Origin of the sequence: Nitrosomonas marina, assembly GCF_900110145.1 — a bacterium.
Taxonomy (GTDB): domain Bacteria; phylum Pseudomonadota; class Gammaproteobacteria; order Burkholderiales; family Nitrosomonadaceae; genus Nitrosomonas; species Nitrosomonas marina.
Genome location: NZ_FOCP01000003.1, coordinates 173,015 through 227,304 on the forward strand (window position 1 = coordinate 173,015; position 54,290 = coordinate 227,304).

The following is a 54,290-nucleotide window of genomic DNA, read 5'->3' on the forward strand; positions in this document are numbered from 1 at the left end:
GCGGTTATCCATTGTCCTCTATCACCGGGTTCCACTGAAACCCGATGAACTGTTTCCTGGCCAGGAAGATGCACATAGCTTTGAAACACAAATTTGTCATTTATCCCGTCATTTCAATGTACTTCCGTTACATGAGGCCATTCAAAGATTGCAGGACAAGACACTCCCGAGCCGGGCGGCCTGTATTACTTTTGATGATGGCTACGCAAATAACGTCGAAGTTGCTTTGCCTATTCTTCAAAAATACAAGGTAGCTGCAACTTTTTTTATTGCAGCCGGTTTTATTGACGGCAGTATGATGTGGAATGACAAACTCATTGAACTCTTACGTCGTGCATCTGGCTCTGTTTTGAATTTAGATAAAATCGGACTGGGTGAGTACGAAATCGGCACACTGGAGCAACGCCGGCAAACTGTATTAACACTGATTGAAACGTTCAAGTACATGCCGTATGCAGAGAGATCTGAACAATTAGATCGATTATGCAATTTAATACCCGAAACACTGCCAGGAAATGTTATGATGAATCCTGATCAGATCAGACAGCTACATGGCGCCGGTATGGAGATCGGCGGACATACCGTTACCCATCCGATTCTGACGCGTCTGGAAACTTCTGCAGCATACGCCGAAATTGAACACGGCAAGACCATATTAGAAAATATCCTACAGGCGCCTGTTCGTTATTTCGCATATCCAAATGGCAAACCTGGTCGGGATTATTTAACCGAACATGTTGACATGCTTAAAAGAATCGGCTTTGATGCAGCTGTATCAACCGCCTGGGGAACCGCAACCACAAGTACAGATATTTATCAGCTACCGAGATTTACACCCTGGAATATCAACCGCAATCGGTTCTTATTACAGATGATGCAAAACATGTTCAGATCAGTGCAGACCGTATCTTAAACTGCTTAGTCAAACACTATGCAACCAACCGTGGTCGTCAATCATCATCGCCAGACGGCAATAATAGTCACCAGAAATGGCAGTAAATATAAAATCATCAAATTAGGCAAAGGCCGTCTCACGGTAACATCAATATCGTTTAAAGAGTTGGAAACGCAGGGGTATAAAGTGAGCCAATATTCACCCAGCCAGGCCGCCCAATCCTACCTTCTACATGGCGCAGGTGTCAGTCAAAGAGCCAGAAGGTATCTTGAGAGTATCGCACACAGCAAATTCTCGGATGTATTAACGCTGACATAATTCATTACCATACCACGCTATCGTTTTAGCGCCTCACCAATCGCACAAGTCCAGATCCATCAACATTGTCTTTCCTATATGACAAATACAATGCAACGAATAACGATACCGACGACATAGCAACCGGCTGACTTTTTACAGAAAAAAAACCGCCTGATTGGAGGCGGTTCTATTTACCTCAACTATGTGAGGACAGATATTGGCTATTAAAGTCTGAATTAATGACCTGGTTTGCTTTTACCACCGTAAGGACGTGGATCTGCACCTTCAGCCAGGCAGTTACCATTGCCGTCGATACCAAATTCACAATCCATATCTATCATATTGGGATCACCCATATCTGCGGAATCAAACAGACCACCGCAGCCGGACAGTACAAGTGCGAGTAACGCTGCTAAAAAAACTGAAAATTTCATTGCTTCTCCTAATAATTATCGAATATTTGAAAGATAGCCATAATATATTTAATCCAAAAAACTATCTGTAATTATTATTTATATTTCTTTTCTGATTAATAAAACAACAGCCAGTTCAGGAGTATATACTGAAACAAACCAAACATACAAGCGGTACCGATGATCGTCCCACCACTGGTTCTCAAGTTACACCGCATTCTATTCACACAATTTTACGCATGTTCTTCAACAAACCGATGCCAAGATATGCCATGATAATGGCAAAGCATGGATTGAGCAGATTCAACAAGGCATACGGCGCATACTCCAGTGTCGTAACACCAAGGGTAGCAGCATAAAAAGTACCAGTAGTTGTCCAGGGAACCAGTGCCGCTGTCAGCGTCGCACCTTCCTCTACTGAACGGGACAATATCGCTTTATCGATGTCTTTTTCTTCATAGAACCCTTTGAATAACTGGCTATTCAAGATAATCGAGATATACGCTTCACCCAAAGCAAGATTACAGACAAACCCTGCCGCAATTGTAGTTGCGATCAGCGTGCCGATGCGTCTGATAAACATAATAATGTTTATCAGCATGACCCGCAAAAACCCGGCGTGATGCAAAATGCCACCCAATGCCAGTGCCATAATCGACAATAGCAGTGTCCATGCCATACTATAAATGCCTCCGCGTCCGAGCAAGTCATCCAGATTTTCAATACCGGTTGACCCTTCAGAATTTAACCAGAGCGCGTTCAGAACATCGATACCGCTTTTCCCCTGATACACAATTGCAATCAACATGGCGATAAAAATACTGATCGACATACTGACCTCTGGTGCGTACCGCTTGATGCTCATAACAAACATGACCAATAACGGCAACAGCGTAATCGCCGGATTTAGCATATACGCATTGTTTAACGCCAACCTGACAGTTTCGTTAGCAGTTTCAATTGTCGTATCGTAGAGTTGTGCGTCTGCATACTTTAATCCAATAAAAACAAACAGACACAACACAATCATGAACGTAGGCACCGTGGTAAACAACATAGAATAGATATGGCGGTAAAGACTTGTTTCAGCACTCATGGCGGCCAGGTTCGTTGTGTCTGAAATCGGCGACAATTTATCGCCAAATGTAGCGCCCGAGATAATCATACCGGCGACAACCGGCAATGGAATACCCATTGCGTCTCCAATACCCATCAGAACCACCCCCAGTGTACCAACGGTACCCCACGATGTACCGGTTGCCACTGACATCAGACAGCATAAAATCAGTCCAACAGGCAAAAAAATTACAGGATTGAGGAAATCAAGTCCGTAAAACAACAAACTGGCAATCGTACCGCTTTGCATATAGCTGGCAATTACCATGCCAATCAGCATAAAAATATACAATGCCGGCAGCGCTTTATAAATGCCATGATTCATCATCTGCCTGATCGCAAGAAAAGAGTGACCAAGCCAGGCCGCTTGCATGGCTGTCCAGACCAAAGCAAGAAATATAATCGCGTGCAAACTAGCCTCGAAAACAAACAGCCCCAGTGAAATCATTAAAAACACGCCTATGAAGCAAATCACAGCATGAATAAATGAAGGTTTTTTTTTACCGGCAAATGCCTCGTTTAACTGCTTATCATTTTCCATCGCTTTTTCAGGCTTTTGAACAATATTGTTTATTCTTCATATCCGGCCAGCCGCTTCCCGAATTAAAATATTTAAACAACAAAGATCAGTTCCGATACCGTTTCAGAATCAATATCCATTTCATTCTGATTCCTGAACTCATTCCAAAAAAAAAACGGTTTAACAGTCACATTCTTCGCACCAGATAAAGCTATGCCATTAACTCTTGCTCAGGTTTGGTGGAATCTTCATAAGATTTTGATACCGCTTTAATCGTATTACTACTTTTTTACCCATTAACTATTGTCAGTTTGTTCCTTTTAATGGCAAGATTGCATTATCTTTTTATCCTGATATCCTGAAAGATCTAGTTAATCTAGTTCTAGTCAAAAGACTTTCAGTCAGGTCAATCCAGGCAATTATATGCACTCACCACCTATGGATACAATCAAATACATCAATCAGCCAATTGTTCGGATCTTAGCACTTCTGTTTGTGATGATCACAGGACCGGTTTTTGCCGGGCCATATTGCGGTGAAGTGGACAATACGACATTTGGACCATTTGACTACACTGACCCAACAAAGAAAGAAGAACTAAAGGTTGTCGAAACACATCACTTTGATCGTAATGTTGAGAATCTGATCGCAGGTACGACAAGCTCAATTGGTGGAGATTTGAACTATACGCTAAGCGCCTTTCCTAACCATCACAAAGCGCTGCACACATTAAGCAGACTTGCTTTAAGAGACAAAATATCCAGACCTGAAGGAACCCGATATACTGTTTTATGCTATTTTGACCGAGCAATCCGTTTCAAGCCAAAAGATCCAGTAGTCCGCGTGATTTTTAGCAACCACCTGCTCAAACAAAACAAACTGGACATGGCTCTGGAGCAATTACAAATCGCCAACGATATAGAACCAGACAACCCCACAACTAACTATAACCTGGGATTACTCTATTTAAAAAAGAGAAACTATGAAAAGGCCCTGCTTCACGCTAAAAAAGCATACGAACAAAATTTTCCATTACCCGGCCTTAAAAACAAACTGGTTGCCGCTGGCAAATGGAAATAATCATTGATACTCAATAGAAACTTAGCACTCCATATTTTTCCATATACATCGATTGTCATTTTCTTTGGCAATTTCTTCCAGCAAACGGTTATGCAGCTCTAGTTCCTGAGCGTTCGCAACTACTATTCGCAGATTCAGATTGCTGACATCATATTCAAGTTGGCTGCCGGTCTGCATATCACTGTCCAGATCCATCATCAGACTTTCCTGGCCGCGAGTCATCGCAAGATAAACTTCGGCGAGCAATTCTGCATCTAGCAATGCTCCATGCAGCGTTCTTTTCGAATTATCTATTTTATAACGTTCACATAATGCATCAAGATTATTGCGTTTGCCCGGATGCAGATCCTTCGCCAGTTTGAGCGTATCGGTGATGCGCGCGCAATACGCATCTATAGCAGACAATCTCTCAAGACCCAACTCATGATTTAAAAAACCCACATCAAAGGGTGCATTATGTATTACCAGTTCTGCATCATAAATAAAATCCAGGAAATCTTTGGCAATTTCCTTAAATTTTGGCTTATCTTCGAGAAATGCACGGGTTAGACCATGGACTTGCAGCGCGCCCTCGTCACTGTCGCGCCCTGGGTTGAGATAATGATGAAAATGATTCCCGGTTAGCTGCCGGTTGCTGATCTCTACTCCAGCAATTTCAACGACCCGATGCCCAAGTTTGTATTCCAGCCCAGTAGTTTCAGTATCGAGTACAATTTGTCGCATGATCAGGAAAACTGTTCGGCTATAACTTTATCGACACCACGATTTGCCAACGCATCGGCACGCTCGTTACCTTCATGTCCAGCATGACCACGAACCCAGAGCCATTCCACATCATGTTTCTGCGATAATTGATCCAATAGTCTCCACAAATCCTCATTTTTGACCGGTCTATTATCAGCTGTTTTCCATTTTCGCGCTTTCCAGGCCTGCATCCATTGACTGATACCATTATGCACATACTGTGAATCTGTGTATAAACGCACCTTGCAGGATCGTTTCAACAATTCCAGCGCTCGAATTGCAGCAAGCAGCTCCATTCGGTTATTGGTTGTGTGTTTTTCCCCTCCAAATATCTCCTGCTCGTGCGCGCCATATCTCAAAACAGCACCCCACCCGCCGATACCCGGATTTCCTTTACAGGCACCATCAGTGAATATTTTAACTACCCTATCTTCTTTCATTATTGTTAGATCTGTACAACAGTAGCCACAAATTCGTCACCTTATGTTTAATTTACAGATCGGCTATGAATTCCTTTGCTTAGTGCGCTGCGTAGCAGCAGCGATCTTCTTTTTTCCGGCCAAACTGCTTTTCCAGCTGGGTTTGATTACACGCATGCCATATTTATGCTTAACCGCGTGCAAAAAATATACGCCACCTGAAATAGGCCACCAGCGATCACCTGCATCTTCCATAAACCTGAATCGCTGACGCCAGTTATCCTGTCTGAAGGGCGGTGTATAACAACACAATTTTCCGCCTTTCATCTCAAAATTGAAAAGTTTTAACCAGTCCTTCAACCTTGGTAACGCAATAAAATCTCCATTCCATGGAAACTCTTCTTGCTCTGACACAAAAAAATTGTGTACACCCCATAAACTAAGTGGGTTAAAGCCGGAAATAACGACATGACCTTCGGGAATCAGCACACGATAAACCTCCCGTAGAATTTGATGCGGATTTTTATTAAACTCAAGAACATGGGGTACGATTACCAGATCAATCGTATCACCGGCTATTGGCAGATGATCACAGGTTGCTTTCATTGCGTTATCGCACTCAGTACCCGCTGTGAAACGTAACGGCATGCGGTTCATTCTCAAAAAATCACAGTATGGCATGCCTAACTGCATAGCGTTATAACCAAAAATATTTGCAACTGCTTGATCAAAGTATAGAAATTCATGTTCGACAACATACTGTCCGAGGGGTGTAGCAAACCATTGCCGAGCGGTTATTGCAGTCATGCCCATAAATTTAAACGGTTTATATAGATTAGTCAGAGCTTATATTTTAATTTAAGCTATAAGGATACTCACTCAAATTCTACATCATTAAAAACTGACATGACGACATTGCGTATTTATCCCGTACCCGCATTCAGAGATAATTATATCTGGATAGTTCACAACACAGCGTCTGCTGCAGTTATTGATCCGGGAGACGCACATCCCGTACTTGACTATCTGCAGTCGAAAAAACTGCAACTTGATGCCATATTGATCACACATCATCACAATGATCATACTGGCGGCATCCAGGCGCTGCTAGACCGGTTAGATGTGCCGGTATACGGCCCAGAGCACGAAGCGATTTCAACCGTGTCCCATCCTTTGCGTGATGAAGAAACAGTTTGTCTGCCGTCGTTATCTCTCTCGCTCTCGGTTATAGAAGTGCCTGGACATACGCGAGGACATATTGCCTATTTTGGGCTTCCGCCCGGGCCAGATCAAAAACACATACTATTCTGTGGAGACACGTTGTTTGCCAGTGGCTGCGGTCGATTGTTCGAAGGAACCGCCCAGCAAATGTACCATTCGCTACAAAAACTGGCAGGCCTACCTGATGACACACTGGTTTATTGTACTCACGAATATACGCTTAGCAATATCAGTTTTGCCCGAACTGCAGAACCCGATAACGTCGATCTTCAGCAACTGGAGCAACATGCCAGTCAGCTACGCTGCAACAACAAACCGACACTACCTTCAACCATAGCAATGGAAAAAGCATGCAACCCGTTTTTACGCTGCACTCGCCCTGAAATAATCAAAACTGCCAGTCTATATGCCGGAAAAAAGCTGCAGGAGCCGCTTGACGTCTTTACCGCATTACGTGAATGGAAAAATAACTTTTAAGCGTATTATTTCTGGAACAGCATATGAAAACGGACTTCTGGCCGATTGACCGGAAGTCCGTGATAAAGTGAAGGTATCAGTCTATAAATGACTGACTTCAAACCAGATTGCTTGGGTTTCTATGGTTTGGCTGCACGTAATACTGGATAGCCTTGAGTGTATACCTGATCTTGCTCCGCATGTTCTTGATGACATGCTGAGCATGCCGAATCTTCCTGAATCGCGCCATGTCTTGCACCCTCAGGAAATCCAAAATAAGCCCAGTTCCCCGGGCGATCGGGATATCGTTTCTCACTTTTGACCATAGCCGCAATGCCATTAAATTCACCTGGGAAATAACCATTTCCACTCGGAGATTCTTTTCCTCGAATGCTGACAAGTTCTTTCACTATTACAGTATTGTTACGAAACTCACCGGTTTTCTTCCAATATTCGAAGCTGCCCGGATCTATATAAACATTATGAAATTCTGGAAATGCAGCGGCGCCATCATTCATATCATTTGGTGTAACACTTGAACCAATGAAGACCCACTCACGATAATTTCTAGGTGTATACAATTCGTTATCTTGTGTGAATCGACCGTACAACCGCTCTCCAGATGCAACAGCTTGTGTTGTAACACTCAACATACCGGCCATTAACAGTGGAGCAATACCGCAAAATATAGTTTTCTTGAACTTTGACATAATAAGCCCTTTAAATGGTTAACGAAAAACCCGAAAACAGCCTGGAAAGCTATTTCCCAGCCTTATGTTAAAGAGACAAGTTACACTCGTCAAGAGGCAAAAAATTCAAAGTGATATCTTGAAATATGGTCATTGTATTTTTTTGTTATTCTCAAACACCTGTATTATTCTGTTACGTCGTTTGGCTTAATTACATTAACATGCTTATATCAAGAACAGGGTTGCAAGGCTTAAAAAAATGAAAAAACCACCACTATCGGTAACCGCAGTAATCATTACGCTGGAACCCAATGCCGGATCGCGACCAAACTTCCTTAATGTTAGCGGAATCAACACACCGAGCAATGCAGCAAGAAGCAGATTCAGCAACATCGCCAACATCATGACAAGACCCAGTTCTACGTTCTGATAAATTGCAAATGTAAACAGACCAACCACAGCGCCCCAGATGAGGCCATTGACGACACTGACACCAATTTCCTTTCCAATCAGTTTCCAGGTACTGCCCGCCTTAATTTGCTCCAACGCAAGCGCACGAACAATCATGGTAATTGTCTGGTTACCGGAATTACCGCCTATACCGGCAATAATCGGCATGAGCGCCGCAAGCGCAACCAGCTTTTCTATAGAATCTTCAAACAAGCCAATCACACGTGATGCGACAAATGCAGTAACCAGATTGATCGCAAGCCATACCCAGCGGTTTCTTACACTTCGCAGCACCGGCGCAAAAAGATCTTCTTCCTCTCGTAACCCAGCAAGATTCAACGCGTCATATTCAGCTTTTTCCTGTATAAAATCAATTACCGTATTTACGGTTACTCGGCCCAGCAACTTTTTATCATGGTCGATGATAGACGCAGAAACTAGATCATAACGCTCAAATGCGTGCGCGGCATCTTGCGCCTTATCGTCCGGATGCAGCGTGATCATTTCTTTGGTCATAACATCAGCAACCAGCATTTCTGGGTCGCTAACCAATATCTTGTTGATCAACAACACCCCTTTCAAATGTTCATTTCTGTCAACAACAAAAAGTTGATCCGTATGGTCAGGCAGTTCTTCAAGACGGCGCAAATAGCGCAATACAACCTCGAGACGCACATTTTCACGGACCGTAATCACATCAAAGTCCATCAACGCACCCACTGCATCTTCCGGATATGACATGGCTGCACGCAACTGTTCTCGTTCAGCAATCGGAAGCGACCGAAATACATCCTCCATCACATCCTGAGGCAAATCAGGCGCAAGGTCCGCGATCTCGTCTGCATCCAATTGCTCAGCAGCTGCAACCAATTCATGCGCTCCCATATCCGTAATCAATGTTTCCCGCACGGCGTCGGAGGCTTCTAGCAATACGTCACCATCATATTCCGGCCTGACCAGTCCCCAGACCAGTAACCTGTCCTCCAGCGGTAAAGATTCCAGAAGGTCTGCTATATCCGCCGGATGAAGTTTGTCCACCAGTCGCTGCAACTCTTCCAGATTTTCTTTCTGGATGGCCGATTCAGCAAGAGCATTACCTGTTTCACTCTGCAAATCGACAAAACCCTGCAACAACTTGTATTTATTTAGCAGTGAAATAACACGCTGTAACTGAGTATGCAGTTTCTCGTTTTCCTCGTTATTATTTTCTTCAGTCATAGCAGGTCAATCCTTGTGTATTCTCGTAATTATCGCAAGCAAACAGAAAAACAGGTTTCAACGAAACAAAGAGCACTTCGTTAGTCGTTATTCTTGCAATAGCATAAACGGTTTGAAGCAAGACTGACAAACGTAATAAACAGGCAAAACAATGCCTGCATGATTGAATTCTATTCAATTGAATCTTCAGGGTATCTTTGCCGAATGCAACCGATCGAGCAGAATATCTCGCTTTCTCAATAAATGTGGAGAGTTTTGATTCTTGTCATAAAAACGTGGATTGGTCACCATAGCCGCCAGATATGTTGCCTGCTGTTTTGTTAAAGATGCTGACGATCGACCAAAATAATGCTGTGCCGCCGCCTCTACGCCAAAAACGCCGTTACCCCACTCAATCATATTCAGATAAATCTCCAGAATACGCTGCTTGGACATTACGGTCTCAAGCATTACTGTAATAATGGCTTCTTGAAGTTTCCGCCATATGGATTTCTGCTCGGAAAGAAAAAGATTTTTAGCCAGCTGCTGGCTGATAGTCGAACCGCCAACCGTTATTTCACCTTGTGATAAATTCTTCTTCAACGCATTCCGAATTGAATCATAGTCAAAACCTTGATGCTGAAGAAACTTACTGTCCTCAGCTACAATAATTGCCCGTTTCATTTCATAAGAAATTTTCCTATAAGGCATCCATGTATGATGCAGCGATGCAACTGGGTTTTCCTCACGCAAAATTTTCAGTTGGGATTCCATAAACGCACTACTCGGCGGATTATTGTGTTTCCAGTAAAGCACATGACTCATCAACCAAAGTTGATACAAAAACAACATGTAAATCAACAGCAGAGACAACCGCCAGAGCCAGCACCTGAGTGTCTTTGTATATCCTGCTGTTCTTCCTTTAACAACTCTTTTCGTTGTTTTCTTTTTCTTCTTCATGGGTGACGTTTCAATTTACAAGCATTGTATTGAATAATGTACTTGAACAATCAGTGCAAGACATAGCCGATGACAATACATAAGATTTAAATTTTAAATGACTGTGGACCAGTTAAGATTTCCGATGAACACATCACACCGATGGGAAACAGCCTTGATTCAATAAGAACACGAAAACTTTTACCCTTTTTGAATCGGTGGTAATCACATAGAGTTATTTTAGGCAGTCTGCAACGCTTTCACACCGGTTATAGTCTGGTTGCCAAACAACAAAGGTGAATTCACTTACTGGATTACGTTGAACATGCCTGACCATCCTGCCGTTGCAACATCATCTGACATGATTGCCTAATCAGTATAGGTAATCTATAACAAACATGATCATTTGTTTACTGGAAAAATAGTCTGCGGTGCTGGAACCGACCTGCTCTTACTACAGACATATTTGCACCAATGACGCATGGAAAAATATTCAGTAGTAACTGAATACATTGATAAAGGGGCAATGCGTCGAATTGGGAGCGGCACAACTGCGAGAGCAATTTTTTAAACAACCATCTGATTATAAGGTTATTTCTGTTATCTTATCGTTCTTCGTCGATGTTGAAAGTAATGGTTAAAATATGAGGAGAAATACCTTAATCTAAACCACCTGCCAAGAATTAGGGCCCATTTCTGCTATGTTGCTCTGCTCAAAGTAAAATTATAAACAAGATAATAACCGCCTCGTTCAACCAGAGTTATGTTGATGTTAATCGGACCGCTCGAATACGCCGCCACACCGGAGTAATTAAGCCGCTTTTCACCAAACAAGGAAAATACACTCGATATGCGTGAAAAATCCAGTTCATCAATGGAATAAAATCTGCCAAAACTGCGATAGTGATCAAGCAATTGATCCAGTTGCTCGTCTGTGATGGTCTGTTTTGCTTCCGGCGCAAGGTGCCTGAGCAAAGGCTCCTTTTCCCAGGTGGAGATTTCCGCCAGGATTTTTGCTACGGCAGGCTCTGCCGATTGGCTGTATTGTCTTTTTTCGCGGTCCGTATAAAAATACAGCATAATCACTACAGTCAGCAGAATGGCAATAATAAAACGCAATGTATGAGCTTGTTGCATAATTGAAAACAATTAAAATGATTAAATCGAGTAATGAACGGCTTTCATTCTTCCCATAACTCTCCCTGTATGCCGCTTCTGGGCAATGGCAGCCCAAAATGACGGTAAGCGATGATTGTCGCCATACGGCCCCGTGGTGTACGTTTAAGAAATCCTTGCTGAATCAAATACGGCTCCAGAACATCTTCAATGGTGTCACGTTCTTCTCCGATAGCAGCGGCAAGATTATCAACACCGACCGGCCCACCTTCAAATTTCTCCAAAACAGACAATAGCAGCTTTCTATCCATGATATCCAGACCAGTCGAATCGACATCCAGCATACTCAGGGCAGCATCAGCAATTTGTTTCGTCACCTGACCATTGGATTTGACTTCTGCGTAGTCACGCACACGGCGCAACAGGCGATTTGCAATACGCGGCGTGCCCCGTGAACGGCGCGCAATTTCCAAAGCACCATCCGGCGTCATCTCTACATTTATCAACCCGGCCGATCGTTCCACAATTTTACTCAATTCATTCGCTGTATAAAATTCCAGCCGCGAAACAATACCGAAGCGATCGCGCAGCGGGTTCGTCAGCATACCGGCACGTGTAGTTGCGCCGACTAGTGTAAACGGCGGCAAATCCAGTTTGACAGATCGTGCTGCCGGGCCTTCACCGATCATAATATCCAGCTGATAATCTTCCAGCGCCGGATACAGAATTTCTTCAACCATTGGCGATAAACGGTGTATTTCATCGATAAACAACACGTCATTCGGCTCCAGGTTTGTCAGCAAAGCAGCCAGGTCACCGGGACGCTCCAGCACGGGGCCTGATGTATGACGTAAATTGACGGTCATTTCTCTGGCGATGATATGCGCCAGCGTGGTCTTGCCGAGTCCCGGCGGGCCAAACAGCAAAACATGATCCAACGCTTCCCGGCGTCGGCGTGCAGCCTCGATGAAAATACTCAATTGACCGCGGATTTTTTCCTGACCGACGTAATCCTCAAGCATTTTCGGACGCAATGCGCGCTCCAGAACTTCTTCTTGAGCTGAAGATGTAGTAGCTTTGATCAGTCGGTCCGTTTCAATCATAACGCCGGAATTTATTTATCTTTTGACAATTGCTGCAAAGCACGGCGAATACCCTCAGTCACAGTCGCATCCGGTGGTATCTGCTTAATGGCCCAGTCAACTTCGCGTTCATTATAACCCAGAGACAGCAGCGCGTTCATAACGTCAAGAGTTTGGTCAGCGGTTCCAACTGCGAGAGTCAGGTCGTCAGCAGCGGCAATCAGTTTCCCTCGCAATTCCAGCAAAAGCCGTTCCGCTGTTTTTTTTCCGATTCCGGGTATTTTTACCAGCCTTGCGCTATCATCCGATTCGACAGCATGGTGCAAATCAGTGACGGTCATACCGGATAGTAATGCCAATGCAGTTCTTGCACCGACTCCTGATATTTTGACAAGCTGACGAAAAGCTTCTCGCTCTTTCTCGGTTGCAAAACCGAATAATAAATGCGCATCATCCCGAACCATAAGATGCGTATACAGTGTCACCTGCTCACCCACCGCCGGAAGATCAAAAAAAGTGTTCATCGGTACATCAACTTCATAACCGACACCCGCGACATCCAGTACGATTCGTGGCGGCTGCTTTGTCAGAAGAATACCCTGTAGTCTACCGATCAAACCAGTCTTCCTCTTTTCATACGCAAGCCCGATGAAAGCTTACCCAACCCTGCACCTCCATGCGCGTGGCAAATTGCGCAAGCCAGCGCATCGGCAGCATCTTTTCCGGGAATACCTGTGAGACTAAGCAACTGTATTACCATGGACTGCACCTGGTCTTTGTGCGCATGTCCGTTTCCAACAACTGCCTGTTTAATCTGCAGTGCAGTATATTCAGACACATCAAGGTTATGTAGCACCGCCGCACAGATTGCTGCCCCCCTGGCCTGTCCCAATAATAACGTCGACTTGGGATTGACATTGACAAACACTTGTTCAACAGCAACCTGATCGGGCCGGTATTGTGAAATAATCTCTCGCAGATTATCCATTATTAACTTAAGACGAGCCGGCAAAGTGCCTTCGTGAGTCCTTACGCACCCGCTACCGACATACGTTAATTGATGCGCGCACCAGTCAATGACACCAAATCCTGTGGTACGCAATCCCGGATCTATACCTAGAATTCGAATATGACCACCTGTGTTTGAAATTACTCATCAAGTACCGCTGTGGTATAAACAGCCTGAACGTCATCCAGGTTTTCCAGTGCGTCAAGCAGCTTCTGCATTTTGGCCGCATCGTCACCAGTTAAAACAGTTTCATTGATAGGCTTCATTGTCACTTCTGCCAATTCAGCGATAAAACCGGCATTTTCCATTGTCTCCTTTGCAGAAACAAATTCATAAGGTGCTGTAACAACCTCAACACTTCCATCATCATTGCTGATGATATCTTCGGCCCCAGCCTCCAGCGCCGCTTCCATAAGCTTGTCTTCCGGTGTACCCGGTGCAAATATAAACTGCCCACAATGCTTGAACTGAAAAGCAACCGAACCATCAGTGCCCAGATTGCCACCGAATTTACTGAATGCATGGCGCACATCTGCAACAGTTCGCATCCGGTTATCCGTCATGCAATCGACCATCACCGCAGCACCTGAAATTCCATAACCTTCATACCGGATTTCTTCGTAATTGACGCCCTCAAGATCGCCACTACCACGCTTTATGGCACGTTCCACATTGTCTTTGGGCATATTCTGGCCAAACGCTTTGTCCATGGCGAGACGCAATCGCGGATTACTGTTTGGATCTCCGCCGCCCAATCGGGCAGCTACGGTTATTTCTTTAATTAAGCGTGTAAAAATTTTACCGCGTTTGGCGTCTTGTGCTGCTTTCTTATGCTTGATATTCGCCCATTTACTATGACCTGCCATTTATTTTACATCCTGTATTAAGAAAGTTAATCTTACCATTCGCCACGACCGGGAAAAAAGAAAAATACAGCGTTCAATACAGCATGAATCCAAGCTAAGAATGCAAACAGTTTCATTTATTCTACCGTTACCGCTTTAGCAAGATTTCTAGGTTTATCCACATCGGTGCCCTTGACAAGGGCAACATGGTAAGCCAGCAATTGCAGCGGTATCGTATGTAAAATCGGACTCAAAATTCCCGCATGCTCAGCCAGTCGAATAACGTGAAGGCTATCACTCTCTTCAATCTCAGTATCTGCGTCAGCAAAAACATATAATTCCCCGCCCCGGGCGTTTACTTCCTGCAAATTTGATTTAAGCTTTCCCAACAGCTGATCATTTGGCGCTATGGCGACAACCGGCATATCCCTGTCTACAAGCGCCAGCGGGCCATGCTTTAATTCACCCGATGCATACGCTTCGGCGTGAATATATGAAATTTCCTTTAACTTCAAAGCACCTTCCATCGCAATCGGATAATGCATTCCACGACCGAGAAAGAGTGCATGACGTTTCTCAGAGAACCGCTGCGACCACTCCTGGACTTCTGGTTCTATCTGCAACGATGCTTGCAGCGCAGCTGGTAAATGCCGCAGCATGGCAATCATCTCGCGCTCTTTTTCTACCGATAACTTGCTGCGCATCTTTGCCAGCAACACGGTCAATAACAATAACGAAGCAAGTTGCGTGGTAAATGCTTTTGTCGAAGCAACGCCTATCTCCGGTCCTGCACGCGTCAAAAACCGCAGATCTGTCTGCCTGATCAGCGCACTTTCTGCTACGTTACAGATTGCCAGACTGTGCAAATGGCCCAGTTGCTTCGCATAATTCATCGCGGCCAGCGTGTCTGCAGTCTCACCAGATTGAGATATACCTACAACCAGCGTATGAGGATCTGCAACTGGATTACGATAACGATATTCACTGGCTATCTCAACGGTACATGGCAGTCCAGCGACGGATTCCATCCAGTACCGCGCTACGAGACCAGCATGGTAACTTGTACCGCAAGCAAGAATAAGCAAACTATGCGTTTTCGAAAATATTTTCTCGGCAGCATTACCAAACAGGCCGGGAGAAACGGATTGAGCATTAAATACCATTTCAAGCGTATTAGCCACGGCGCTCGGTTGCTCGAAGATTTCCTTTTGCATAAAGTGATCGTATGGGCCCATGTCGATTGCATCACTCGTCAAATCGCTTTGATGAACAGGTCGCTGAACTTCGCTGCCTATATATCCCTCCGAGCAATCGAAAATATGGTATTGATCTTTATACAGCTCGGCAACGTCACCTTCTTCAAGATAAATCATATTGCGGGTTGTCTGCAGCAGAGCGGATGCATCAGAGGCTGCATAAATACCATCTTCACCCAATCCTAATAATAACGGGGCGCCGTTACGCGCGACTACGATTCGTTCAGGGTTTTCTTCTTCCATCACTGCGATGGCGTACGCACCCTGCAGTTCAGATATCGACAAACAAACCGCTTTCAACAGATCCGTCGTATTTTTTAAATTATATGCAATCAGATGTGCAATAACTTCGGTATCCGTATCCGATACGAATTCATAGCCTTCTGCCTGCAACTGCTTGCGCATTGATTCATGATTTTCGATAATACCGTTATGGACAACAGCAATTCTGGACTCAGTTCCAGACAAATGCGGATGCGCGTTTCGTTCAGAGGGTTCACCATGTGTCGCCCACCGTGTATGCGCAATACCCGCTAATCCGTACGTACTTTGTTCATCAGCCTTTTTTTTCAGTTCGGCAACTCGCCCAGCAGTTCGCAATCTCTGCAGCCCATTATTGGTAATCACCAGACCTGCTGAGTCGTAACCCCTATATTCCAGGCGCAACAACCCTTCGAGCAAGACGGGAACTACATTGTTATTTGCAACAGCACTCACAATTCCGCACATACGATTTATCCCTGTACCAGTAATTTTTTTGCAAAAGAGCTATGATTTTGACGGTCGCTTCCATCCGGATATACTGACCTGCTTTGATCTTGAAAGCGTTAATTCATTTTTGGGAGTATCTTTGGTTATCGTGGAACCAGCACCAATGGTTGAACCATATGCAACTGTTACCGGTGCAACAAGTTGCGTATCGGAACCAACAAACACATTATCCTCGATAATCGTTTGATGTTTATAGGCGCCGTCATAATTACAAGTAATCGTGCCCGCACCGATATTGACATTCTCACCAATCGTGGTGTCTCCAATATAACTAAGGTGATTTACTTTACTGCCAGACGCAATTCTGCTTTTTTTCACCTCAACGAAATTACCAATGTGCACGTTGTCGATAAGTTCCGTTTCCGGTCGAATTCTTGAGTACGGGCCGATTCTGCAATTAGCCCCAATTTTTGCATCTTCTATATGACTGAATGGCAGTATCGTTGTCTTCTCTGAAACAGAGACATCTTTTAACAGACAATTAGCCTTGACCTTTACATGATCACCTAATATGACTGTTCCTTCAAAAACACAATTGACGTCAATCTCAACATCTGCACCGCAGATTAATTCACCCCGAACATCTATCCTTGCAGGATCACGCAAAAGTGCGCCCTTTTCCAATAATTTTTGCGCATAATTGTGCTGATAAATACGCTCGAGTTCTGCCAGCTGCACCTTGCTGTTGACGCCCATTATTTCCCAACTATGCATGGCGGGTGAAGATACGACGGGCACATTCTGAGCTACTGCCATCTTAACAATGTCTGTCAGGTAGTATTCCTGCTGGGCGTTATTTGATTCCAGTTTTGGCAACCATGAATGCAAATATTGATTCGGAATAACCATGATACCTGTATTAATTTCGTGTATGGCCTTTTGTACGGTGTTAGCGTCTTTATCCTCTACGATATTTTTGACTTCGCCGTTGTTTTCGTCACGAATAATCCGCCCATAGCCATCAGGATCGTCAACTATCGCCGTTAATATGCCACATACACGATTTTGCGTCGCGTCGATGAGTTTTTTTAACGATGCAAGGCTGACAAGAGGTACATCTCCATATAGAATTAAAGTCAATCCCTCCCTATCTAAATATGGCTGTGCCTGTAAAACAGCATGTCCCGTACCTAATTGAGGTTCTTGCATAACCCATATCAAACTTGTATCACTGGTAACATTCCTTACGCTTTCTCCACCATGACCGATTACAATACAAATCTGGTTAGGAGTTAACCTATTGGCCACATCCAGAACATGCGCGAGTAAAGCCTTACCAGCCAATGTATGCAATACCTTGGGCATAGATGAATGCATGCGCTTCCCCTTGCCTGCAGCCAAAATGACTATATTCAGTTCAGACGTCATTATAAATACTCCTCTTGCGAAACTATGCAATTTACTAGATCAATTATAGATTGTATTATTATTTCGTATACCATCGATGCGTCTGAAACAGCACAATACCACACGTATTTCAGGAGACAAAACGGTTATCTGAGTTCAATTAATCCTTTTAATTTCAACAACAAAAGCACTTGATATAAAAAAAAAGGCGACATTCAATTGTCGCCCCTAGCTTATACACATGAATAGTGTACTAATGTCTGCGTTTTCTTAATTTCTCAATGGCAGCCAACTGTGCTACAGCTTCCATTAATTCAGCCTGTGCACGCGCATAATCCAGTTCGGAGGTGCGATCCTTCATTGCATCTTCAGCAGCACGTTTCGCTTCTATTGCCTTCGCCTCATCCAGGTCGTCGCTACGTATCGCTGTGTCGGCCAATATTGTAACCACATCCGGCTGAACTTCAAGCATTCCGCCTGAGACATACACCAATTCTTCTTCTTTTAGCTGCGCTTTGATTCTTACCATTCCTGACTTAATCTTCGTCAATAAAGGTGTATGTCGCGGATATATACCCAGTTCACCCATGAGTGCGGGCGCAACGAGAAATTCTACGGGACCCGAATAAATTGATTCTTCGGCACTGACAATATCCAGATGAAAAACTGTACCCATTTTTATATATACTCGTTATTGAATGCTTTTGGCTTTTTCTACAGCTTCTTCAATACTGCCAACCATATAAAATGCCTGTTCTGGTAAATCATCGTATTCTCCAGTAACAATGCCTTTAAATCCTTTAATGGTTTCTTTCAATGGTACATATTTGCCTGGTGCACCGGTAAATACTTCAGCTACATTAAATGGCTGGGAAAGGAAGCGCTGGATTTTACGTGCCCGACCAACAGCAAGTTTGTCTTCGGCTGACAACTCATCCATGCCCAGAATCGCAATAATATCTCTTAATTCCTTGTAGCGCTGAAGGGTTTGTTGAACCTGGCGAGCGGTATTATAGTGCTCTTCCCCAACAACTAAGGGATCGAGCTGTCTCGATGTTGAATCCAACGGATCTACTGCCGGATAAATTCCAAGTGATGCAATATCTCGCGATAACACTACGGTAGCATCCAAATGGCCAAAGGTTGTCGCAGGCGACGGGTCAGTCAAGTCATCGGCAGGTACATATACTGCCTGAATCGAAGTAATTGAACCCGTTTTAGTTGATGTAATGCGTTCTTGCAAGCGCCCCATTTCCTCTGCAAGTGTGGGTTGATAACCTACTGCAGAAGGCATACGTCCCAACAATGCAGACACCTCCGTGCCGGCAAGTGTATACCGGTATATATTGTCAACAAAAAACAGAACATCCCGGCCTTCGTCCCGAAATGCTTCAGCCATGGTTAAGCCTGTCAGCGCAACGCGAAGTCTGTTCCCGGGTGGCTCGTTCATTTGACCATAAACCAATGCTACTTTATCCAGTACGTTCGAGTCCTTCATCTCATGATAAAAGTCATTACCTTCGCGTGTTCTCTCTCCGACACCCGCGAAGACGGAATAACCACTATGTTCGATAGCAATATTCCGGATCAGCTCCATCATGTTGACTGTTTTACCAACACCTGCACCACCAAACAGACCCACTTTACCGCCTTTAGCAAATGGGCAAATCAGATCAATAACCTTAATACCGGTTTCGAGCAATTCAGTCGACGCCGATAATTCATCAAAAGCTGGCGCCTGACGATGTATGGACATTGCCTGCTCCGAGCCGATCTCACCCATTTCATCTATTGGGCGGCCAAGCACATCCATGATCCGTCCAAGTGTTTTAGTACCAACCGGAACCGTAATCTCCGCTTTGGTATTCGTAACTGTCATGCCGCGACGCAATCCATCGGAAGACCCTAATGCGATTGTGCGTACCACACCGTCACCCAACTGCTGCTGAACTTCCAATGTCAGATCAGAACCTTCCATTACTAATGCATCGTAAACTTTTGGAATGGAATCACGTTCAAACTCCACGTCTACCACCGCACCAATACACTGAACAATTTTTCCTTGACTCATTGTTTTATCCTAAATACTTTATATTTAAACAGCTGCTGCGCCGCCCACTATTTCTGACAACTCTTTGGTAATTGCCGCCTGTCGTGACTTGTTATAAACAAGCGTTAATTCATCGATTACGTTACCTGCATTATCTGAAGCAGCTTTCATTGCCACCATTCGCGCTGATTGTTCAGAGGCCATATTTTCCGTCACCGCCTGATAGATAAGCGCTTCTACATAACGAACCATAATATCATCTATAACCGGTTTCGCTTCAGGCTCATAAATATAATCCCAGCCGGTAGACGATGCATTTTTATCGCTGTCTGCTTCAGATTGCATTTTCTCATCACTGAGTGGCAGCAGTTTTTCCATAACAGGCTCTTGCTTCATGGTATTTATGAAGCGATTATAAAAGATATAGACGCGATCAAAGTGGTCTTCAGTGTAACTATCCAGCACGACTTTAACTGCTCCAATCAGTTTTTCCATATCGGGTCTATCGCCTAACCCGACAACCTGTGATATGACATTTGCCTTGAGTCTGTTCATGAATCCCAGGCCTTTGCTACCTATGCAGCAGACTTCTACCTCTTCGCCTTCAGATTGCCATGTTTTGATTTCGCTTAGTGTACGCCGAAGCACGTTAGTATTAAGCCCACCGCACAAACCCTTGTCAGAAGTTATCACGATTATACCAACGCGTTTAACGGTATCGCGTTCAACCAAGAATGGATGCCGATACTCGGTATTTGCCCGACTCATGTGCGCAGCTACATTTCGTATTTTATCACCATAGGGTCTGGCTTTTTTCATACGATCCTGCGCCTTGCGCATCTTTGATGCAGCAACCATTTCCATAGCGCGCGTAATTTTTTGCGTATTTTTTACGCTTTTAATCTTATTGCGTATTTCTCTGCTGCCTGACATCGCTTAGTAGGTTCCGTTTTTCTTGAATTCTTCAATTGCAGCAACAAGTTGTTTCTCTGTTTCCGCATCGAGCTCCTTGGTACTTTCAATTTTTTCCAAAATTGATCCATGCTGACCACGAATATAACTTTTCAGCGCAGCTTCGAATGCAAGTGCGCGATTTACATCCACATCATCAAAATAACCATTGTTGATTGCAAACAATGTCAATGCCATTTCTGAGACACTCAAGGTCGCATATTGAGGCTGCTTCATCAGCTCTGTAGCCATTTTACCGCGATCAAGCTGCTTGCGAGTCGCCTCATCCAGATCGGATGCGAACTGTGCAAATGCCGCCAACTCTCTATATTGCGCCAGCGCCAGACGTATACCGCCACCAAGTTTTTTAATGACTTTCGTTTGTGCCGCGCCACCAACACGCGAAACAGAAACGCCTGCATTGATAGCAGGCCGTATACCGGCATTAAACAAGTCGGTTTCCAGAAATATTTGTCCGTCCGTAATTGAAATTACATTCGTTGGTACAAACGCGGTAACGTCACCAGCTTGTGTTTCAATAATAGGCAAAGCCGTCAGCGATCCTGTTTTCCCTTTTACTGCGCCATTCGTCTCTTTTTCTACATATTCGACGTTAACTCTGGCTGCTCTTTCCAACAGGCGTGAATGCAAGTAAAACACATCACCCGGATATGCTTCGCGACCTGGTGGCCTCCTAAGCAGCAGTGAAATCTGGCGATATGCCCATGCCTGTTTTGTTAAATCATCATAAACGATTAGCGCGTCGCGACCGGTATCACGGAAAAATTCTCCCATCGTACAGCCGGAATAGGGCGCAATAAATTGCATAGCTGCTGATTCCGATGCGGTGGCTGCTACTACGATCGTATACTCCATAGCGCCATGCTCTTCAAGTTTGCGAACCACATTCGCAATTGATGATGCTTTTTGCCCAATAGCCACATAAATACAAAGCATATCCTGGCCTTTCTGGTTAATAATCGCATCGATTGCTACAGCGGTTTTACCCGTTTGGCGATCCCCGATTATCAACTCGCGCTGGCCTCGACCAATAGGCACCATAGAATCCACTGACTTTAAACCAGTTTGAACAGGCTGATCAACTGATTTGCGCCATACTACACCTGGAGCAATTTTTTCAATAGGCTCCGATCTTTCAGAAGTAATAGGACCTTTTCCATCAATCGGTTGTCCAAGGGCATTTACTACACGCCCAAGCAATCCTTCTCCTACAGGAACCTCCAGAATTCTTCCAGTGCACTTAACAGTGTCCCCTTCAGAAATATGCTCATATGCACCCATGATCACAGCACCTACTGAATCCCTCTCCAGATTAAGTGCAAGCCCATAGGTATTACCTGGAAACTCCAGCATCTCACCTTGCATGACATCCGACAAACCATGTATTCGAACAATACCATCTGTTACCGAGACAATGGTTCCTTGCGTACGTACTTCTGCTGTATCAGCAAGTCCTTCTATCCTATTTCTAATCAGCTCACTGATTTCGGATGGATTTAACTGCATTTCTTTTTAACTCCTAGCTTTTAAGGGCACTAGCCATTGCTTGTAGCTTACCGCGAATGGAAGCATCGAATATTTCATCGCCAACTTCTACTATTACGCCACCGATTAACTCTGGATTCACCTGAACTTTTGCGTCTATTTTCCTGTCGAATTTACGCTCCAGCGATGCCACTAATTTCTTTAATTGTCCGCTGTCCATTTCAAACGCCGAAATAATAGTAGCTTCGAGCATCCCTTCATGCTGCGATTTCAGATGCTCATAATGTTGACTGATTTGTGGCAGAACACCGATTCTATTATTTTCTGCCAGCATAAGCAGAAAATTACGGCCTTCCTGGTTAAACTTGGACTTGCCAATTTCAAGCAGCAATTCTCCGAGCTGTTTTGCCGACACGACTGGATTTCCTATGAGCTCCTTAATTTGCTCCTGCTGAGATATATCTGCAGCATCACTGAGCATATTCGACCAATCAGAAAGCTTATTTTTAGCTATTGCCAGCTTGTAGACCGCTTCAGCATATGGCCGGGCAACCGTTACTGCTTCTGCCATTATTTTAAATCTTCCTCAATTGTTGCAAGCAAATCTGCATGTGCTTTTGCATCGACTTCCCTACGAAGAATTTTTGATGCGCCTGCAATTGCCAGTTCTGCAGCATGTTGGCGCAACGCTTCTTTTGCACTGAAGATCTCGTGGTCTATTTCTGCCTTTGCGCCTGAAATAATACGACCACCTTCTTCTTTTGCCGTTTTTTTGGATTCCTCAACAATCTCTGAAGCGCGCTTCTCAGCCTGCTGAATAATCTCTGCCGCCTGCTGTTTCGCCTCTTTCAAGATTTCTGATGATCGTTGACTTGCCAATTCCAGCTCATGCTTCCCGCGCTCTCCTGCCGCCAGACCGTCTGCAATCGTTTTTTGACGCTCTTCAATTGCCTTTAACAATGGCGGCCAGACAAACTTAACTGTAAACCATATGAATGTTGAAAACGCAAGCGCCTGAGAAATTAATGTAAAGTTAATATTCATGACCAACCCATATTGGTTTTAAACAAAATTTAATTATTGTATAACTGCCAACAATGGATTACCAAATGCAAACAACATTGCCAAACCTACTGCAATAATAAATGATGCATCAGTCAAGCCGAGCAGCAGAAACACTTTACCTTGCAAAGTCGGAATCATTTCAGGCTGGCGCGCTGCACCCTCCAGAAAACGGCTACACATCACACCCACACCAATACAAGCACCTGCAGCACCCAATCCAATCATCAGACCAATACCGATCCCGGTGTATGCTTGAATCAATGCCAAATACTCTATATTCTCCATGCCTTTTCCTTTAGTTTATGATTAAAGATTTCCAATAAAAAACTTTTAATTAATTAGTGCGACTCATGCGCCATCGAAATATAAACCACCGCAAGCATCATGAATATAAATGCCTGTAGTGTCACAATCAAAATATGAAAAATAGCCCAACCCGCACCGAGTATTGCACCAAAGAACGCACCCGCTACCCCAGTCGCAGCCCACATGCCTAGCAGCAAGAAAATGATCTCGCCTGCATAAATATTTCCGAACAAACGTAGCGAATGCGACAATGGCTTGGATACATATTCAATAAAATTAAAAAGCAGATTCAAAATCCACAGTAGTGGATTCTTTCCGAAAGGCGTGCAAAACAACTCGTGCATCCATCCGCCCAGCCCTTTAACTTTTACACTGAAAAATATCATTAAAAACCAGATGGACAGCGCCAGCGCAAACGTTGTGTTCACATCCGTCGTGGGTACAATTTTCCAGTAATGCAAGCCGAAAACATTTTCCGTAACCCATGCTGTGATATCGATTGGCATGATGTCCATGGTATTCATCAAGATCACCCAGACAAAAATTGTCAACGCGGTAGGTGCAACAAACACATGCCTGTTTCCATGGAATGTATTTTTAACTTCGTTATCGATAAATTCGATCATCAATTCAACGAATGCTTGCCGCCTGCTCGGCACGCCCGGCGTTGCTTTACGCACAACAAGCCATACAAATCCGATGCCGAGAAAACCGAGGAGTATTGATGTCACCAGGGTATCTATGTGCAATGTCCAGAATGCGCCTTCACTGACTTGCACCGTCATATGCGTCAAATGATGATCGATATATTTCGTTGGGGTTAGTTCTGAATCTGCTGCCATTCGCAACCTGTTATATAGTAAGAATAAGTTTAGTTGATGCGGTCTGTATTTTTTTTGCTATCCGATACAAACAATGCCAAGCTGTGCGCAATCACCGTTAATATAAAAACACCAATGAATGCATATGCTTTGACGCCGTCGTACGTTTTGAACACAATCCACAGCAAGGTAATTGTTAAAAAAATCTTTACGGCTTCTGCTCTTAAAGCTGTCCTAATTGTCCCGCCAGCTGAATAACCTTTGTGACGCGAGACTATTATCGCAAATGCCGCTGAGGAGATAATACTAACCATTCCTCCAAGAAATGCCGATACGGCATACTGCAAATCCATCAGCAGTGCTAACACACATGTCGCGACAATTGTAATTAACAACTGCCAGCGCAGAACAATCACAAGTGGTTTAACTGTTATCCAAGATGCCATCTATCTGTCTATCCTGGAACAGGACCTTATAATCTTCTCTACGCCTAAAAAAAGCGGGATTCTATACTGATCTGCTAGCTCAGTCAATGTAAAAATCTTGTTCGCCCCTACTATTAAGTTTTATTTGCCTGGTTGCGTATTTTAACAATTTCATATTCACATTTGGATATTTTGGCAAACGTTTCTGGCTATTTACAGCGTCATTCAGATTGAAATTGCAAAGTCGCCAATTGTGCATACAAATGGCTGGTTGTCATTAATTCAGCGTGTGTGCCCAGTGCCTCCAATCGCCCATGATTGAGCACCGCAATGCGATCGGCTGACTGCACAGTTGATAATCGATGCGCAATCACCAGTGTAGTGCGATTGATCATTAATCGCTTCAATGCCTGTTGTACCCAGAACTCACTTTGCGCATCCAGCGCGCTGGTTGCTTCATCAAGCAGCAGAACGGGGGCGTCGGCTAGAATTGCACGTGCAATTGCCAGCCTTTGTTTTTGGCCACCGGATAACCCTTGTCCCAAATCACCAATTTTTGTCTGATATCCCTGCGGCAAATCTACGATGAAATCATGCGCATATGCGGCTTTCGCTGCAGCCTCAACACTTTTTTGATTGGCATCAGGTTTTCCATATTGCAGATTTTCAAGAATAGTGCCATAAAACAATGCAGGGTTCTGTGATACCAATGCGTAACATCGGCGCAGGTCGAAAAGATCCAGTTGGCGTATATCAATTCCTTCCAGTCTGATACACCCCGACTGGCAGTCAAAAAACCGCAGCAGCAGATCAAACAGCGTCGATTTACCAGCGCCTGACGGGCCTACCAGTGCTAAAGTTTCACCTGCATGAATTCGCAGTGACAACGCGTCGATCACCGGAACCTGTAGACGCGAGGCATAAGCAAAGGATATTCGATCAATTTCGATTTGACCGGAAACTCTGGGAAGTAATTGTTTTGTTTGTGGCGATGTAATTTCGTTCGGCGCATGGAGCAATTCCATAGTGCGTTCCGCAGCACCCGCCGCACGTTGCAATTCACCAATCACTTCCGATATCGAGGCTACTGCCGATCCGACAATCACGCTATAGAAAACAAATGCAGCCAGCTCTCCACCGCTGATACGGCCTTCAATTACATCGATACCTCCGATCCAGAGCATGACACCAACAGCGCCCAGAACCAGCACTATCACCATTGTCACCAATAACGCACGCTGTATAGTCCGATGCTTCGCGACTCTAAAAGCTTCCTCTACATAATCGAAAAATCTGCGCTGATCGATAGGTTGATGATTATAGGCCTGCACCGTTTTAATCTGTCCGAGAATTTCCCCGACATAAGCGCCGACCGCAGCCACCTTATCCTGGCTTACTCTTGACAAACCGCGGACCCTGCGTCCAAATACCAAAATGGGAACGACCACTAACGGAACACACACCATTACGATCACAGTGAGTTTCGCATTGGTAATAAACAACCAGACGATGCCACCTAGCATCATAATAAAATTTCTCAATGCAAACGAAATCGACGAACCAATCACCGATTGCAGCAGCGTCATATCTGCAGTCAAACGCGATTGAATTTCAAGGCCACGATTATTCTCAAAAAAACCGGGATGCAGATGAATAAGATGATTAAATACTTTGCATCGAATGTCTGCAATCACACGTTCACCGAGCCAGGTAACCCAATAGTAACGGGTAAATGTACCTACGGCCAATGCACATACCAAACCTAAAAAAACCAATACATACTGACCCAATAGGTCTTTTGACTGGGTTGCAAAACCCTGATCTATCAGCAGACGAATTCCCTGGCCAATCGACAGGGTGATGGCTGCAGTAAGCAGTAGAGCTGACAGCCCATATAAAACCTGTCGTTTGTAAGGTGAAACAAAGCCGAACAGCTTTCTAATCGTCGACCACCGGTTATTTTCTGCAGAGAACAAATCCATCGAACTGACGCGCAAAACCAACAGCAGGCTGAATACTAAAAAGGGAGCCTGTCGCTCCCCTGACTATACCGACTGACATCCCAAAGTCGCCTGATTTTTTCAATAAGCTACTCCTCTCGTGCAGTCACTTCTACGAGATGATAGCCAAACTGGGTTTTTACCGGCCCCTGCACCTCGCCTACTGGCGCACTGAAAACCACGGTATCAAACTCCTTGACCATCTGGCCAGGACCAAACTCACCCAGCTCCCCACCCTGTTTACCGGACGGACACAACGAATATTTTTCAGCCAAATCACTGAAATGCGCACCATTTGCAATTTCGCTTTTCAAGTCGTTACACTCGCCTTCAGTTTTAACCAGGATATGCCTTGCACTTGCTCTTGCCATTATTCTCTCCAGATAATAATTAAAATATAATTACACATTTAAGCATACATTTTCCATTCAATAAAATTTTCATCCTTTTTCAACTGTTTTTTTGAGATAAATGGCAACAAGATTTTTCGTATTTTAACAAATCAGGGGACACTGTCCGTTTCACAGTTAAGTGCTGCAACCCGGCGGTTAAAAGTGAGCAACAATACTGGCCCGTAACGCACGGGTTTCGATAGGATGAAAATGTGTGTCATTAATACCTTCCGCCGACTCCCCAGGCAATCTGGATGTATAAAAATAATCTATAGCATGATCATGTGAATTCAATATATTGAACGCCTGCAACACAAGCTGTGCTTTTTTGCCAATTTTATACCCAAGCTGTCCATTTAAAGTGATGGTAGGATCAGTACGCACGCTGTTATCTTCGATAAGTGCTCGTTTTCCGAAGTAACGAAATTGCAATCCGCCAAAAAATGGACCCAGATTATTCAATGCAATTGCAGCTTTACCAACACCTCGTATTGCCTGTGGAATATGGTTGCCTGCGAGATCAAAATCTGTAAACCGCGCCCGTGTGATCGCATAATCAAGATCAATCGTCAACCAATCCAAGGGTTTATAAAAAATTGAAGCCTCAAGCCCGTCCCGCCTGCTAGGCCGGGAAGCCTCCGTAGTGCCCGCATCACCTACAAACAACAACTCTGAATCAATATCAAGACGAAAAAAAGCAAGCGACGCCTGTATCCCTGGCAATATTGCTGTTCTGAATCCTGTTTCGAATCCTGTTGAGCGCACTAGCGGATGCACTCGATTGATGGCTTCACCTGTTTTGGGATCAATTGTCGTAGTTGTACCACGCGCATCATTGCTGTGAAAACTGCTGCCGTAATTGAAATAGTATTCCGTCTGCAGCCAGGGGCCCAGAATTACACTCAACTTGGGATTGGTCATACTGTCATATACCTGGCCCGAATTCACATTCAGATTACTGTTAACGTCAAACCAGTAAAAATCGCTGCGCACACCCGCTACCGTTCGAAATTTTTCCAGCCACTGCACGCTGTTCTGGTAATAAACCGCAATGCTGTTCTGTAAAATGTGATCCTTACGGGTAGTTGAGAGCGTTTTGCGTTCTCTCGTTCTCAGCAATCCGTTATCAATGACATCATTTTGAAATTGAAAGCCTATAGAATTTTCCAATGCCAGACCGGCAAATTCATTGATCCATGCGTGACTCAAATCCAGCGCTGACTGGAAACGCTTGTCAATTTGCACAAACTGATCACCGTTGACCGGATCATCCAGAAAATAAGTAAAATTTGAAAATAACGCAAGATTGGTATGCAAAGTATACAAATTGACCTTTGTGATACCGAAGCGGCTTTGATGCTCAGCCGCTGTTGACAGGCTGAATCGATGCGCCTCGCCGCCATCGGTCGGATCAATCGTATCCAGTCGCGAAATGAGATTATCAGCGACAGCCCGGTGAGGAATCTGGTCAGTTGCATTCCACCGGCCACCGTAACCCATTGCAGTGATATTGAATCGGGTATTGCCCGTATTCTGACTGTAACGCAAAACACTATTGAACTTTTTATATCTTTCCTTATTAGTCCACGGACCGTTTTTTCTGAGCAGCTCCAGTGCAAATAACGCATTGCCCCCACCCATCGCCTGTGATTTTGCAACCATACCCCGATTGAAGCCTTGATCGCCAGCGCTGAAACTGGCAATACCAGCAGGAAGCGTATCTAAGTACCGCATGTGAACAATACCCGCCGATGAAAAATCTCCATGATTTGCGTAATAAGGGCCTTTCTGATACTGAACAGCGCTGATCAATTCCGGTATGACGAAATTTGTATCGGCCCACCCCTGCCCATGTCCATGTGAACGCTGATTGACTAGCATTCCGTCCACTATAACCCGCAAATCGGTACCATGATCAAGATTGAATCCGCGCAAAAAATATTGATTAGCCTTACCTTCGCCGCTATGTTGTGTAACAATCAGACCCGGCACTGTCTCCAGCAGCTCACCCGGACGGTATACCACACGCTGGTCGAGTTGTTCTTTGAGCACCGTACCCTCATTCGCAGAATCGGCTACACCAATTAGTTCTCTGGTGTTCGCGCGTACCTCGATTTCACTCAGTGTTGGAATACCCGCTGCAAAACTCGTATTGAATACAACGACCGCCATCGAGATCAGCAGAAATGCAGAGAATTTTTTCCCAAATGTGCAATTATCAGGAGCAGTATTTTCATACTCGCTTATCTGGCACAGACATCTCTTTGCACTTTGCAAAACATCTACCTCGCTTTTAGACTGAGATTCAGTCGTTCACAATGTGTTTGTGCTGTGTATACAACTAACCGAAGCTTCGCATCGTATTTCTCAAATACTTCAACCAGTATCGCCCCAAGGATATTGAGTGCACTCGATTTCGTCCGAACAGGAAAATCAACGAAAACCATGACAAGTAATCAGTATGATTAATAATTAATACTTCATACTTTATAGGACTGTTACTTGTTTTTCAATGAACAGATTCCATTCATCAATTAAAACAACACTTCGGTATGTATTTCCTACAATCCAAATTTTGTTTCAGACGCGTGGGTTACTGAATCAAATCTGAAAAAATTTTGGCTGAAAATTTTCAGCGCATCATTGCATCATCCACTGCGCCTTTCAGATAATTTCTCGTTATTTGATAGTCCGATTTCAAATGGCCGATAATGGGTTCAATTGCTGCGCGCCTGCGGCACTAATTTTGTTTCTGTTTTTTCTGATATCGGGCGTATCGCTTGAGTGCTGTGCCCGGCAAAATGATAGCCGTTCCATTCACTTCACAATTGCTGCGACAACCGCGATTACACGCAGCTACTTTGACTGCCTTGCCGCGCGAACTCCAATATGCTGGAATATTTATGGTAACGTACGGCTGCCGTGCTAGTGCTGTTCATGGCTGACAACCCCAACAATGCCATTGCTTTGAGCCGTACAGGCAATTGATGCCTTGCTGCCATACTCGTATTGTTTATGGCCTTTCCTTTTAGCACCATAATACACTTGCGGCTCATGCAGGGAATAGAATTTGTCTGTATCCTTGAGTTGCTGTTTTAAAATGCGCTCATACAACTGACAGTCTTGCTGATAGCATTCAAGGTAACTCTGCTGCGGTAGTTTCCGCATCAATATCTCTGCAATGGTTCTCAGTTGCTTTAGCGCGCGTTTGTCCCTGGCTTTTTTTAACATGATGAGGATGTCAGATATCCAGTCGGAGCGATTTGACTTCCTTGACGAAAGTGCGACGCTGAGAAATACTGCGTGCTTTGACAATTCTGTTCAAGCAGTTAATTATCCTGATCGCGAACATACTATCCGTGGGGTACGGGATATTTTTCTCTTGCACCGTTGTGTCAAAATGCACGGCATTTCCCAACGCCGCTTTGCCATGCAAGTCAATGCTCATCTGGAAATTCATCTATTTACAAATAATATCGAATCCCTGTCTGTATTTTCTGGATTGAAAAGTTATATAGTGCATTCAGATACCGGCAGCCAATTAACCAGCAAGCCCTGGTCGTGCAATTGGCCTTCGCCTTCATTCATGTAATAAAGATGATGGTCGGCCGAGGAAACACCCAAGTAAGCATTAGTACCCGGATAATAGCGATAACTGTAAACACCTGAATTTTGCGTTGACACGCCAGCAGGCGCCAAAACCCCGGAATATTTACCTTCCGCCCAATTAAAGAAGCAGTTGATCGCTTCCTCGGATGATTGATTGATATAATTGTTGACAATCGCACGTCCGCCGGACAAAACCAAATCCGGGTATTCCAGGATTTTAAATCTCTCAAATGGATTACCTTTTACTGCAATTATATCTGCCGGAGCATCCGGAGCCAATGTACCCAAGCCGGGAATGCCAAGATCTTCCGCGGCTTTTGACGTTGCAGCTTTAATAACATTGACAACATCTGCAAAATCAATCGTTTCTCCGCTCAATGCGTGTAACATGGTATGTAACTCCTGCCCATTGATTCCCCATGGAACATTATCATGTGCAACTTCGGAACCGTAAATCACCCTGGCACCTTTCATACCAAGTCCGGCAGCATTATCCAACATATGTTCGCAACTTGAATGTGTGTCGAGCGTAGAAACGACCGTAACACCGTCGTCCGCGATTCGTTGTAGCAGTTCATCACTGATCTCATCACACGGTATATGAACCAGCTCATCAATATTGGCATCCAGGGCGCGAATCAAGCCAGTTTCCTCACCTACAAACGCCATTACACGCTTTCCAAGCGCATGTGCTTTCGTCACGATGGCTTGCGTAATCTCCGCAGAAAGCATTGGCCAAGGCGTAGCCGGAATTGGATTGCCATGCGTCTGCCAATGTCTTCCCGGTTCGCCACCGGGTTCTAAAGAAATGACTATGGCGGAAGCTCCACCATTCACTAATTCCTGTACGACTGCTTCTGCTTCGGTTACTGATGAAACGGTAATTCCAATTTTGTCATAGCCGCCATCACCACCGAAAATATTAAGTGGATAACCGTCTACAGTTTGGATAATAGGTCCCGAGCTTAATAATCGCAATGTGCCTTGGCCACCCTCCATAGCTTTCAAAGGACCGCCGACATCCTGTGCCGTCGTGATACCGTTTTTCAACACAACACCTTTATTGACATTCTGAAATGCAATGTGGCCGTGTCGTTCGATAAAACCCGGCAATATGGTTGAATCACCCAGATCCAATTGATTGGCGCACTGGCTACTTAACTCTGCCAAGGTACCGATTTGCTTTATCTTGTTTCCTTCGATAAGAACAGCCTTGTTATCTTGGGGAAAATTGATACCGTCAAATAATCGTGCAGCTGCAAGAATCTGACATTCCGGAAGACCAGGCACAACCGTTGTAGATCCTGAGTGATCCTCATTGCCGTGCCCATAAGCATTAAGGTTGATTCCCATTGAAAGAATTAGCAAGATCAATGCATAATTTGCATTATGTAAAAAATTATTTTTAATCATTTGAACAATGTATTTCCTTTAATTAAGAGTTTTTTTTATTGAGGCAGTTAGGACCTGTTCCATTAAATTGGAAACTATTCAATAAGAAATTCTTATAAGCATATTTTTATCTGCAGTGGGAAAGGATTGTAATGTCAGCTACTTTCCTTGAAAATGTGACAAATTGTCGCATCTGCGCACGTGAATACTTCAATGAGCAAATTATGTCGCGCCAGTTCTTCACACATTGGTGTAAATAATCAACTAACGCTACGTATTTATCTGTTTACGCATCCGTAACTTCTGCATTTCTTACAGATTCTTATGCAAGATGACACATATCTGAGACCAGCCACCTTTTTGAAGCAGTTAATAAAACAAATCGTGCACTGTGCAATCACCCTACCCCAGCCAGAATTAATGAGTTTAAGGAAGCTGTGAATCTAGAAACAATAGCTATTTGACCAACACACCTTCAAGGTCTTTCAGGTCATCGCCAAGCGACAGCCAATGCCCGGTATTATGGGCAACCAATACACGCTCAAGGTTCTCGATTGTGAATAGCCGGACTTTTTTACACCTTCCCTCCCGCTTTAAAATCTAACCCTCGCATCAGCGCCATTTAAAGCACTGCGTGCATTTGGCTGTTCGTCTGAACGTGTTTTCCAGGCTAACAAGAATTATTCATATACGTTTTTAGACAGACACCAGAAAGAGACCCGTAGACATACTCAATTAAATTTTGTTATGTTATAACGTATCATAATTTAATTGATGAACTTTGATGCTTAATTTCTCAAAATATACTCCCTTTTTGGATAAATGCGCTATATGTACTTCAGCAATCTGCGCCTTTCACTGTCTCAGTCTTCCTTTCTTGCTGAGTTTTTTTCCGGCATTGGCTGTTTCTGTATTCGGACAAGAATTTTTTCATGAATTCTTGTTAGGGTTAGTTGTCCCGCTTAGCCTCATATCTCTTTCATCTAGCTGCAAACAACACAAGAGCTGGAGCGTCGCTCTATTAGGTCTGACCGGATTAATTGTTTTAATATTCACTGCAATTATGGGACATGAAGCGTTGGGCAAGGACGTAGAACGTACTGCAACACTTATTGGCGCTGCATTGATCGCCGCTGGGCACCTGCGTAACTATGCGCTCTGTCACCCAACCTGCAAGCATTAAACAGTTTTCAATACTCTCACTGCCTGTTTAGGATTGAATGCAAGTAGCAACCTGGCCGCATGGTTGTTAAGAGGAATTCTTCAGTTCGATCCACGCACCACGAAGAACTCGTATGGCGGATTTGGTAAACAACATGAGCAGTATGGCAGCTACCAGAATATCTGGCCAGGCCGAACCCAAGATCCATACACTGAATGACGCAATTAACACCGCCACACCGTCGAAAGTGTCGTTTCGGGAACACTCCCATACCGAAGACATATTGATATCACTATGGCGAAAAGGAGTCAGAAGCCACAGACAGATGAGATTTGCAAAAAGATTGACTAAGGCTGCGATACCCATAGTTTCGACCTTTGGAACCTCAAGATGTAGGAAATGCCAGTAAATTTGAGTAGCGACGATTAATGCAGCTGCTGCGATGAGTACTCCCTTGAAAAGGGCCACTCTTGCTTTTGCCAAATGACTTGCTCCGACAACTGCGAGACTCAGTCCGTAGGTCAGTGCGTCACCAAGATTATCAAGCATTCCGGAAAGCAAGGATGATGAACCACTAAAAATCGAACCTGCGGCCATCACAACGAAAGAGGCGACATTAATTAAAAGCACAATGATCAATACGCGTCGCTGCCGATATTCAAGCTCGGCAGCATCCAGGTGTCCATCGCAACAACTATCACTCATTCACTGTATCCTGTAATCATCTAACGTTGGAATTGTATGGTGCTTGTAAAATGCGAAGCGCTTTCAGGCATCCAACCTGAATAACTTGTTGACTGTTTGTTCTGTGACAAAAGCAAATATATACGCTCCATCAGAATAGTTTGTGATAACTTCTTAAGTTTTAGCAATGCTGTCTTTACAGGTTGCCCGATCTTTAATTAAGTGCCAGTTGTCGTAATTGTGACGGTATTCAGCACCCTCTTTAGCCAGCACATCACCACCTAAAATAAATATTCTGTTTTTTCACAATGTCCGATAATTGTAAGGGCATCTTCGTATCTCCACGCAATTTCATTTAGACCGATTGAACTCAGGTTGATTTCCTTGCCTTTTAATTGTTCTCGTATGACCGTTTTTATACAGCCTGGGTAATTTCAAACAATTTCAGGCAATAACGTTAATGCGCTTGATCTGAACCGGCAATAAGACAAATATTATTCCATCTCCACAAAGCGCTCATAGCGCTGCTTCAATTCCGGCATAACCTTCTCTGCCGCTGCATATCCTGATTCGAAAAGCTGCTCACCACGCGTAAAGTCGGCAAAGGGAAAGGCTGAAGTATCCGGAGTCAACAGAAAATCGCTTTCTGACATATGCAATTTGGCCAATTCATGTGAACTGACCTCAAGAACGCGGTTGAGTGTTGAGAAATATCCAACATGCTGCATTTCACTTTCAAGAGTATGCGCATTATTTTTGCCGAATGTAGGGTGCAATTTAGTTCCAACATCAACGGCGACTATATAGTCCGCACACTGTTTTCTGAGAACGGAACTTGGTACGTTGATCAATACGCCGCCATCTACAAGAGCAAGCCCGTCTCGCCAGATCGGCTTGCCAAAAACCGGATAATTAATACTCTCCAATATACTATTGACCGCTCCCCCGTTTGAACGGATAACTGCCTGACCGCTGATCAGATCAGCCGAAATCGTATGTACCGGCAGCAACAATTGCTCGAGCATAAGGCCTTTCAAATATTTTCTTAACCTGTGTTCTATCAAGCCAAACCTGAATAACGTCCACAAATAAAACTGACTCATTTTAGGTATGAAGCGCATAATTCCGGGCGGTTGCATTTCATTGTTAAACAGGTTCAGTAGATGCTTTGGATTAAATCCTGCCCCAAGTCCCACGGCAATGATCGCGCCCGCACTGGTACCTGCGACACGATCAAAATATAGCCCGTGCTCTTCAAATGCCGCAATAACACCAATATGCGCCAGACCATGTGCACCGCCGCCGCCCAGCGCCAGCCCCATGTGAACGTCTCTTGCAATATGATAAAGACGTGTTAGATCCGCAGTCCGCATTTCATTGTTATACGCGCTATAGATACATCGTACCGCTTCAAGATCTGTCGGCATTACATACGTGGAATTATCCGCGAGATTATAAGATTTTGATTGTATCCAGACAGCCTGGATGCGCCTTTTAAGTTCCGAATGCTGCTGAAGCATCGCTTCGGCCAGTTCGATGAAGGCTTGTTTGACTGGTCGATTCTGCTCAATCAACCACCAGATTCGTTCACATTGCAATAACAGTTCCGCAGTTATCCGCCCCCCATGCAAATCGATAAACACATGGTCACAACGCTTCGTAGCTGATATTAATTCCAGTAAAAATTTTGTTTTGTCCGTCGAGGAATTTAGTGTATGGATTGGAAACGAATTTTTATGCGCAGTTAGTTCCCAGAATGACATTCGATCAGTAAAAACTTCTATTGTTTTATTTTTCTGGGAAAAAAAATGCACCACGGAAGGCGCAATCAATGATGTCAATTCGGAGGTACGAATCAATCCGATTATATCCTGCTTATGGCGCACAATTTTTCGAGACTGAGCGCCCAGCAACCATTTACCAATAGTACGGCTTAGCTTGATTGAAAACTCAGGCAAAGTTTTAGCCAACTGATAAAAGTCGCGCTTGGAAATCTCCAGTACCGTTGTATCCATGACGGCCGTCGCTGTTGCTGCACGACGACCACCGATCAGCAATGACAGTTCACCAAAATGATCCCCCTGTTGCAGCATATTGACAACCCGTTCACTACCGTCTTCCTGGAGCATGCTTAGACGTACCCGTCCGAATAAAATAATAAACATGCTAGTACCTATGTCACCCTGCTGTATCAGCTTTTCACCGCTGTTAAAGGTACGACGCTTTGCTGCTGCCAATATTCTTTGCGTATCCTCGTTACTGAGCCCACCCAACTCAATTGGCAAATCCTGTTTATTATCGACCTTGTCATTCACGGCATAACTCTCGAACATTGGTTGCGGTATTCTTTCAGTTAATCAGTAAGCGATCAAGTTCAAACACAAGCATAAAAATGGCTGTTTGATACAACATTTGCTTTTAAAAATAAAATTCCACCCAAAGCTGTGTCGCTCTCGTTGCATAGAATGCGTTTTATCAAAATGTATCTTCGAGTTAGCAACTGATTATTAAACTAAATACATATCACGTGTGAGGCATTCAGAGTTATAATTTTCCCGAATCGTCATCGAATCTACAAAACTGTAAAAGAAACAATAATGCCCAGAAATACTTGTTTTGCTCACTTGCTGATAATAGCAAGCTGCGTTCTGCTCAACATCTCAACGGCAAGAGCCTCAACTGTTGACTGCTCTGAACACACCGCCCCTGCTACTTTTGTTATAGATAATGGCTTACTTTGCCTGCAGAAAATCATTATTGAAGAACAGCCTGAAATGGCGTTTTACACTGCTTCTCTGGCATGGACAGATACCAATAATCCCAATCAGTTCAGATTATTGAACACAGGCCCGGATATAAGCGCTGATCTAAACAGTCCGTCTTTTTCAACAATAAACGGTTTGCTTAGTTTACCCAAAGTCGATGTACCCGGCACCTACGGCACAGAACGTTATGTGGTCAATCTGGCCTTGACTGACAAAACGGATTTTTCAATATTCGAGCTTGTATCCGTATCGGTGTACATCAACCCTGATTTTATTCCCAATGTTACCTGGAAGCCCTATGGAATGCTCGACCAGGAAGAAAAACATGCTGTCGATCTGCTGGGCCGTTCGCTGCCTTATGCAAAACTGGCTGACGCGGTCTATGATTTTGACAACACAGTCATCGATCAGTGGATACTGATTGAAACAAAAGATAACAACTCCGGAATGCAGGCAGGCGTTTACTATGACCCGAACACCAATGAAGTAGCGCTTGCTTTCCGTGGAACAGAAACCTGTGATTTTCCATGCTCTCTCAGCGAGCTTGCAGAGCTTGCACTAGATACGGCAGCTGACACCTTGCTCACATTTGGGCTTGTCGACACACAGTTCGAAGATGCCATGGACTATGCCCGGAATGTCATCGAGCGCGCGCAAGGCAGGCAAATCATCGTAACCGGACACTCGCTTGGTGGCGGGCTGGCGCAGGCAGTTGGTTCAGCATTCGGACTGGAAACATTCGCTTTTAATTCCGCACCAGTTCCAGATGATTTTTTCGACGAGTATCCGCCCGCACTACCACAAGAAACACTCAATGACATTATCCATGTACTCGCCGATATACACGACCCGGTTTCCAACACCGATGAAACCGGCAAATTCTATCGGAACGCAGCGCATGTATCCTCGCTGATACAATTTGATTTTGATCTGAAAGAAATCCTGCCCCCGGAATTGCGAAAACTGGATGAACTAAGATTCAACCGTCACAGTATCACAACGCTTGTTGATAACGCATCCTCACTTCTAACGCTTTATCAGGACGGATGGTAGTGTCGAATATAAATGGATAGCATCCAATTGACGGTCGAACAGTTACAGATCACGGGTATACTGCTGATAACTGCCGCATTGTTTTTATGGGGAAGCTGGCGTCACGATATGGTTGCCGTTGGAGCATTGCTGGCCTGTGCGATAACTGGTCTCGTCAGTTACACTGATGCTTTCCTGGGTTTCAGCCATCCCGCTGTAATTACAGTCGCGTGTATATTGATTCTCAGCGCTGGTCTGCAAAGCTCGGGAGCCGTTGACTGGCTGACAAGATGGCTTTTACCAGTTAAATCTGGCCCGACATTGTCAATGGTCGCACTGACCTGTCTGGCTGCAGTACTTTCTGGTTTTATGAACAACGTGGGAGCACTCGCAATCTTGATCCCGGTTGCATTGCAAATGGCGGCCAGACTGAATATGCCGCCCGGACAAATCTTGATGCCGGTAGCTTTCGGTTCAATTCTCGGTGGAATGACCACGATGATCGGCACACCACCCAATCTGATCGTTTCGGGCATTCGCGCAGAAACCACAGAACTGGGATATTTCTCCATGTTTGACTTTGCTCCCGTGGGTATAAGTGTTGCGATAGTGGGCGTACTGTTCATCACGCTCTTTGGCTGGCGACTCGTCCCTGAACGCAAGCAGGCGGGTTCCGAGGGTTTCGATCTCAGCGCCTACCTGACTGAAGCCCGTGTCCCTGAAGACAGCAAAGCCGTCGGCATGCGTTTGCACGAAGCCGAAGCAGCCCTGAGCGCAGCGGATGCGCAGGTTGTCGGTTTGGTGCGAAACGATGTTCGCGTAACACCGGCAAGTCTGAGTCGAAAAATCTACGCAAATGATATTCTGATTATCGAAGCGGAAGCGGAGCCTCTTGCCAATGCCTTATCCAGCCTGGGTTTAGTGCTGGAGGAAGCAAAAACTGATGAACAGACAAGCGACGAGGATAATTCTGAGCCCCAAAAGAACGAAAAAAAAGCAGCGGCGCAAAACGAGCAGTCAGATAATGAAAAAGACAAAAAACCCGGATCCAGCGAACTCATTTTAGCGGAATATGTCATATTGCCTGCTTCGTTTCTGGTAAATAGATCGCCCAGTATGATAGCACTGCGCACGCGATATGGAGTTAATTTGCTCGCATTATCTCGAACCGGCAGTCGAACTATGGCGCGTTTGCGTACTATCCAATTCAGAGCCGGCGACGTACTGCTGTTACAGGGTCCACCTGATGCGCTTGCTGAATTTGCTGAAAATACGGGTTGTGTACCGCTTGCAGAGAGAACGCTGCGCATTCCGGACAAGCGTAAGGCTTTGCTGAGCGGTCTGATTTTGTTGTCGGCAATTGGCATTATTGTATCCGGAGTCTTGCCGCCAGCCATTGCATTTTTGTGCGGTGTATTAGCTGTCACCGGGCTCCAGATCGTACCGCTGCGCAATGCATACCAAGTGATCGACTGGTCCGTCATTGTTTTACTGGCTGCACTTATACCGGTGGCAAGCGCAATGCAAAGTACCGGCGTAGCTGATTTGATTGCGCGCGGATTACTTGAAAGCCTGGCACAGGGGCATGCGATTATTGCACTGGGATTGATACTGATCGTTACCATGACATTATCGGATGTCATGAACAATGCGGCTACGGCAGCAGTCATGTGCCCGATTGCGCTAGGTACCGCCAATCAGCTTGGCGTCAATCCTGATGCCTTTCTGATGGCCGTTGCAGTAGGCGCCTCATGCGCCTTTCTGACACCGATCGGCCATCAAAATAATACATTAATACTCGGTCCGGGAGGTTTCCGTTTTGGCGATTACTGGCGGCTTGGACTGCCTTTGGAAATCCTGGTTGTCAGCGTCAGTATTCCCATGCTTATTTGGGTCTGGCCGCTATAAAAGCATATTGTACCGGGGATTAACGGCCAACTCTGTTCAAAGAAAAGGAATAAGAGCATTGAATTCATGGTTTCAATCAACAGGATAATTATTTTTTGGGTGCTATCGCTGGGCTGGCTGGTATCTGCTTATCATGCCGGCGGAATGATCCCCGACCAACAGCTCTGGTTTGTTTTACTGGTGACCTTTTTGTTCGGCCTGCCATTGTATATGGCTGCAACTTATTCAGTGACTATTCAACGAATTCATCGCGCCAATCAATTTCGCAATCTCGGCGTTTTATACTGGTTTCTGAACAAACGGTTCATGCCATATATCGGTTGGGCGCTCTGGTCTGTCACATTCACTTTTTTGCTGGTGTTTTATCTGGGCGTTACAAAAAAAATCGAGTGGATCGTCTTTCTTCTGACCGTCCCGGTGTTTTCGTGTTTTCACGCTGTTTTCGCACCGCTGGCAGCACGGGAATTCAGACCCTATATCGCTTTGCACAAATCACTGATTTGGACGCGTTGGGCAACAGCACTGGCAATGGCCGCTTTTTATGTACTTTATATCAAACTGGCAAGCAGATATCCATCCTATGCTTCGTTATCCGCAGCAATTGAAGCGAACAGTCCAGGTATCACTGGCACAAGCCAAAGCATCTTGATACTGGAAGTCGCTCGTCTGCTTGGATTTATCGAGGGACTGAAAGCATATATACTGGGCAATCTGCATTCATTCAGCGATATTTTTTTTCTGCTTGCGGTTTTTCTTTGCAGCGCCGTTCTTTTCTACAATATAGCACTTGCCATCTCCAGTTTTATGGTGCCGCTATCCGAATATCGCCGCGTACTAACACCATTGCAGGACGTGGATGTTCCTTCGCGTATTCCGTCACATTCACTGGCCGTTTCCTCTGCACTGCTAACTTTTTTCATGTTGTTTATTTACGTACCGTCTACTGTATATATCGATGCCTGGCTGCGTTCAACACCCAAGGTTGTAGAGCGCCTGCAGGATACCCAACGTACCGTTACAAAAAAAATCGAATCGTTGGAGAAAATTGGGGACGATTATTACAAACCGGGCACCATCGCTCAAACACGACAGGCCTACCTTGAAGTTGTTCAAGAGCTTGAGGCATCAGTGCTTCAACTCAAAAAAACATCAGATCAGAGCTTTATGCTTATGGCACAAAATGTGGACGACTACCTCGACTGGTATTACAGTCTGCCTGGAGAATATGAACGAATCGTAGCACTGGCAACTGGCAAACTGGAGCTCTGGATGACAGAAAAACTCGAGGCATACCTGACGCAAGGCAATGCATTTGGCCCGGTACAGCAGTCCATAGAAGACGCATTGCACAAAAATGAACAATTGCGTGCCGAATATCTTGACAAGATCAGCGCAATACTCGCTGAGAACCAGATTGAACCAGTAACACAGCAACCGGAAATCATTCAGTATTCCCCACTGGATGCTATCAAGGAACCACCCAGCAACAGCGTTATCATCAATTTGGAGAACCGGCTGCTGATTTCAGGCGGTATCGGAGCGGCTGGTGCGATCACCGGTGCGATTGCCGGCAAGGTCACAGGAAAAGTCATTGCCAAAGGCGCAATCAGCCTGGGCGCCAAAGCATTGGTTAAAGTAGCCGCCGGCAAAGCGGCCAGCGTGCTCGGAGGTGCCGCTGCCGGCGCTGCCAGCGGCGCCGCTATTGGCTCCGTTTTTCCCGGTATTGGCACAGCAATCGGTGCAGCACTTGGCGGAATCATAGGCGGCATATCTGTCGGCCTCGGCGTCGAGCATCTGCTGCTTAAACTGGAAGAACACTATTCACGCGATGAATTTAAAAAACAAATCCTTGATGCCATTGATGAGGCGCGGTTGGAATTCGAGGAATCATTGGGCATGCCCAATCATGATTCTAAAACCCACACTCCCTGAACTGAGCATGACAAGTATTCAGAACTTGATAAGTTTCATTGTACAGCAATGGTACAAACTGATTTACGGACAGTGGCCTGTTTCCAGACTGAAAAACAGTATAGGAAAGACGGCAACACTTTTCCGACCATAAATGAATAATCCGGATTGAAGGAGAATATACGTGCAGATTAAAGGCTCAGCCGGCCTCATTTTGCCCGGAGGAGGTGCACTTGCTGCGTACCAAGTCGGCGTGTTAAAAGCTATAGCTGAACTCTTTGGCAGCAGATGTTTGCCATTCGAGTCGATATCAGGCGTCAGTGCTGGCGCACTAAATGCTACGGCTCTTGCCCAGGATGCAGACAATTTTTTAGACGCGGTATTACGATTGGAACGCATCTGGACCGGATTGTATACACACAATGTCTTCACACTGGACTACAACTTGATGCGCGGTTTCATGACAAAAAACAACAAACCCCACTCGTTTCTCAATGTTTCCCCCCTGGCTGAGCTGTTGCAACGTGAGTTAGGAAATGACCAGCTGGTTGAAGCACAGTTGAAAAAAGGTCATCTCAAGGGGCTGGCGGTTACCGCTTCAAACTACTCAACTGGAGAAGCCACAACTTTTTTTGAATCAAGCATTGAATCACTGTACTGGCACGATCATCGACGTGATAGTGTTCGTACCAGAATCGGAGTACCTCATTTGCTTGCGTCTGCCGCTCTGCCACTTTTGTTTCCACCGCAACGTATCGGTAACGAATATTTCGTTGATGGATCATTACGTATGACCGAACCATTGCGGCCAGCCATCAAAATGGGGGCTGACAGAATCCTGATAATTGGCGTGCGCAATGAGACACTTCCCCTTGGAGACGAAGGTAACTACCAGCCCGGAGTTGCCGAAATCGCCGGCTTTACACTCGATTCTTTGTTTGCCGAAAACCTGAACACTGACATAGAGCGCATGCAGCAAATCAATCATATGCTCGGTCATATGAATTGGTGGCAACGCAAGAAAACCGGCCTCAGAAAAACCAAAGTGATGGTTATCCGTCCATCCCAAGACTTGCGTGTTATCGCAGCACGGTATGCTGTTAAACTACCGCGTGGAATTCGCCTGTTTTTGCGCACTGTTGGTGGTTGGGGCCATGAATGGCGATTGCCAAGTTTTTTGTTGTTTGAAGGTGTTTTCGCCCGTGAACTTATTAATCTTGGTTATTATGACGGCCTAAGGCAACGGCCAAAAATCAGTGATTTTTTTAGTTAAAGAACAACCAGACCCTGAATCGGCGCATGAACAACAACTCCACAGCCATTCTCAGCTTTACCAAAAGAGGAATTAGCGACGATAAGTGCACTCAGAAACTGTTGATTCTTGTTGAGCTTAAAGGATGCTATCGAGACTGATTGTAATACCCCGCCCACAAAAAAAGCTGCAAAAACAGAACACGTTTGAACAATCAGTAGTTTCAAAAATAATTACAAGATGTTTACATCACAAGCTTGTATAAATGTCACCATTTTTGAAATCTTGCATCCGGCGTTAATTTGCGGCCGTGATTAGTTTATAATTTAATTATCTATCAAGCCATTCGTTACCTTTTGACAAGATGGCGTCTCTAAACAATACTCAATGAATAATCTGAACAGCCTGCGTAAAACAAAAATCGTTGCAACCATCGGCCCGGCCTGTGACTCTTCCGATATTTTAAAGAAAATGATTGCTGCGGGCATGAATGTCGCCCGCCTGAATCTGTCTCATGGCACCATCGAAGAACATCAGGCCAGACTGGATCGGATTCGAGATACTGCCAATACGATGGGGGTGCATCTGGCCATAATGGTCGACACTCGAGGGATCGAAATTCGAACCGGCAAGCTTGAAAACATCTCGGCAGAACTCGTGCGCGGTGCAAAATTTATTTTGTACACCGATGGACGTATCGGTACCGATAAGGGTGTCTCCGTAACCTATAGAAACCTGCCCAGTGAGGTAAAATCGGGCATTCCGATTCTGATAGACGATGGAGCGATCGAGCTGGAAGTAACATCAATCGTGGATAACGAAATTATCTGCCAGATCATCCATGGCGGCGTTTTGAAGGAAAACAAAAGCGTCAATCTACCAGACACTGAATTGGCCGTCAGCGCTGTAAGCCCCGAATTCAGGGATGATATTGTACGGGAAATCAATTTTGCAGCTGACAATGATGTGGACTATCTGGCGGCATCTTTTGTACAAAGTGCAGAGGATATCCATCGTATTCGGGATATTTTTCTGGAAACTGATCGTCGCACACCGATTATTGCAAAAATCGAGAACAAAGCAGGTATCAAACACCTTGAGGACATCGTCAAAGCAGCAGATGGTGTAATGGTGGCACGTGGCGATCTCGGTGTTGAGTTGCCGCTAGCAGAAGTACCCGGGTTCCAGAAAAAAATCATACGTACCACAGTAATGAATGGAAAGCCGGTGATAACCGCCACCGAGATGCTGGCCTCCATGGAACGCAATCCCAAACCCACCCGCGCCGAAGCCAGCGATGTGGCCAATGCGATTCTTGACGGCACATCAGCAGTCATGCTCTCCGGAGAGACCGCGATAGGCAAGTTTCCGGTGGAAGCGGTGCGCACCATGTCGATTCTCGCCCAGCGAGCAGAAGCATCACTGAATGAATATGGGTATTTGCAAAAAACCCGTATGGATCCGGTAAATATTATTCCAGAGGTAGTCAGCCAGTCGGCGGTAAACATGGCTGAGAAGCTCCAGGCTGTTGCTATTTTCAGCCTTACTGAAACCGGACTGACATCCCGTTTGATTTCCAAAAACCGCCCTGCCTGCCCGATCCTGGCAGTAACCTATTCTCCCCTTGTAGCGCGACGGCTATCCATGAACTGGGGCGTCATCCCTTTACTCTGCGAGGAAGGCAGTGACGACAGCGCCAAACTTGAATTTGCAATAAACAGGGCCAAGAAACTGGGTTACATCAAAGCAGGAGATGTCGTTGTCGTAACAGCAGGCACTCAACATCGAGTTGGCGGTACAGACCTTATTCGCGTATTGAAAGTATAAGATTTTAATCCTGGCCAGATTTGTCTGCATTCCGAGTATTACGGATATAAGAGGTCATGGCTTTAAAAATCTCGGTCAATCAGTTGGCACATTGCCAACTGTGCACAGCATTCTATCCTGATCATCAATAATCACTATAAAACTATTGTTTGAATGAAGGTCTATCCCAAAAATCTCATCTTGCCCTCTATCGATAAGGTTAGTTCAAACCATTAACTTAATCGCTTCCTGCTACAGCCGGGAAGGAGGACAGCCAGATGACTATCAATTCAAACCGGCATCTACAACCAATACAACAAGATTTCACAATACAGAATATTATATATAAGAGCCGATACAGGAATATCATTTCGATTTTAATTGAACATAATATTGTCTACATCCAGACTGCTGAAAAAACTGGTTGTAATATCTCCATCACATCCTGTGAAATAACTGCGCCTTCGCCGATCGGCGCAGAATATGACGACATTGCAGAAACTAGCTGATCAGTTTCTTCATTCGACAGCGATGATGTCCCAGCATAAATCTGATCCAATTTGAATGAATTGTTAGAATACCAGTTACTGATCGTTATCTGATCATTTGTACCAACCACATATATTTCCAGATCATTCGAACTGCGGCTAAACCAAAGATTTTCATATGATATATTGGCAAATTGAAGCACATCGATACTTAACGCATTTGTATCATAATTGCTTATTGAATCATTACCATCACCTATTGCAAATACATAAGTGTCGTTACCCGAACCGCCATCCAGCGTATCATTGCTGCCCGCACCACCGCTAAGAATATCATCACCCGAGCTTCCGTACAGTCGGTCTGCCCCTTCTCCACCTTCAAGCAGATCATTACCATCATAACCGTTCAGATAGTCATCTCCGGAACCACCATACAAAGTATCATTACCGCTTTTACCATAGATCGTATCATTTCCACCCAAACCGTCTATCGTATCCTCATTTGCAAACCCGTTAATGACGTCTACACCATCGGTACCCTGAAGTACTTTTTGCATCACGGTATCTGGATTCCAGCTGGCACCGTCGGCAAATTCGATTGCATCCAGACTGTATGATGGATGTGCCGTATCCAGGTAGAAAAAGTATGAAACCGTGATTTTCTCACCAGTACTCTGCAGCGTTAGCGCAAGATCGTAACTTCCGGTTCGGGTCGCTAAAATATCATCAGGTGAAATACCCGAATCAAAGCGCAATACATCCTGGCTATTTGCATCAGTGTCATAGTTACTGATCATGACATTACCATCACCTGCCGCAAACAAGTACGTATCATTACCTGCACCACCGTCCAGCGTATCACTGCTACCCGTGCCACCACTTAGAATATCATCACCTGAACCGCCAAAAAGCCGATCGTTACCGTTTCCACCATCAAGTCTGTCATTGCCAGCATAACCGTTCAGGTAGTCATCTCCGGTACCTCCATACAAAATATCATTACCGCTTTTACCATAGATCGTATCATTTCCGCCCAAACCGTCTATCGTATCTTCATCTGCCGACCCGTTAATGACGTCTACACCATCGGTACCCTGAAGTACTTTTTGCATCACGGTATCTGGATTCCAGCTGACACCGTCGGCAAATTCGATTGCATCCAGCCTGTATGTTGGATGTGCCGTATCCAGGTAGAAAAAGTATGAAACCGTGATTTTCTCACCAGTACTCTGCAGCGTTAGCGCAAGATCGTAACTTCCGGTTCGGGTCGCTAAAATATCATCAGGTGAAATATCCGAATCAAAGCGCAATATATCCTGGCTGTTTGCATCAGTGTCATAGTTACTGATCATGACATTACCATCACCTGCCGCAAAAAGGTAGGTATCATTGCCAGCGCCGCCATCTAATGTGTCATTGCTGCCAGAGCCGCCGCTGAGTATATCATCACCCAAATTCCCATAGAGCCTGTCCGCACCAGCACCTCCATCAATTACATCGTTGCCGTCTCCACCATACAACGTATCATTACCGTCTAAACCGTTAATAGTATCATCTGAAGCGAAACCAATAATACTGTCATTTCCTTCAGTTCCCATCAGTGCCATTTGCGCTAGGACAATGCTATTCCAACTAGTACCATCGGCGAATTCAACGGCATTGAGCATGTATTGGTTGCCGGCAATGAAATGATTCTTTACAGTTATGATTTCACTAGTACCTTCTAACGAAAGTCTAAGATCATTACCAAATCGGGATACCAGTACAATACCTGGGCCAATTCCGGTATCAAATTGCAACACATCGTGACGACTTGCACCGGTATCGTAATTGTTGATGGTTGTCTTCCCATCACCTGCCGCAAACAGGTAAATATCATTGCCTGTACCGCCATCTAATGTATCATTGTCACCAGAATCGCCGCTGAGTGTATCATCACCGGCGCCACCGTACACTTGGTCTGCGCCATCTCCACCGTTAACGACATCGTTGCCACCATCACCGCGTAATATATCGTTACCATCCAGACCGTTGATTGTGTCATCTGTCGCAAAACCGGTGATATAGTCCGCACCTTCCGTTCCCGTCAGCACCAAATATGCAAGGACTTCACTGTCCCAGCTAGTTCCGTCGGCAAACTCAACTGAATTGAGTTTGTATTGGTCACCATAGAAATGATACTGTATTGAGATGATCTCACCGGTACCTAGCACCGTCAGATACAAATTTTGACCGACTCGTGATACTTGCACGTCATCAGGATTAATATCCGTATCAAAACGCAAAACGTCATTGCTGTTTGTGTCGGTATCATAATTACTGATGGTAGTATTGCCGTCACCAACCGAGAACAGGTAAATATCGTTACCTTCATCGCCACTCAAAATATCATTGCTACCGGCCCCTCCACTGAGAATATCGTCACCCATACCTCCGTGGACTGAGTCACTACCGTCACCGCCTAAGAGTGTATCGTTTCCTTCAACCCCATATAGATAATCGTTTCCCGAGCCACCGTATATGATGTCTTCACCTTCTCTGCCATTTATCGTGTCTTCACCACCCAGACCATTAATAATGTCGTCTGAAGCAAATCCGTACATGGTATCGTTACTATCTGTACCGGTTAACGCCAGTTGTTTAACTGTTGATGAATCCCAACTGGTACCATCACTGAATTCAATCGCATCCAGCATATAGCTACTGCTGGTATCCAGATAAAAATAATTGGTGACTGTGATTCGTTCTCCGGTTGTCAGTATTGACAATAACAAACTATACGTATTGCGCGATACCGTTACATCAGCCGGAGTGATACCTTCCATAAACCGAAGAACATCATGACTGTCTCCCTTATCATGGTTATTAATGGTAGTGTTGCTATCACCTGCCGCATACAGATAGGTGTCATTGCCTGCATCACCTCTCATATGATCATTTGCACCGGTGCCACCGCGCAAAATATCATCGCCAGCACCGCCAAAAAGCATATCGGTGCCGTCACCGCCATCCAAATTGTCACTGCCGCCAGTACCATATAAACCATCATTGCCAGCACCACCAGATAATACGTCGTTGCCCTCACCACCGGTTAATGAATCATTACCATCACCACCACTCAGGTTATCGTTACCGCTGGCTCCGGCAATGATGTCGTCTCCGGCTAAACCTTCAATAATATCGTCCGTCTCGAATCCCGTCAGATTGTCGTCACCAGTTGTACTTTCTATCACCATCGATCTGACCGTTGAAATCCCCCAACTGGTTCCATCACTGAATTCAATGTTTTCCAGCACATATGTACCGGCAAGATCACCATAGAAATAATTAAAAATCGACACTACTTCTCCAGTGGTTTCTACGATTAAATCCAGACTGTTTAGATTACGGGCCGCTGAGACGTTTTCCGGTGTTATACCTTCCAAAAAGCGTAATACATCATGGTTATCGTCCCCATAATTATTATTAATGGATATATCGCCATCGCCCAGTGCAAAGAGATACGTGTCGTTACCACGGTCACCGCGCAAATGATCGTTATTTCCACCGCCACCGCGCAGGATGTCATCACCGTCACCACCCATCAGTAAATCACGGCCGCCTCCACCAAACAGGATATCGTCCCCGCTACTGCCGCTTAAATTGTCGTTACCGGCACCGCCGTTCAGAATATCATTACCGATAAACCCGGATAAGCTGGCATAGCCCGGTTCACTGAAAACAATATCGTCGTTCGCACCGGTCATTTGATCGCGCCAGATAATACTCACACCCAGACCCTGCAGAATCGTACTGGTTTGTTCACCAGCAGCGTCTGCATCAATCCAGTTTCTCAACAAATCCAGACCGTTCCAACCTTTATCCTGCAATATTTCACCGGCATATTTGTTCAGTTCGATCAAATCAGCCAATGCAGCAGCGGGGTCAGCCGCTTTTTGACTGTCTAGCAATGCAACCATGGCCGAGAAATCCACGTAAACTTCGGATGATTCATTCACTTTTAGCGCGATTTCATCCAGATATGGTGAAAGCCGCGTTTGCAGAATCAAACTGCCATAGACTGATTCTTTCAATAATTCATAGCTTTGATGCATGAATTCGATCTGCTGGGTTGACAAGGTAACATAGACTCTTTTTGTTCCCAGCATGCCGGGTACCGGATTGACCGTATTGCTGAATCCATTACCCAATGTTACTTTGTCAGCATCGACAGTCACGAAAGATGTACCGTTAAATCGCTCCAGGATACTGATCGTCTCAACAATCTCTTGCTGTTGTTGCAACATCTGTTGGTATTCAGTGCGCGCTTCAGCGCTGAGCGAATCCAGAAAAGCGGTGTCCGTGGTGTTCCAGTAAGCCAGGTGCGCATCATGATCCGACCATGATTGACCGGGCAACAGGTATAACAATAAAAAATTCTGGTCGGCGGCCTGTTCGACGCTGGTCTTCATCGTAGACGTCTGCGCCCATGAAAATAACAAATCATCAAGCAAAGCCAGTTGGCCAGCAAGACTGCTTTGACCGGCATAATTTGTCAGCACATTTGCCAAAGCCGGCGACAGGCTAGCTGCCTCACGTAAATCGCGCACTAAGCCGGATGCTTTGCTATCGGGCAGACTTTTGGCTTCTTCGGTCAACGAAATGCTGTTGGTAAATTCACGGTAAAACGAATTGTTCGCCAAATCCAGATTGCCCGTCTGCCCCTCGCCATCGACGGTTAAATGCGCTGCTGCTGCCGTTTGCACATTGCCGTTGCCGAAATTAACGTTCTGGTTGGCGGCATTCAGGTCGACACTCACAATGCCGAGTTCCGCCAGGGAAAACAATTCATTAGCGGTTGAAATCCCGTTCTGGTTGAAATCGCGCCATACCTGAACCAATGCAAACGCTTCATCGCTCGTATCAAACACTCCATCAGCATTTGAATCCAGATCGCCCAGCGCATCGAAGCCGTTTGTCGCCAATACGCCACTGTTTGTTACCGTATCAACCCCAAACAATTCCGCACCGGTATCGATCGTACCATTGTCATTACGATCACGTACCAGGAAACCGTCATCACTATTAACCCAGCCTGTGCCGGTCCTGATACCGTCGCCATCATGGTCAAAGACCACCACAGTATTGCCAATGCCAATGGTTTCGATGCCGTCGTTATCAAGATCGAGCACCAATGGATCTGTGCGGGGTGGCATCCAGTTTTTAGATTGGTTGTAGAAGCTGTCGATCGAAGAATTAATACCAAAAAAACTGTCCCCTATCAAATAACCCAGATTATTTAACATTGGTGTAGCAGCACCTAGAATTATGAATATCGAACCCGGTAATGCGGAAACTGGAAATGTTACCAACGTACTACCTATAGCATTTGACAATGCAGCGTAGTCCTCCCAGGTATATTCATTATCTGATCCCGCTTGTGCCATTTGGCCCAATGATAATACTTGTGCAAGTTTACCTAAAGGAAATGAAACTGCAGTCCAGTTTTTAACACTTGGAATTATTACCATATAGGCTACTGCGGCCGACATATTATTTATGGTAACAGTAGGAGCACCATTAACCACTAATGTATCGGTAGCATCCTTTCCTATATCTACAGAAGAAGCCACTGCCCCAGCACCACTTGCTGCCGACTCTATTGCAGAATGAGCTTCATCAGAATATTGATTGATCAAACTATCAGGAATTTTTCTACTCAACTCACGACCCCAAATTGTTGTCTTAATCTTATTGTTTCACCTTCAAAAAACAAGATAAACAAAGTAGTAACACAAAGCGCTATCCCAATACCCTCAAAGAATCTGAAATATTTCTCCAACTTACTATTCTCTTTTCTACGTCCAGTTATTCTAGGTACAGCATTTTTAATTTCTAGAATAAATCCATCTTTCATAAAAAATAATCTTGAAATTAATGCAGAAATTACAATGCTAATAAACAACAACTTGAGCCATGGATGATTAGCTAAAACTGGAAATATCTTAATAGTAAAGGCAAACAATGCCCCCAAAATTAGAAACACACTTGTCCACAAATTCATCAATCAGGCCTCCTTAGTTTTGAAATTATTCTAAAATTAAGAATCAAAAATTAATTAGCTCAACAATTAAGCAATAAACAGAATTATTCGAAATCCATGTTGACCACTTATTAGTGGTAATTTGTCTAAATCTAACTTTTCTTAGATAGAATCAACTAATAGCCTAAACCCTAAACCCTAAACCTCTATTCGCTCTCGACCAGTTTAAAGATTATGGAATCGTCAATAAACTCGTTGCAATCCACACACTCAACGAAAAAACAGTACTCAGCGATTCTATTAAATGAACATAATAAAATGTCTAGAAAACAGGGAGTTCTAAAATCTGTAGGCATGGACGGTAATACCTCAATGAAGCAAGTATCTAACTTATTAGAAACGGATAATTGAATAAAATCTTAAATTTGCCCAAGAAAAATTATTGAATTGAATTTGACCTGATAGTCACTCCCGATAAACCGGTAACTGTCCGATCAAGTTTAAATCAGTATATGTAACGGTGTTAACACCAAGGGACTTTGTCGTACTTTAACTGCCAAGCGATTTTGTCGTATTCAATAATTACCAAGGGAAATTGACGGATCTATTTGATCAGTGATTTTCTAAATATTCCATTGTGTTTATTCGGAGGTCACAAAGGATGATTATTATGGATTCAAAAGCTCAGCTCGTTGTAGATGTGATTGCTAAAGTCTCACAAGGAAAAGTGAGTATTATTAACACTGTCAAGCTGTTGAATAAATCACGTCGGACAATAGAACGCTACCTTCAGTGGTATCAACAAGCTGGTATTCAGTTTGTCGTTCATCGTAATACTGGCAGAGCACCTTCCAATAAAACACCTGAATGCCTGAAAAGGCAGGTTCAGTCTCTTATAAAAGAAAAATACTATGATGTGAATTTGCAACATCTTGCTGAGCTCTTAGACACGAACGAAAATATCCAGGTAAAGCGAGCTGTATATTCCGGCCCAACGTGAACAAATATTCTGGTTGAAGATGAACATTTTTGCTAATTTTCCGGAATCGCTGTTCAACATGGCCAGAATTTTTTCAACGCATTGTTTTTAATTTAGTTTGCTAAGCTGTCCGCCTTTTGGGCGGCAGACATTGGCAGCCAAGAGGATAACAATGCGCAATATCAGAGAAGTTTTACGCTTGCGACTGGGCGCCAGGTTGAAATACCGGCAGATCAGTCAAAGCACGAAAGTGAGTATGGGCAGCATCGAGAAGCCGCTATCTCGCGCGGGGGAACTGGGCCTGTCCTGGCCTTTGCCTGATAACCTGGACGATGCCGGCCTGGCTCGCCTGTTTTATCCATCGTCTGACACCACGGTATCATCGCGGCATATTAAGCCTGACTGGTCAGTCGTTCACCAGGAGCTCAAACGCAAAGGCATGACCAGGCAGTTGCTGTGGGAAGAATATACGGCCGCCCATCCCAACCGTTGTTGCAGTTACTCGCAATACTGCGACCGTTACCGTCACTGGCTGGAAAAGCAAAAGCGCTCCATGCGCCAGACGCATAAGGCTGGTGAGAAATACTTGGTCGATTATTGTGGGCAAAGCGTACCGATCATTAACGCGGCCAGTGGCAAGGTAATCTCCCCATTATTAACCGAAGCCAAAAGTAGAAGCTAATGCGCTAATTGAGCAAGTTTTTGTTTTGGTGTTATTCCCCTGATGGCAGTATTTGGCCGTTCATGATTATAGGGCCACAGCCATTTAGTTGCATAGTCCCGAACTTCAGCGATAGACTCAAAGCAGTGATGGTTCAACCAGTCATAGCGCACTGTTCTATTGTAGCGCTCGATGTAGGCGTTCTGTTGAGGATTGCCTGGTTGAATGAATGATAGCTGTATGTCGTTCTTTTCCGCCCAGGCAATTAGCGCGCCACTGATGTATTCTGGCTCATTGTCACAGCGAAGCCGATTGGGTTTGCCACGCCATTCGATCAAGCGGTTTAGCGTACGAATAACACGCTCTGAAGGTAAGGAAAAATCACTTCAATACCCAGCCCCTCTCGGTTACAGTCATCGAGTATATTTAATAACCGAAAGCTGCGGCCATCTTCCATCCGATCGTGCATAAAATCCATTGATCAGGTTTCATTGATTGTTGATGGCACCGTCAGCTCTTCAGGTCTGTCACGTTTGAGCCGCTTTCTCGGTTTAATCCGCATATTCAATTCCAGCTCCCGATATATACGGTAAACGCGCTTGTGGTTCCAGGGAAAACCTTTTACGTTGGGCAAATACAGAAAGCATAACCCGAACCCCCAGTTCCGCTGGTTGTGTGTCAGCCGTAACAGCCAATCAGCTATGAGGCGATTATCAGCACAGAGCCTGGCCAGGTAACGATAGCAGGTTTCACTGATACCATAGATCTCGCAAACCATACGGATACTCGCTTTTCTTTGCTTAACAGCCTGTATTGCCAGTTCGCGCCGCCGTCGGGGCGCTACCACTTTTTTCGAGCGCCTCCTTGCGTAACTCGGACTTTAACCGCTCTTCGGCATACATCTTTTTCAATCGGCGGCTCTCTTCCTCAAGCTCTTTGAACCGCGCTATCATCGATGTATCCATACCGCCGTATTTGCTGCGCCATTTGTAAAATGTCGCACTACTCATACCCATGTTCACGGCACAATTCAGGCACCGGTACGCCTGCCTCAGCCTGTTTGAGTATCGTCATGATCTGACTGTCACTGAATTTCGATTTCTTCATTGCAGAACCTCCTGTCTATAAATTACAAGAAAATTCGTAAGCGTCCGGCGCGACCATCTATAATTTTTCTTGTTTTAATGCTTCGATAAATTCCGGCGTTAACGGCAACAACTCATCAATACGGCTATTAG

General features: G+C 44.8%; 45 protein-coding genes and 3 pseudogenes (1 of these 48 cut by a window edge). 12 read left to right on the forward strand and 36 right to left on the reverse strand.

Going from position 1 to position 54,290, the window contains the following annotated elements:
* Positions 1-913 carry the 3' portion of a polysaccharide deacetylase family protein gene (locus BMX44_RS03430; RefSeq protein ID WP_245738814.1) on the forward strand. The gene continues 80 nt to the left of window position 1, outside the view, so the window shows 913 of its 993 coding nt (coding positions 81-993); its start codon lies off the left edge, out of view; the stop codon is at positions 911-913.
* An 18-nt stretch (positions 914-931) separates the two neighbouring features.
* Complete coding sequence (locus BMX44_RS03435; protein WP_090628026.1) at positions 932-1,213, forward strand: hypothetical protein; 282 nt, start codon at positions 932-934, stop codon at positions 1,211-1,213.
* Between the two features lie 218 nt (positions 1,214-1,431).
* Here BMX44_RS03435 and BMX44_RS03440 read toward each other — a convergent pair whose 3' ends face one another.
* A complete protein-coding gene (locus BMX44_RS03440) occupies positions 1,432-1,629 on the reverse strand; it encodes a hypothetical protein (RefSeq protein ID WP_090628029.1) in 198 nt (65 codons plus the stop codon).
* Between the two features lie 202 nt (positions 1,630-1,831).
* On the reverse strand, positions 1,832-3,265 hold the full coding sequence (gene nhaC / locus BMX44_RS03445; RefSeq protein WP_090628032.1) for a Na+/H+ antiporter NhaC: 1,434 nt from the start codon (positions 3,263-3,265) through the stop codon (positions 1,832-1,834).
* 402 nt (positions 3,266-3,667) lie between these two features.
* Between nhaC and BMX44_RS03455 the strand changes: the two genes are divergently transcribed.
* Positions 3,668-4,324 (forward strand): tetratricopeptide repeat protein, encoded by a 657-nt coding sequence (locus BMX44_RS03455; protein WP_245738815.1) that lies wholly within the window; start codon positions 3,668-3,670, stop codon positions 4,322-4,324.
* 21 nt (positions 4,325-4,345) lie between these two features.
* On the opposite strand, the gene dnaQ is transcribed toward BMX44_RS03455, so the two are convergent.
* The 3 genes from dnaQ to BMX44_RS03470 all read right to left on the reverse strand — a co-directional run bounded on the left by dnaQ (position 4,346) and on the right by BMX44_RS03470 (position 6,294).
* The gene (dnaQ, locus tag BMX44_RS03460) at positions 4,346-5,047 is read right to left on the reverse strand and encodes a DNA polymerase III subunit epsilon (RefSeq protein WP_090628039.1); all 702 of its coding nucleotides are present in this window, start codon (positions 5,045-5,047) and stop codon (positions 4,346-4,348) included.
* Between the two features lie 2 nt (positions 5,048-5,049).
* On the reverse strand, positions 5,050-5,508 hold the full coding sequence (gene rnhA, locus BMX44_RS03465) for a ribonuclease HI (protein ID WP_090628042.1): 459 nt from the start codon (positions 5,506-5,508) through the stop codon (positions 5,050-5,052).
* 63 nt (positions 5,509-5,571) lie between these two features.
* Positions 5,572-6,294 (reverse strand): class I SAM-dependent methyltransferase, encoded by a 723-nt coding sequence (locus BMX44_RS03470; protein ID WP_090628181.1) that lies wholly within the window; start codon positions 6,292-6,294, stop codon positions 5,572-5,574.
* A 99-nt stretch (positions 6,295-6,393) separates the two neighbouring features.
* Here BMX44_RS03470 and gloB point away from each other — a divergent pair, with 99 nt between their 5' ends.
* Positions 6,394-7,185: a hydroxyacylglutathione hydrolase gene (gene gloB, locus BMX44_RS03475; protein WP_177167653.1), complete on the forward strand. Its 792-nt coding sequence runs from the start codon at positions 6,394-6,396 to the stop codon at positions 7,183-7,185.
* Positions 7,186-7,304: 119 nt separating this feature from the next.
* Here the strand turns inward: gloB and BMX44_RS03480 are convergent, their stop codons facing one another.
* The 25 genes from BMX44_RS03480 to BMX44_RS03600 all read right to left on the reverse strand — a co-directional run bounded on the left by BMX44_RS03480 (position 7,305) and on the right by BMX44_RS03600 (position 32,403).
* Positions 7,305-7,874 (reverse strand): cytochrome P460 family protein, encoded by a 570-nt coding sequence (locus tag BMX44_RS03480; protein WP_090628045.1) that lies wholly within the window; start codon positions 7,872-7,874, stop codon positions 7,305-7,307.
* A gap of 204 nt (positions 7,875-8,078) precedes the next feature.
* Positions 8,079-9,521, reverse strand: a complete 1,443-nt coding sequence (mgtE, locus tag BMX44_RS03485) for a magnesium transporter (RefSeq protein WP_090628047.1) — start codon at positions 9,519-9,521, stop codon at positions 8,079-8,081.
* A gap of 186 nt (positions 9,522-9,707) precedes the next feature.
* Positions 9,708-10,460 carry a monofunctional biosynthetic peptidoglycan transglycosylase gene (gene mtgA, locus BMX44_RS03490; protein ID WP_090628050.1) on the reverse strand — a complete coding sequence of 251 codons (753 nt, stop codon included), beginning with the start codon at positions 10,458-10,460 and terminating at the stop codon, positions 9,708-9,710.
* Between the two features lie 678 nt (positions 10,461-11,138).
* Positions 11,139-11,576 carry a hypothetical protein gene (locus tag BMX44_RS03495; RefSeq protein WP_090628186.1) on the reverse strand — a complete coding sequence of 146 codons (438 nt, stop codon included), beginning with the start codon at positions 11,574-11,576 and terminating at the stop codon, positions 11,139-11,141.
* Positions 11,577-11,620: 44 nt separating this feature from the next.
* The gene (gene ruvB / locus BMX44_RS03500) at positions 11,621-12,658 is read right to left on the reverse strand and encodes a Holliday junction branch migration DNA helicase RuvB (RefSeq protein ID WP_090628052.1); all 1,038 of its coding nucleotides are present in this window, start codon (positions 12,656-12,658) and stop codon (positions 11,621-11,623) included.
* Between the two features lie 11 nt (positions 12,659-12,669).
* Positions 12,670-13,254, reverse strand: coding sequence for a Holliday junction branch migration protein RuvA (gene ruvA / locus BMX44_RS03505; protein ID WP_090628055.1), 585 nt, complete (start codon positions 13,252-13,254; stop codon positions 12,670-12,672).
* Positions 13,251-13,766, reverse strand: a complete 516-nt coding sequence (ruvC, locus tag BMX44_RS03510; RefSeq protein ID WP_090628057.1) for a crossover junction endodeoxyribonuclease RuvC — start codon at positions 13,764-13,766, stop codon at positions 13,251-13,253. Before ruvC ends, ruvA begins: the two co-directional genes overlap by 4 nt.
* 20 nt (positions 13,767-13,786) lie before the next feature.
* Positions 13,787-14,512, reverse strand: a complete 726-nt coding sequence (locus tag BMX44_RS03515; RefSeq protein ID WP_090628060.1) for a YebC/PmpR family DNA-binding transcriptional regulator — start codon at positions 14,510-14,512, stop codon at positions 13,787-13,789.
* A 116-nt stretch (positions 14,513-14,628) separates the two neighbouring features.
* Positions 14,629-16,476 (reverse strand): glutamine--fructose-6-phosphate transaminase (isomerizing), encoded by a 1,848-nt coding sequence (gene glmS / locus BMX44_RS03520; RefSeq protein WP_090628064.1) that lies wholly within the window; start codon positions 16,474-16,476, stop codon positions 14,629-14,631.
* A gap of 39 nt (positions 16,477-16,515) precedes the next feature.
* A complete protein-coding gene (gene glmU / locus BMX44_RS03525) occupies positions 16,516-17,886 on the reverse strand; it encodes a bifunctional UDP-N-acetylglucosamine diphosphorylase/glucosamine-1-phosphate N-acetyltransferase GlmU (RefSeq protein WP_090628066.1) in 1,371 nt (456 codons plus the stop codon).
* A gap of 232 nt (positions 17,887-18,118) precedes the next feature.
* The gene (locus tag BMX44_RS03530; RefSeq protein ID WP_090628069.1) at positions 18,119-18,541 is read right to left on the reverse strand and encodes a F0F1 ATP synthase subunit epsilon; all 423 of its coding nucleotides are present in this window, start codon (positions 18,539-18,541) and stop codon (positions 18,119-18,121) included.
* 15 nt (positions 18,542-18,556) lie between these two features.
* Positions 18,557-19,936 carry a F0F1 ATP synthase subunit beta gene (atpD, locus tag BMX44_RS03535; protein WP_090628073.1) on the reverse strand — a complete coding sequence of 460 codons (1,380 nt, stop codon included), beginning with the start codon at positions 19,934-19,936 and terminating at the stop codon, positions 18,557-18,559.
* Positions 19,937-19,960: 24 nt separating this feature from the next.
* On the reverse strand, positions 19,961-20,848 hold the full coding sequence (gene atpG / locus BMX44_RS03540; RefSeq protein ID WP_090628076.1) for a F0F1 ATP synthase subunit gamma: 888 nt from the start codon (positions 20,846-20,848) through the stop codon (positions 19,961-19,963).
* Between the two features lie 3 nt (positions 20,849-20,851).
* Entirely contained in the window at positions 20,852-22,393 is a 1,542-nt protein-coding gene (gene atpA / locus BMX44_RS03545) for a F0F1 ATP synthase subunit alpha (RefSeq protein ID WP_090628079.1), read from the reverse strand.
* Between the two features lie 13 nt (positions 22,394-22,406).
* Entirely contained in the window at positions 22,407-22,943 is a 537-nt protein-coding gene (locus tag BMX44_RS03550) for a F0F1 ATP synthase subunit delta (RefSeq protein WP_090628081.1), read from the reverse strand.
* Positions 22,943-23,416: a F0F1 ATP synthase subunit B gene (locus tag BMX44_RS03555; RefSeq protein ID WP_090628084.1), complete on the reverse strand. Its 474-nt coding sequence runs from the start codon at positions 23,414-23,416 to the stop codon at positions 22,943-22,945. The genes BMX44_RS03550 and BMX44_RS03555 overlap by 1 nt, the downstream gene beginning before the upstream one ends.
* A gap of 33 nt (positions 23,417-23,449) precedes the next feature.
* On the reverse strand, positions 23,450-23,722 hold the full coding sequence (gene atpE, locus BMX44_RS03560; protein WP_090628087.1) for a F0F1 ATP synthase subunit C: 273 nt from the start codon (positions 23,720-23,722) through the stop codon (positions 23,450-23,452).
* Between the two features lie 53 nt (positions 23,723-23,775).
* The gene (gene atpB, locus BMX44_RS03565; RefSeq protein ID WP_090628090.1) at positions 23,776-24,585 is read right to left on the reverse strand and encodes a F0F1 ATP synthase subunit A; all 810 of its coding nucleotides are present in this window, start codon (positions 24,583-24,585) and stop codon (positions 23,776-23,778) included.
* Positions 24,586-24,614: 29 nt separating this feature from the next.
* Positions 24,615-24,980 (reverse strand): ATP synthase subunit I, encoded by a 366-nt coding sequence (locus tag BMX44_RS03570; RefSeq protein WP_245738816.1) that lies wholly within the window; start codon positions 24,978-24,980, stop codon positions 24,615-24,617.
* 230 nt (positions 24,981-25,210) lie between these two features.
* Entirely contained in the window at positions 25,211-26,971 is a 1,761-nt protein-coding gene (locus BMX44_RS03575; protein ID WP_090628095.1) for an ABC transporter transmembrane domain-containing protein, read from the reverse strand.
* A gap of 107 nt (positions 26,972-27,078) precedes the next feature.
* A complete protein-coding gene (locus BMX44_RS03580) occupies positions 27,079-27,360 on the reverse strand; it encodes a peptidylprolyl isomerase (RefSeq protein WP_090628097.1) in 282 nt (93 codons plus the stop codon).
* A 177-nt stretch (positions 27,361-27,537) separates the two neighbouring features.
* A complete protein-coding gene (locus BMX44_RS03585) occupies positions 27,538-29,553 on the reverse strand; it encodes a TonB-dependent receptor (protein WP_090628100.1) in 2,016 nt (671 codons plus the stop codon).
* Between the two features lie 753 nt (positions 29,554-30,306).
* Positions 30,307-30,612, reverse strand: a complete 306-nt coding sequence (locus BMX44_RS03590) for a cyclin family protein (protein WP_090628103.1) — start codon at positions 30,610-30,612, stop codon at positions 30,307-30,309.
* 10 nt (positions 30,613-30,622) lie between these two features.
* Positions 30,623-30,829 (reverse strand): hypothetical protein, encoded by a 207-nt coding sequence (locus BMX44_RS03595; protein ID WP_090628106.1) that lies wholly within the window; start codon positions 30,827-30,829, stop codon positions 30,623-30,625.
* Between the two features lie 62 nt (positions 30,830-30,891).
* The gene (locus BMX44_RS03600) at positions 30,892-32,403 is read right to left on the reverse strand and encodes an amidohydrolase family protein (RefSeq protein WP_090628109.1); all 1,512 of its coding nucleotides are present in this window, start codon (positions 32,401-32,403) and stop codon (positions 30,892-30,894) included.
* Between the two features lie 763 nt (positions 32,404-33,166).
* Here BMX44_RS03600 and BMX44_RS03605 point away from each other — a divergent pair.
* Positions 33,167-33,565 (forward strand): MerC domain-containing protein, encoded by a 399-nt coding sequence (locus BMX44_RS03605; RefSeq protein ID WP_090628112.1) that lies wholly within the window; start codon positions 33,167-33,169, stop codon positions 33,563-33,565.
* 66 nt (positions 33,566-33,631) lie between these two features.
* Here the strand turns inward: BMX44_RS03605 and BMX44_RS03610 are convergent, their stop codons facing one another.
* From BMX44_RS03610 to BMX44_RS03615, 3 genes are all read right to left on the reverse strand, one after another.
* A complete protein-coding gene (locus tag BMX44_RS03610) occupies positions 33,632-34,249 on the reverse strand; it encodes a cation efflux transmembrane domain-containing protein (protein WP_090628114.1) in 618 nt (205 codons plus the stop codon).
* A gap of 153 nt (positions 34,250-34,402) precedes the next feature.
* Positions 34,403-34,522, reverse strand: coding sequence for an Imm40 family immunity protein (gene imm40, locus BMX44_RS17615; protein WP_483869859.1), 120 nt, complete (start codon positions 34,520-34,522; stop codon positions 34,403-34,405).
* 200 nt (positions 34,523-34,722) lie between these two features.
* A complete protein-coding gene (locus tag BMX44_RS03615; protein WP_090628117.1) occupies positions 34,723-36,561 on the reverse strand; it encodes a patatin-like phospholipase family protein in 1,839 nt (612 codons plus the stop codon).
* A 264-nt stretch (positions 36,562-36,825) separates the two neighbouring features.
* Here BMX44_RS03615 and BMX44_RS03620 point away from each other — a divergent pair, with 264 nt between their 5' ends.
* The 5 genes from BMX44_RS03620 (at position 36,826) to pyk (ending at position 44,923) form a co-directional block, all read left to right on the forward strand.
* Positions 36,826-38,046: a Tle-like phospholipase domain-containing protein gene (locus tag BMX44_RS03620; protein WP_143056878.1), complete on the forward strand. Its 1,221-nt coding sequence runs from the start codon at positions 36,826-36,828 to the stop codon at positions 38,044-38,046.
* A 12-nt stretch (positions 38,047-38,058) separates the two neighbouring features.
* On the forward strand, positions 38,059-39,933 hold the full coding sequence (locus BMX44_RS03625; protein ID WP_218143914.1) for an SLC13 family permease: 1,875 nt from the start codon (positions 38,059-38,061) through the stop codon (positions 39,931-39,933).
* A gap of 66 nt (positions 39,934-39,999) precedes the next feature.
* Positions 40,000-41,865, forward strand: coding sequence for a hypothetical protein (locus BMX44_RS03630; protein WP_090628120.1), 1,866 nt, complete (start codon positions 40,000-40,002; stop codon positions 41,863-41,865).
* Positions 41,866-42,028: 163 nt separating this feature from the next.
* Positions 42,029-43,117 carry a patatin-like phospholipase family protein gene (locus BMX44_RS03635; protein ID WP_177167654.1) on the forward strand — a complete coding sequence of 363 codons (1,089 nt, stop codon included), beginning with the start codon at positions 42,029-42,031 and terminating at the stop codon, positions 43,115-43,117.
* Between the two features lie 366 nt (positions 43,118-43,483).
* Entirely contained in the window at positions 43,484-44,923 is a 1,440-nt protein-coding gene (gene pyk, locus BMX44_RS03640) for a pyruvate kinase (protein ID WP_090628126.1), read from the forward strand.
* Positions 44,924-45,299: 376 nt separating this feature from the next.
* On the opposite strand, the gene BMX44_RS17180 is transcribed toward pyk, so the two are convergent.
* The gene (locus BMX44_RS17180) at positions 45,300-51,092 is read right to left on the reverse strand and encodes a calcium-binding protein (protein ID WP_090628128.1); all 5,793 of its coding nucleotides are present in this window, start codon (positions 51,090-51,092) and stop codon (positions 45,300-45,302) included.
* Positions 51,089-51,436 (reverse strand): hypothetical protein, encoded by a 348-nt coding sequence (locus tag BMX44_RS03650; RefSeq protein WP_177167655.1) that lies wholly within the window; start codon positions 51,434-51,436, stop codon positions 51,089-51,091. The genes BMX44_RS17180 and BMX44_RS03650 overlap by 4 nt, the downstream gene beginning before the upstream one ends.
* Before the next feature lie 637 nt (positions 51,437-52,073).
* Here BMX44_RS03650 and BMX44_RS03655 point away from each other — a divergent pair.
* Both BMX44_RS03655 and BMX44_RS03660 read left to right on the forward strand, forming a co-directional pair.
* Positions 52,074-52,403 (forward strand): annotated as a pseudogene (locus tag BMX44_RS03655) (ISNCY family transposase); the annotation flags it as partial.
* A 139-nt stretch (positions 52,404-52,542) separates the two neighbouring features.
* Positions 52,543-53,034, forward strand: a pseudogene (locus BMX44_RS03660) (IS21 family transposase); the annotation flags it as partial.
* A 35-nt stretch (positions 53,035-53,069) separates the two neighbouring features.
* Here BMX44_RS03660 and BMX44_RS03665 read toward each other — a convergent pair.
* Positions 53,070-54,159 (reverse strand): annotated as a pseudogene (locus BMX44_RS03665) (IS3 family transposase).
* Positions 54,160-54,290 lie beyond the last annotated feature (131 nt).

Coding starts and splice junctions, on each gene's coding strand:
- BMX44_RS03435 (WP_090628026.1), top strand. CDS start 932: ATGCAACCAACCGTGGTCGTCAATCATCATCGCCAGACGGCAATAATA.
- BMX44_RS03440 (WP_090628029.1), bottom strand. CDS start 1,629: ATGAAATTTTCAGTTTTTTTAGCAGCGTTACTCGCACTTGTACTGTCC.
- nhaC (WP_090628032.1), bottom strand. CDS start 3,265: ATGGAAAATGATAAGCAGTTAAACGAGGCATTTGCCGGTAAAAAAAAA.
- BMX44_RS03455 (WP_245738815.1), top strand. CDS start 3,668: ATGCACTCACCACCTATGGATACAATCAAATACATCAATCAGCCAATT.
- dnaQ (WP_090628039.1), bottom strand. CDS start 5,047: ATGCGACAAATTGTACTCGATACTGAAACTACTGGGCTGGAATACAAA.
- rnhA (WP_090628042.1), bottom strand. CDS start 5,508: ATGAAAGAAGATAGGGTAGTTAAAATATTCACTGATGGTGCCTGTAAA.
- BMX44_RS03470 (WP_090628181.1), bottom strand. CDS start 6,294: ATGACTGCAATAACCGCTCGGCAATGGTTTGCTACACCCCTCGGACAG.
- gloB (WP_177167653.1), top strand. CDS start 6,394: ATGACGACATTGCGTATTTATCCCGTACCCGCATTCAGAGATAATTAT.
- BMX44_RS03480 (WP_090628045.1), bottom strand. CDS start 7,874: ATGTCAAAGTTCAAGAAAACTATATTTTGCGGTATTGCTCCACTGTTA.
- mgtE (WP_090628047.1), bottom strand. CDS start 9,521: ATGACTGAAGAAAATAATAACGAGGAAAACGAGAAACTGCATACTCAG.
- mtgA (WP_090628050.1), bottom strand. CDS start 10,460: ATGAAGAAGAAAAAGAAAACAACGAAAAGAGTTGTTAAAGGAAGAACA.
- BMX44_RS03495 (WP_090628186.1), bottom strand. CDS start 11,576: ATGCAACAAGCTCATACATTGCGTTTTATTATTGCCATTCTGCTGACT.
- ruvB (WP_090628052.1), bottom strand. CDS start 12,658: ATGATTGAAACGGACCGACTGATCAAAGCTACTACATCTTCAGCTCAA.
- BMX44_RS03515 (WP_090628060.1), bottom strand. CDS start 14,512: ATGGCAGGTCATAGTAAATGGGCGAATATCAAGCATAAGAAAGCAGCA.
- glmS (WP_090628064.1), bottom strand. CDS start 16,476: ATGTGCGGAATTGTGAGTGCTGTTGCAAATAACAATGTAGTTCCCGTC.
- glmU (WP_090628066.1), bottom strand. CDS start 17,886: ATGACGTCTGAACTGAATATAGTCATTTTGGCTGCAGGCAAGGGGAAG.
- BMX44_RS03530 (WP_090628069.1), bottom strand. CDS start 18,541: ATGGGTACAGTTTTTCATCTGGATATTGTCAGTGCCGAAGAATCAATT.
- atpD (WP_090628073.1), bottom strand. CDS start 19,936: ATGAGTCAAGGAAAAATTGTTCAGTGTATTGGTGCGGTGGTAGACGTG.
- atpG (WP_090628076.1), bottom strand. CDS start 20,848: ATGTCAGGCAGCAGAGAAATACGCAATAAGATTAAAAGCGTAAAAAAT.
- atpA (WP_090628079.1), bottom strand. CDS start 22,393: ATGCAGTTAAATCCATCCGAAATCAGTGAGCTGATTAGAAATAGGATA.
- BMX44_RS03550 (WP_090628081.1), bottom strand. CDS start 22,943: ATGGCAGAAGCAGTAACGGTTGCCCGGCCATATGCTGAAGCGGTCTAC.
- BMX44_RS03555 (WP_090628084.1), bottom strand. CDS start 23,416: ATGAATATTAACTTTACATTAATTTCTCAGGCGCTTGCGTTTTCAACA.
- atpE (WP_090628087.1), bottom strand. CDS start 23,722: ATGGAGAATATAGAGTATTTGGCATTGATTCAAGCATACACCGGGATC.
- atpB (WP_090628090.1), bottom strand. CDS start 24,585: ATGGCAGCAGATTCAGAACTAACCCCAACGAAATATATCGATCATCAT.
- BMX44_RS03575 (WP_090628095.1), bottom strand. CDS start 26,971: ATGGATTTGTTCTCTGCAGAAAATAACCGGTGGTCGACGATTAGAAAG.
- BMX44_RS03580 (WP_090628097.1), bottom strand. CDS start 27,360: ATGGCAAGAGCAAGTGCAAGGCATATCCTGGTTAAAACTGAAGGCGAG.
- BMX44_RS03585 (WP_090628100.1), bottom strand. CDS start 29,553: ATGGCGGTCGTTGTATTCAATACGAGTTTTGCAGCGGGTATTCCAACA.
- BMX44_RS03590 (WP_090628103.1), bottom strand. CDS start 30,612: ATGTTAAAAAAAGCCAGGGACAAACGCGCGCTAAAGCAACTGAGAACC.
- BMX44_RS03595 (WP_090628106.1), bottom strand. CDS start 30,829: ATGAGCATTGACTTGCATGGCAAAGCGGCGTTGGGAAATGCCGTGCAT.
- BMX44_RS03600 (WP_090628109.1), bottom strand. CDS start 32,403: ATGATTAAAAATAATTTTTTACATAATGCAAATTATGCATTGATCTTG.
- BMX44_RS03605 (WP_090628112.1), top strand. CDS start 33,167: ATGCTTAATTTCTCAAAATATACTCCCTTTTTGGATAAATGCGCTATA.
- BMX44_RS03610 (WP_090628114.1), bottom strand. CDS start 34,249: ATGAGTGATAGTTGTTGCGATGGACACCTGGATGCTGCCGAGCTTGAA.
- BMX44_RS03615 (WP_090628117.1), bottom strand. CDS start 36,561: ATGTTCGAGAGTTATGCCGTGAATGACAAGGTCGATAATAAACAGGAT.
- BMX44_RS03620 (WP_143056878.1), top strand. CDS start 36,826: ATGCCCAGAAATACTTGTTTTGCTCACTTGCTGATAATAGCAAGCTGC.
- BMX44_RS03625 (WP_218143914.1), top strand. CDS start 38,059: ATGGATAGCATCCAATTGACGGTCGAACAGTTACAGATCACGGGTATA.
- BMX44_RS03630 (WP_090628120.1), top strand. CDS start 40,000: ATGGTTTCAATCAACAGGATAATTATTTTTTGGGTGCTATCGCTGGGC.
- pyk (WP_090628126.1), top strand. CDS start 43,484: ATGAATAATCTGAACAGCCTGCGTAAAACAAAAATCGTTGCAACCATC.